Consider the following 57,671-nt stretch of genomic DNA (forward strand, 5'->3'; position numbering starts at 1 on the left):
AATTTGCCTAACATCAACCATGACAGACGAAGTAAACGAGTTCTAAAAAGGCAACGGTATTGATCTTGAAATAGCGGTCAAAGGGCTATCTTTTTTCATTGACAGCCCGGAGGCTCATATGTGTTATACGTTTTCTGGCTAATCATCTTTATTCGCATACCCCTCCAGATCGTAAACCACCTGAATAAATAGATCTGCCAGACCAACTCCGAACTCCTCTTGTGCCTCAAGCAGGCTGTCCGAATCTGTTAAAGCGCCATGCAGTTGCTCAAGACCATCGGTCATATCATTAAAGCTAGCCTTACATTTTGATATTAGATTCAGCAATTCACCTTTGTTTGGTTCATAACCTAGCTGATGCGCAAACTTGTTTCTCATCTTGTTAATACTTTGAAGGCAGCTTGCCACATCATCGGGCACCAAGCCCAAGGAATTTATCAAGGTGATTTTTCTGCTATGAGCCAATGATAGAAAATGCTCTTTGAGTTTGCTGTCGTAATTTAGAATTATCTCTTCAAGAAGGTGTTCGATCACTAAGTGTCCAATAACAAAGCCAGTCAGCAAATCTGAATCATCAATCCTGTGAAATAAAAACTCTTCATACTTATTGCTGTAGGCAGACATTGCTAATTGACTCCCGGTCGAAACGTATAACGTACGCATTTGCGGCTGATTTGGAGCCAAGCGGAAAACCAGTCCGACAAAATGCGCTTGTTATATGCTTCATTCTCGCTGGCCGAAAATCTCATTTTCGATTTCTTGGTAGACCTGAGTTTCCGGAGTAACCAAGGGCGCTATAGTATCCCTAAGAAAGGCGCACTTATTGTTGCCACATTGCGTTAATCCGAGGATTTTTTTTACTTCAGTGAAAATTTTTCCGCTTGCTGATTTTATATCGTCTTCAGGGTTACCTCTATCAATGCTCTCTTGAATAGCTAGTGCTTTTGCCTGAAGGCACTGCTCTATGCATTCCGCTTTACCAGTGACTGAACATAACTTCGAAATAATCTCATCGTCAAGTAGGTAACATTCAATGTGCCTTCTGACAGAAGTCTTTACTCCTTTTGCCAAGAGCTCAGCTACCTCTTCATCACTTTTGTCGTCTCTATCGACGAACTTGATGATTTCCGATGACTTCAATATATTGGAAATAATTTTGACAGATTGGTTTTCGATGTCTTCTATTTCTGAGCATGAACCGACAGACACGAACGTAGTGCCATGATGCTTTTCACCCAATATCTTTCCATAAATTAATGAATCAAAATCTCGATACTTTCTTCCTTGGCTAGTCCCTTCGCAAAACACAATTTTCTGAGGAGATATGAGTTTCGAGAAATCAGCAAACGCTAGATCAAAAAAACGATCCCAAATAGCTCTGCTAATTTGGGTGGGCTGAATTACCTCAGCCAGATCGAAGTCCCTATTGTCAAAATCTAGAAAAACAACAGTTTTTGGATTTTGCTCTTCAATATCTTCAGCCTCTTTAAGCATCCCTATTGAATGCGTAGAAACCCACAACTGCGAGTTATCAGGGGTTAAATCATAGAGCTCTCTGAGGACTTTAGACTGAAGCCTTGTATGCATGTGTGCTTCTGGCTCATCGATGCAGAAAACTGCATCAGAGTAGAAGCTAGACTTGATAATCATATCTAAAACTAAGTCGAATACAGACTTTTCACCAGCGGATAGATTTTTGTAGTGAAAGTCTTTTGCAGTACCTTTCTCAAAATAAAAACTGCCATTAGATAACGGATCACCAATGGAGCTTAAGTTTAGGTCCTCAAATATCTTGGACAGGGAGTTTTTTATTTTTCCTATCAGCTCATCTCTAAGTTGTTCAACAGTTTTATCATTGTTGGATGACTCATAAACACCTGCTAGTGTTTGAGCCACGAGCCGCTGGTAGTTTTCTGAGACAGTCTGGTCGTTCTGCATCAAGTTATCAAGTTTTATAGTCTCCGCAGGATTGTTCTGTTTATGTAGATTGGAAACAGTAAAATCAGGCTCATTTCTGTACGCAGTACGAAAATAGAACTTTCCCTTTATTTGCTCTTGATTGAGCTGTTGATCATTATGAAAAGATATCTCTACCTTGTTCTGTGACGTTTGCCGCCAAATTTCAGGGCTGGTTATCTCTCCGTCTTTTTTTTCAAGATAATCTTGGATACCCCGATTATTGAAGCCTTTGAATTTATACCAATGATTTAAAGCCTCAAAAAGGGATGTTTTTCCGCTCCCGTTCGGCCCAACCAGCACTATAAGCTTTGCAGTTTCAGGTATATTCGTTAACGTGAGGTTGGTGAAGCGTTTAAATCGATTTAATTTTACTTCCTTTATCTTCATAGAAATTCCTTTGGCTTGATACTCGCGGGCTCAGGCATGAAACAGTTTATTAGATTGAATTCATAGTAACACCCGTTTCCCATGAAGAAACATACTTCGTGTTTTCATGGGAAAGGTAAAATGTCTGCTTTACGTACACAGTTGCCGGTAAGATGTTTTCTTTAAAACAACTACTTCTTTTCACAAATTAGTATTTGAGACTTCACGAAAATCTCAGTCCCGAACGGCAGCTTTTGGGCTTAACTTTGAATTCGTTCTAGCTTCGCCGACCTATGACTTTTTAAATAAAGTCTCGTTAACATATCGATATTCCCCACATGGATATGACACAGGATATCTTCTGGTGTAATATTGCACCAGCTTATCTGTTGGAGAAGTTAAAATGCCACGTCAAAGTATTACACTTTCTGAAAAAAATGATGATTGGTTAAAAAGTCATGTTGGTGCCGCGGGAGAATACGCAAATAAAAGCGAGTTAGTAAATGACATTATCAGAAGAGCAAGGCGGGCTGAGTTTATTAATGAGAAGCTTGCGAAAGCAGAACAGAGCGGCCACGTTGATCAATCGCCAGAAGAAATTTTAGCTGAATTCAAAGCTGACCTAAAACGCTAAATGGCTGCATATAGACTATCGAGAAATGCAAAAGAAGATCTCCGACGTATATATGTTTATGGGGTAGAAGAGTTTGGCGAAGCGCAGGCCGACGAATACTTTTTGGGCTTCTTTGAGACGTTCCAAAAAATAGCGAGTAATCCGCTAGCATATCAATCTGCTGAGCATATTCGTTTGGGTTATCGGCGTTGCGTATATCGTTCAGACACTATCTATTTTCGCTTTATTGATAGTGATATTGAAATTACCGTAATATTGGGTGGGCAAGACACCGATAACTGGCTATGAATAAACACTCCGAATATGGGCTATGACGCTGAAGTTCGCATTCGCGATAGAAATTTGAACTCAGAACTCTTTCTCAAAACAGCGTCAGGCTTGTCGTAGCATCAAGGTTCGCAACACGTACACTAAAGACTGCCAGATGTGATCTTGACGCCTTTTTAATGAAAGAGAAATTTTTGTCCACGTTATTGTTCATGAGTATGCGCCTCTATTCTTAAGATCAAACCGAGTATGATAAGTGCTATTAGAGCGACCTATACAATATACGTAGCTTTAACTATGAATAAAGATGACCTTATTTCTTTTTTTGTATGAGCAAGGTTCATGCTCTACTAAGCCCGCTGAAAGTATTTGTTACAAAAAGGCATAAATAACTAATTTATTTAAGGCTACACATTTGTAAATGTGAGGAGCCCATAAATATGCTCTTCGGATAGTAAAATTATTAGCCGCTAGACAGGGAAGTGGTATGAGTAAGCAATCAAACGTAGACATTACTTCTCTTATGGAAAATACATTGCGCTTCGCCGTGTATTGGATGTTACAACCTACCTTAATTGCCATTTCACTGTATTTAGCCGACACGAAAGCGTCTATAGATGCTCATACCCTATTTATCGTCGTTGCATTCTGTCTGCTTACACTATTTGAGAACATTATTCCCGCCAGAAAGGATTGGCGAAAAAGTTTCAGAGAAAACGTCGCGCTGTTTGGCCTTCACACTGGCCTGTAGTCGTGCAGGTACTGCTTATCTTTTCTGCATTTGAATTTGTTAACTATTGGTATCATAGGGCGTCTCACCGATGGGGATGGCTTTGGCGACTTTCAGGCCATGGTGCGCATCACGCGTTTAAAAAACTGAGTAGTATGAATTCACTAGCAAATCACCCGATAGAAGCTTTTTTTCTTATCCTGCCAAGAGCGATTGTTGGATTTCTCTTAGTTGGAGAGGCGGTGGGTGCAGCTTTTGTTTCTCTCACGGCAGTAACAGCTTTACTTGCACACAGTAATTTACGACTGAATTCAGCCATAGTTGGCTGGTTTTTTACGACTAACCGCTTCCATATTCATCATCACTCCCACGTCATCAGTGAAAGTAATACTAACTATGGTTGCGTGTGTATAATTTGGGACCGGTTGTTTGGCACGTTTCACGATGCGGATACCAAAGACACCGGAATTGGCAATGTTCAGCCTAGTTATAAAAACATATTCACCCTGCCATTCAAGCAATAGAAAACTTTTTATAACTGCTGTAGGTCATTAAACCGCATTCAATAACAGACACACTAAACCATAAAATAAATATTTTTGTGTCGATCTAGGAAAACTTAGCTCTGCAAATGGTGGTGTGTCCGCCATTAATGATTACGCAACGCATCGATTAACTCGTCTTTACTCATGTTAGAGCGCCCGTCGATGCCCACTTCTTTGGCTTTTTGATAGAGCTCATCTTTAGTGCGATCTTCGTACCTGTTGGCTTTGCCGCCATCTTTAGACGGTGTTTGTTCACTATTTGCTTGGGCATTGGCGATACGCGCCGACTTTTCTTTGCTATAGCCTTCGTCGCGAAGGGCTTCATAGGTATCGTCGTTTTTTATTTGGTTGCCGTGGTGTTTAGCCATTTTAAATTCCTTTTTTAAAAGGTGAATGAATCTATGATGTTTGTAGTATTTCATACTTGGTATTTGCACAGACGGTTTAGGTTTATATCGCTAACTATGAATAACGCTGCAGCGCAATGTAACGGCTTAACACGCCGCGAGGCCGTGATCTCAGCTTACGCTTTACTGCTGGACGCAAAAACACCCTAAAAACGAATGAGGTACAACAGGAGGGGCGGCACCAATGCAGCGAGTTAATCTGCTGAGCAATTTAGCTATCTTGCTTTATACTAAAGCTTACTCAAAGTATTTGATGACGTTCGCTTTGGCGTCTTTTATGTGAATAGTTACGGCACACAACACGAATATATTTGCAAATACTTTGGGGTATGATAAATATAAACGCCCTTAAGAATAGCGGGCAATAGCAGCCGCAGAGGTAGTTTAAAACGATATGATTCAAGGATTATCACTACCCTTATTCGTGACCTCCACCATTTGCTTGTTACTAAGCTTTTTCTTTGTACTGCTTTACCACCGCTTAACCTCACGCCATGAAGAGTCGGTGAAATACTACTTAATTTTCTCGATTGCGGCATTGGTCAGCGGTATTTTCTTTGGTGCATTTGCGGTCATGCTCAATGCCGGTGATAACCTTACTTACCTTAGTATTTCAAACCGGGTTACGGTGGTTGCGGCTATGTTTACCACGGTGCTAAGTCTGCATTTCTATCTGGCGTTCTTTAAGTTTGAAGCCCCTGCATCTTTAAAATGGTGTTATGGCATTTGCGCCGCTTTCTCAATAGCCACGGTAATACCAAGTTCGCTATTTCTCGACAATGCCTTTTATGCGACATCCTCTTATTACACAGGCCTCGCGTTTGGGCCACTATTCGAGCTTTGGGGAGTGTGGATTTTAGTATTGGCGGTGTATTGCATTTTTATACTTTTTAGGGTGTTTTTACGACAGCGCAGAAGGCAACTACAGACACGAGAAAAGGAGCAAAAAGATAGCAATACCAGCACCGTTTTACTATTGCTTCTTGCCAATACAATTTGGATGATAACTGGTGTGTGCGACATGCTAACAGGTGTTCAAGTTGCTGATTTACCGCCGCTTACATGGATTGGTTCATTTTTAGTGACATCGACCATTGCGTGGGCGCTGGTGTTGCACATCGATGACCTTTATGAAGAACGACGATTGCTAAGCGATCGTTTAATGTACGATCATTTAACCCAGGCATTTTCTCGCAGTTACCTAGAAATACGCCTCACCGAAGCCGTAAACTTAATGCTAAGGAGAGAGCTTAAATGGCTATCAGTGTGCGTGTTCGATGTGGACAATTTTAAAACTATTAACGATCAATATGGTCATGCTAGTGGTGATGCGCTACTGACACGAATAACCAGTATTATTAAGGAAAACATTCGACAGTCTGATTGCATTGCGCGGTTGGGTGGTGATGAGTTCGTTATTTTATTTACCGAGACACAAAACGAAAATCACGCTCCTGCTATTGTCGAGCGCATTCGTGCACATGTGGCTAACACACAGTTTGGTGAAGGCGATAATGCCTTCAATGCCTCTTGTTCATTTGGTATTGTCAGCGTTACGCCCGATCAGTTAACGATGAACGACTTGCCCAATCAAATGCTATCAAGCGCAGATGAGGCGCTATACAGCGCCAAACACAAAGGCAAGAACGCCGTTGGTATGGCCACGCTAAGTGACCTATCTTAGTCAGTTGACTTAGCCCGCTAGAACTTCAGAGTGGATCCGCGATTGTCACGCTTTAAATTAGATAAAAGTGGTACACCACAAATCAACACGCCCTAATAACACGGGCTGGATTTCCGCCAATGATCACGTTATCACCAAAGGATTTGGTTACCACAGCACCCGATGCAACCACCACATTATCACCAAGCGTGACACCAGGGTTAATTACGGCCATTCCACCTACCCAACAGTTGTCGCCAAGCGTGATTGATTTTGCGAATTCAATGCCGGTGGCACGCTGCACTGGGTCTATTGGGTGTGTGGCGGTATAGATACCAACTTGTGGCGCTAGCATGCAGTTATCGCCAATGGTGACCTTGGCGGCGTCTAAAATAACGCAGTTGAAATTAGCATAAAAGTTCTCACCCACAACAATGTTTTCACCGTAGTCACATTTAAATGTAGACTCGATGTAAAGGCGCTTGCCCGTTTTAGCGAACAGAGTTTTAAGTAATTGTGTGCGCTTTTTATGTTCAGTCTGACACGTGCTATTGAGTATATCTAACTGCTTACGGCAGTCTTTACGACGTGCCGTAAGCAGTTTATCAGAAGGGAAATAAAGCTCGCCTGCGAGCATTTTTTCTTGTTCGGTCATGTGAATTTAGCGCCTATATATTATAAAAGGTACGGTAATCGACACAGTAAACGATTACTTCGCGTCGGCGTAGCTTACAATAACCTTTCCTTTGATGTCTTGATTTTCAATCTTAAGCTCAACTGGTCGCTCTAATATTACAGACCCGTGCAATGTCACATTAGACCCTATGGTAAGTGTGGGCATGTGGTCATCTTCGTCTATCCATTTGCTGTCGCTGCTTTTATAAACGATATTGCCAGAAATAACGCTGTCGCCTTCAACATTGATGTCGCCGCTAACAGTAGCGAGGTCTTTTTCGACTCTTACGTCGGTAATATGAATGTCGCCATTTACCGTTTCTATACTCCCACCTACTTCGCCATGAGAATCAAAGAATATGTCGCCGTTCACCGTTTCTACATCTTTCGTAACAGTGACATGAGATGCGGCGAAAATATCGCCGTTTATAACGTCAATTCTTCTCGCTGTTACGTGACTTTCCATGTCTAAATTGCCGTTTACTATGCTGATGTCCTCAGCACTGCCGTGATCATCAATATCCACGTTACCATTGATTGATGAAATATCACCGGCATGCTTACCGCTCTTTATATCAACGTTGCCAAGCATAGTACTCACGTCGTTTCCATCCATAGCGCTAGCGTTACCCACATGAATAACACAGCCGCTTAATAAGGTTGTACTGACTACAATCATGGCACCGGCGATAAAAGATTTTTTCATTGTTGTTCCTCTAATAATCTGTAATTTTATATTTAAAGCGAGAAAGCTGGTGGCGTAACGCATTACATGATGTTGTAAATATTACGACTTTATAATCTCACTATTACCTAAATGTTGATTAGCAGGTAAATAGCCAGTATGTAGACTACCTAGCTCTTGCTTCGTAATATGGTGTAATCATGTAATGTGCCAATTCGTAAAATATATATAAAACATAGGTTTACGATAATTTAAGCTGCAGAGGAATACATTGCTGTCGTGGGTTTGATTATTAAGTTACTGAAAAAGCTAAATAATGATTTTTTTCGCTATTTGTGATGATGATATGTGCAGCAAAAGATGTGTGCTAATTCACGGTTTAAGCACAAAGCTAAGCAGAGCGCTCGTGTGAGGTACGCATAAGGAAGCGGCTGAGCCGCACTGTGCAGCATTTAAAAAGCGACTTTGTATAACTGCTAAGCAACTAAATACGTTCAAAGCGTTCGTTTGCTGATAAAAGGTCTGTAGTTTGCATAGCTTGTAGGTAAAAAGTTGAAGCGATGAAAAGAAATGAAAAGAAAAGGATAGTTTGCGTTTAGGTCATTCTAATCAGTAGGTCCAAAAACGGATAACATTTTTTATTAAAAGGAAATTGCATGCAAGATAAGCAGTATCAGCTACACAGAGCTAAGCGTCAGGCATTGGCGTGTTTGCTGTTTGCGGCGGGTGTTTTTGTGATCACTATTCTCACTCAAAAATATCAGCCCGATATTGCTCATACTTGGTGGCTGGGGCTAATCAAAATGGCAAGTGAAGCAGCCTTAGTCGGCGGGCTAGCCGATTGGTTTGCCGTCACCGCGTTGTTCAAACCAATTCCTTCATCTTACCCAATTCCACACACCAACATTGTGGCGAACAATAAAACCGCTATTGCTAATAACCTCTCCGAATTCGTAAAAGAAAAGTTTTTTAATCCTCATGCAATTGAAAAGCTGATAAGCGACAGTAACCCTGCGCAAGGTGCTGGCAGGTGGTTAGAAACACCGCAGAATGCGCAAAAGCTAAGCCGTTTTTTATGTGATGCGCTAAGCGGAATGTTAAGAGTATTAGACGATAAACCGGTAAAAGCCTTTATTGCTAAAACGGTAGAGAAAGGGCTGAAAAATCTCGATTTAAACCAGTTAATCGCTACCTCATTAGGAGCAGTAACCAAAGAGCGCCAACACCAAGTCATGCTCGATAGACTCCTTGGTAAACTAGCTGGGCTACTAAGCCAGCCAGATACGCAAGAGTATATCGCTGACACACTAGTAGTTTGGCTTAAGACTGAGTACAGCAGGTTAGAGAAAATTTTACCTTCTAGTTGGATAAGCGAGCAGGGCGCATTAATAGCGGTAAAGGCTGTGTCATCTATTTTAGAAGATATTTATCAAGACGAAGAACATCCAATAAGGCATGCATTTGACGAGCAGGTCAATGAGTTCTTACACGACCTGCAGCACAGCCCTGATATGGAGCGAAAGGTAAACGGATTTAGGGAAAAGGTTATCAACGACCCTGCGTTAAAGAATTACCTTCACAACTCGTGGCAGCGGTTTAACCTGTGGCTGCTAAAGTCTCTTGAGGAAAGCGAGGGTAAAGCAGAGCAAAAGGTCGCGGGATTATTGCAGGACTTAGGGGCTTCTTTACGAGGCGACAGCCAATTATCACACTCATTCAATCAGCATATCGGCGAGGCTGCAAAATACATGGCGCCCGAGTTAGCCGAGTTTCTTACCCGACATATTAGAGACACGATAAATAGTTGGGACGAAGAAGACATGGCAGCGCAAGTAGAGTTGAATATAGGTAGAGACCTTCAAAAAGTGCGTATCAATGGCACTATCGTGGGTGGGGGAATTGGCGCAATACTGTTTGGCATAGAGATGCTTATTGGTTTGTGACTAATACGAACTAATCAAAGTAAGTGTGTTTTACACTATTGCAAAGCAGTTCTAGATCTCGTCTGAATGAGTTCCGAGTCAATCTGATAAGCCGCTATATACCAATTCAGGCCTATGATAAACCTTCGATTGAATAAGCTTAAGTGCTAAATGCTTAGACTAAATACTAGATTGTCTGCTTTCACTTTTTTCTTTAACCCACCCTCTACGTCTGAGCGCTCAAGAAGCGAAATCTCATAATGACCAGCGTACATGTCGATAACCCTTTTTTCATCTACGCAAAAAGGAGGGCCAGGCAGTTTACTTTGGTCATAGTCGAAAGTGATCACCAGTTGTGGAGCATTGTGAGTTATCTCAATAAGGTGGTTGGCGTACTTTCGACGCAGTTCATCGGGCAAAGCAACTAATGCTGCTCTATCATACACACCTTTTACTTCGCCAATGTCATCACGACGAAGTGCAAAAATATCACCAACAAAAATGGTAAGGTTAGGGGCTGAATATACTTTACCCTTAGACGAGGACTTAACAGTGGGAGTAATGTCGAGATCGTCGAACAGCTGTGTAATAGCCACCTCGCTAAGCTCTGCACCAACAACCTGACAGCCTTTTGACAGCAACCATGCAATATCTCTAGTTTTCCCGCACAAGGGCACAAAGATTCTCTTTTGTGAGGCTTCATTGCTATCTGAGCCTAATAAAACATCACTATATTTCACCAGCAAGGCATTACCAGTGGGTTCATGAAACCCAATTTCATTATTGTGCCATTTGCTGTGCCAAAAGCTATGTTCCATATTAATACCCTAAATCAAATACCTTAAATCTAGTGCTTTAAGTCTAATGCCTGAATCTAACAGCTTAAATATAATATCTTAGAAAATAGAAGCACATTTAAAGAAGCAGGTTAATAACCTGCTTCTGTTCTATTTTTCTGCAGTGCTGTAAAACGACGTCTTTGAATTACTCGTCGAGAGGAGTGTTGAAGTCTTCAGACAGTTCAAAGTCGCCTTCAACGTTTGTCACTTTATTGTCTACAAACGTGATGATCATCTGACGCTGGAAGTCGTCGCCTCTGTCTTTCATGCCACGCTTCATATCGTAAACGTAATACCACGTGTCGCTATCAAAAGAGTCTTGAACAACAGGGTTACCTAACACGTAGATAACTTGCTCTTTTGTCATATTAATACGCAGTTTTTCAACATCACGCTGATCGAGAAAATTGCCCTGCGGAACGTCAATTCTGAAAATCCAGTTAGAACAAGCTGTGGTAGTAAATGTAATGCAAAGAATAACTATAAGATGGTGCAACTTCATGCGTATATAAGTCCAGTATTGCCTTTGTTAGTGCCTAAAGGTTTCCTCATAAGGAAACCTCAGCTGTTTTAATGCAAGCGCGAAGGCATGCTACATTGACAACTATGACCAATCAACTGCATTTTAGTTCGATGAAGCGCTTTTTAGCAGCTCTTTTGCGTTAGCAAGAGCCGATTTGGTTACTTTGTCGCCAGCTAACAGTCGGGCGAGTTCGTCAATTCGGTCTTGTTTAGTCAGCGGTATCATCTGTGTTTCTGTACTTTCGCCATCAGTTAGCTTGGTAACAAAAAGCTGGTTATGTGCTTGCGCCGCCACTTGAGGTAAATGGGTGACACACATTACCTGAAACTGTTTTCCTAATTTTCTTAGCAGTGCACCTACAATTGAAGCGGTTGGTCCGCTAATACCGGTGTCCACTTCGTCAAAAATCATAGTGGGGGTAGCATGACTATCGCTAGCGATAACCTGAATAGCTAAACCTATTCGAGAAAGCTCACCGCCTGATACCACTTTCTCCAATACGTCGGCATCTTGCCCCGGGTTCGTTGATACTTTAAAGGCAATCGAGTCCAACCCATTAACTGCGGGCTTTTTCAGCTCGTCATAAAGAATGTCAATACACACTTTAGCGTGTGGCATATTCATTTGCTGAATTTGTGATTCAATGTCGTTTGCAAAACCCGTGGCTGCTTTCATTCGGCTTTCAGATAAACTGCTAGTCGCCACCAAATAATGTTGTCTTGCTGCTTCAACATCGTGTTCGAGAGTACCAAGTAAGCTTTCCTGCTCACCCAGTTCGGCAAATTCTTGCGACAACGACTGGTGATGTTGAGCAAGTTCTTCAGGCGTTACGGCGTGTTTTCGCGCCAGCTCCATCGCTTTTGAATAGCGAGCTTCAACCTGCTGTAAACGCAGTGGGTCTATTTCCAGTTGATCGCAGTAACCGCGCAGCTCGCTTGCTGCTTCTTCAACTTGAATTGATGCGTCGTTAAGAAGGGCGATGATAGGCGTTAGGCTCGCATCGTGTGCTTCTAATTCGCCAAGCTTCTCAATACTGCTTTGAATAACGGTCAGCGCATTTCCTTCATCATTTTCATAGAGGTTATACACACTGGTTTGTGCTTGTTCTAATAAACTCTGTCCGTTGCTTAAACGCTTGTGCTCAATTTCAAGTTCTTCAAACTCTCCGTTCTCAATAGCAAACTCGTCGAGTTCTTGCACTTGATAAGTAAGTAACTGCAGACGATCTTCTCGCTGTTGAGCTTTCGAACGCAGTTCGTTTAGTGTTTTTTGTTTATCCTTCCAAGAGGTGTAAGCGTCTTTAACGTCGGTTAGCAAATAACCATGATCTGCATAGCTATCAATCAGCTGGCGCTGATAATCTTCTTTTAATAGCTGTAGATGGGTGTTTTGACCATGAATGGAAAGTAGGGTCTGTCCGAGGCCTTTTAATTGCTGTAACGACACTGGCGTACCGTTAATGAACGCCTTTGAGCGACCTTCTTTCGATATAATTCGGCGAATAAAGCAGCTGGTTTCATCTTCATCAGAGGTCAGTTCATGTTCGTCGAGAAACGCTATTGCACTCGCATTATCAGCAAGTGAAAAGTGCGCCACTATTTCGGCTTTTGCTGAACCTTTTCTTACCGCATTGGCATCGGCCCTTTCACCGAGGCACAAGCTCAATGCATCAATGGCAATTGATTTACCTGCACCTGTCTCACCCGTAACTGCAGTGAGGCCATTTTCAAAATGAACAGAAAGTTGTTTTACAACGGCAAAATTTGATATCGAAAGATTCGCTAACATAACCACACTCTAAAAAAGTTGAACATGATGATATATACAGTACGTGTAAATATATACAGTATTTCTGAGATGTAAAGTATAGTCGAAAGTAATCTGTCGATTCGTGAGTTGGAAATTGTTATCTAAATCATTGCCTATGGGCTCTGCACGGGTTTTTACAGTATTTTTCGTGAGTAAGACATGGGGTAACAGAAAACAAAAAAGGGAAGGTCATGATAACCTTCCCTTAATCTTCCTGACAATATTTTCTGCCGATGGAACTATTGGGCTAGTTCGCCGCTGCCTGACTCTAGATGCGCTCTTACGAACCACTGGAATTGCTCTAGTACAGCTAGCTGACCCGTAATCATATCTTCCGACACTGGGTCTAAGTCGCCTAAGCCTTCAATCGCCTTGCGGTGATCGCTATTTACACCGTCATACACTGCATCTAATGCTTTTAAATGGTCGGTCACTAAGCCTTTGCCTAAGTCATAATCATTCCACGAGCGACCCTCTACAATGGCTTTTGGTGTGCCTTTCGGTACGCCGCCTAGTGTGGCAATTCTTTCTGCAATGGTATCAGTCATCTCGCGCACTGCATCAACCTGTGGGTCTAGCATTTCGTGCACACCAATGAAGTTTGGACCTACCACATTCCAGTGAATGTGCTTTAAAGTGAGCTGCAGATCAAGTAGAGCCACCAAACGTTGCTCTAACGTTTTGATAGTGCTTGCTGCAGTTTCGTTATCCATACCTGGTGCAGTAAATTTAATTTCGTTGTTACTCATAATAATAAACTCCTTATTATCGCTTCGGTAAATAGGTGTTGATAATACTTATCGAGTCTTTCGACCTTCAAAGGTTATGTTGAAACAACATAGATTATCGAACCAGTTGCTTAAGGTGTTGCAACCGGTATGCCGACTTGTACCAAAATTATAAGTAACTAATTTAATTGAATAAATTCGCAAAGGTTAATTTTTCTTTATTTTTCAATGTGATAGGTTTGTCTAAAAGGTGCGAAAAAGATGCTCGAAATATGAATAGCCGTGTAAAATATTCAGTGTTCTTTATATGGGAGGGCGAACATTAGGTAGAAAAGTCGGTTAACTTGCCACAAAGTTCGCGAGGCTCGAGAAATTCGAAAAATTTGCGAAGATAGGGTTAATTAAGCCATAGGTGCTCAATCTACATCTATAGCATTCACATGTATGGCGACCACATGTATGGCAGAAGGCGAGTGCCCTACATTAGTAGAGCTTACTGCCCCAGCCCAGCTTTTTACGTAATACGTTGAAGTAGCTATAGCCCTTAGGGTGTACTAAGTGAAGTTTATCGATACTTTTGTTTATGCGAATTTCATCGCCAGGTAAAACCGGCAATACAATATGGCTGTCGCAGCTTACTTGTAATGAGTCACTATTCACCTTTGACACTTTCATCGATACCTGGCTGTCGGCATCTACCACGATAGGTCTGCTGCTCAGAGTATGCGGAAACATGGGCACTAAGGTTAGCGCATCAAGTTTTGGCATAATGATGGGCCCGCCGGCGGAGAGCGAATAGGCGGTTGAGCCCGTTGGCGTTGCTACAATGAGTCCATCACTGCGCTGGCTAAACACAAACTGTTCGTCGATATAAATCTCGAACTCCATCATATGCGCTACTTTGCCGTGGTGAAGCACAACTTCGTTTACAGCAGAACTATTACTTTTTAACTTCTCGTGACGGTAAACGCCCACTTCCAGTAAAAAGCGTTCTTCAACGAAACACTCGCCGTTAAAGATGTAGTCAAGTTGCTGAATGATATCGTCGGGATGAATGTCGGTGAGAAAACCTAGATTACCTCTATTCACCCCCACAACATGGATATCAAAACGGGCAAGCACGCGGGCGGCGCCAAGCATGCTGCCATCTCCACCAACGACAACGGCTAGGTCAGCTTCTTTACCAATAGCGACGAGGTCGCAGCTTCTGACGTTGTCGGTTTCAAGCTCTTGAGCAATACTTTCCTCTACCAGTACCTCGCAACCTTTGGCGAGTAGATAATCGGCAAGTAAGTTTAAACTGTCGTGAGTGGCCTCGTGCTGAGGTTTTCCAATTAAAGCAACGGTTTGGTAGGGCATGGAACGCTAATGTCCTCTCATTTCCAATGATTTGGACATTAGCACAAGTGTTTTGTAAAAGGGAAGTTTTACCTTGCGGTCCAGCCACCATCTAGGGTTATTGCTTGGCCTGTGATGTTTTTGGCGCTGTTTGTCATTAAAAATGCGGCAGTATCGGCGAGTTCTTGAACTTCAATAAACTGCTTTTTCGGCATAGGTTCAAGCATGATTTTTTTCACTACATCGTCCTCGGTCATATTGTTTTCCTTTGCTTGAGCCGCTATTTGTTGCTCAACTAAGGGAGTTTTTACATACGCCGGACACAAGGTGTTAATAGTAATATCATAGTCACCAGTCTCTAATGCTACGGTTTTAGCAAGTCCTAGCAAGCCATGCTTCGCAGCCACATAGGCCGACTTAAATGGCGATGCCACAAGAGAGTGAATAGAGCCCACGTTAATAATACGCCCAAAATTTTGTGCTTTCATGGCTGGTAATAGCGCTTGGGTGGTTAGCGCGGGGCCAACCAGCATAATATTAATCAGCTGCTGCCATTTTTCAGCAGGAAAATCTTCAAGGTTTGAAACATGTTGGATGCCAGCGTTATTAATTAATACGTCGACGGTGAGCTTACCGAGTACTTCAGGCAAGGCAGCAATTTGCGCTGCGTCACACACATCTACCGCCACTGCGCTCGCGCTGCCATCATTAATACTGCCGAACTTACTGGCCAGCACCGCTGCCGCCTCTTGCGCAGCACTTTCGTTAATATCCGCCACAATAACGTGATGACCCTGTTTAACCAACGTCTCTGCGATGCCTAAACCAATACCACTGGCTCCCCCAGTAATAAATACCGTTCGCTTATTCATCAAAGCCTTCCTGATTCATAGATTCTATTTTGTGCTGTGTCTTAATTCGCTGTGCACTAGTTTGCTGTGCTATTGCCTGGTGTGGCGAAGGCTGTGTAACTTGAGACATTGCCTGAGGCTTTACTTGAGTTACAGCTTTAGTTGTTGTCGAGGGTAACGTATTAAGAGAGTGTAAAAGCGCATTCACCGCCTTTATCTGATCGCCATCTCTGTTGGCGTAGTCCTTTGAGGCATATCCCCACCAGTCCCAGCAACCTTGTGGGTTTAGCGGCATAAAGAGTGATTTTTTTGTTTGCGGATACAGCACAATCATATTGTTGTCATCGGCCCAGTCATTCAGCCCTGTTTGCAACGTATAGGCATCGTCCACAGCGTCAGCGTATTGGTTGCAGCCGTGAAAACTGATGTGTGCCCGACAGCTTTCTCCGCTTGCGCAGCTTTGCGGTACGTAAACAAAGCCTTCGCTGGCCAGTGTTTTGGCGTTGCTGCCCGCAATGTCCTGTTGGTTAATGGTATGCAGCGAACCTGACAGTTCATCGTCTGGTGCAGTTAACCCTTCAACGAGATGATTAAGCATGTCGCCAGCAGCGTCATAATCACAGTTACCAATAAACGGGCTTTCTGATGTCATACAGTCGGTTCCGTTCGTTTTCGTTGGAAACAGGTGGGCGATAGACATATCGTTAACGTATTTTATGTTTTGAGTGTCTGTCCACATTGTGTATTGCTCGAATAAGGCATCGCTAACGTCACTGGCAATTCGCACGTCACGCTTGCCATGAAATAACCACACCTTGGCATCTTTCATATTGTCTAAGTCAGCAAGCTTTCCCGCCTTTGCATATTGTGCCGCTTGCTCATTTAAAACCGTTAAATCTGGCTGGGTGTCGGTCTTATTGACGCACTGGGCAAGTGCCGTTGTAATATCGCCTTTGGCACAAAAGTACGGGCCAGCTGCCAATACCCCGACACCTTTAACCCAATCGCTATGAGCCAGTTGAAACTGTGTGGCCATATATCCACCCGAAGACAACCCCGATACGGTGACGTTAGATAAATCAAGAGATAGCTTGGGCATGTCTTCTTGTTTTGTTTGCGCGTGTAAGGCAATGGAAAAGCAAAGGCTACTTGCCAAGGCTGCTTTGATAATAGTGTTGATAGTCATCATAAAAATCCTTTACTCATTTTCCAAAAACTGGCGAATAGCGGTTGCCTGTTTTGATATATTTGCCACGCCCTCTAGGTGTCCAAGTGACCCTTGAAGTTCGGTATATTCGCTGCTATTTCCCTGCTGCTTAAGCGTTTGATGTGCATGTTGAGCTAAATAGGGCATCAGTAATAAATCAGAATCGGCAGGCAGAAACAGCGTCTTAGCCTTAATGGTATCCAGGCCCTTATCTAGGTTGTCTTTATGTCCTGCGACAAAAAGCTGGCACGCTCTTACTAGATACAGCAGGTGATTAGCGTCCATCTTTTTACCGCGGGCGGCCGCCCGCGCTTTTAACCACTTTGTTATGGAATGTTGTTCGTTAATACTGGACAGGGGAGCTTGCTCTATGTTTTTAAAGCCTAGCATATTACCTTGAGCGTTAAAAAATTCAGGGGTGAGGGCATTTTGCGTTATCAGCATCAGCGATGCCGTTAGTCCGTCCGTTGGCCCTTCGTTTGGTGAGTAATTACCCTTGTTCCATTTTCTATCGACTCTAATAGGCGTAGCCCAATGCTCAAGAGCCGTTGTCGTCCACGCGTCGCTCTCCCCCGCGCCTATTACCGATAGCATTCTAGGTACCCAACTTGGATAGGCACTTGCCCAATCAATGGCCTGCATGGCGCCCATTGAAGGCCCTACCACCGCATGAAGTTTTGAGATGCCCAAGCTTTCTAATAAGGCTTTTTGCACATTAACAAAGTCGCGAATAGTCACTACCGGAAAGTCTAATCCGTAGGGTTTTCCTGTGGATGGGTTTATGGTGGCGGGCCCGGTGGTGACCACCTTTTCATCATAAGCGTTCAAATTCACCAAGGTGTCTGCACTTATAACGAAAAAGCGTTTGGTATCAATGGCCTTGCCTGGGCCAATAATACTATCCCAGTACCCTGCATTTTCGTCGGTAGCGCTGTATTTACCCGCCGCATGGGAAGTGCCAGAAAAGTAATGGGTAATTAGAATCACATTGTCTTTTTGTGCATTAAGCTTTCCGTAGGCTTCCCAGCCTATCTTTACATCGTTAATGGTTTTGCCACCAAAGGTAGTAAACTTGTCCATGTGAAAGGTGTGCTTATTAACCAACAAGGTAGGTTGCTGTTGCTTATCGCTATTCACTTCGTCGTTAGCCTGCACAGCGGTGGTTGCCAGTGCAGACAGTAAAAGCAGCGCCTCTATAGACCTTATTATAAGGCTGATTGTTAGCCTAGTTGCTGGCTCTCTTGTTAGCTTAGCTGCCAGCACAACTAACACGCCGGTGCCTTGGCTGCCGCCAGTTCTTCTGCCAGACCTTCCGCCAAACAAGATTTCAGCTTTATCAGTTCGAAAAAGTGAAGTTTTCCTTGTAGTACACGTATTCGCTAGCACTAGAAAGTCGTGAAAACGCTGATTCATAGTAAAATCTCCCTTTTTTTACAATATGCTAAACAGGCCGATAGCCAGCGCTAGCCCCATTACCGGCACAACAACAGTCAGTGCTCCCACTGCCCAATAAGCTGCTTGGTGGGTTTCATGGCAGATTGCGCGAATTGTTGTGACGACATACCCGTTATGAGGTAATGAGTCGAGGGCGCCCGATGAAATAGAAACAATTCGGTGTAACTGCTCTGGCTCTACACCTTGGTCCATATAGTGCGGGCCCACTAAGGGAAGGGCAATGGCTTGGCCGCCCGATGCACTACCCGTTAACCCGGCTATTACGCTGACTGCAATGGCAGCACCAATCAGCTCATTGCCAGGTATTTGTGTCATTAGGGCCACCGTTTGTTGAAAGGCGTCGGTATTTTTTGCAATCGAGCCAAAGCCCACAACCGCTGCGGTATTGCCAATGGCAATCAGCGCCCCAGTGGTGCCAGCATTTATAGCAACAGGCAAACTTTGAAAGTATTTAAAGTTTATGGCTAGCAAACAAAGCACGCCGCCGCCCAAGGCTAGAATTAACGCTAACTGAGCCAATTCTTCGTGAAATAAAAACGAAATGGCAAGCACAACGAGCAGGGGCACAATGCCGGTAAATGGATGTGGCAGATTTCTTTCTCTTATTTCAGGGTCGCTTTCCCTTGCCTCAAACACTTCACCCTGATTAACGGCTTTTCGAATCATTTTAGCGAGCCACCAATATCCGAACACCGCCATCAAAATAGCGACAATTAAACTGACTTCCCATGCAGCAAAAGGCGATGTACCCAAGTATTTAATTGGGATCCAGTTTTGAATTTCTGGTGAACCCGCCGACGTCATCGTAAACGTTACCGAGCCAAAGGCCATGGCGGCAGGAATGAATCGTCTAGGTAAATTGGCATCTTTAAATAAGCTTACCGCCATGGGATAAACCGAAAATGCCACCACAAATACGCTCACGCCGCCGTAGGTAAGTATGGCGCAGGCCATGACTACCGCTAAGACAGCTTGCTTATAGCCAATTTTAGAAATTATCCATTGTGATACCGAATCTGCCGCGCCGGTGTCTTCCATAAATTTGCCAAATAACGCCCCCAGCAAAAACATGAAAAACCACGACGCAATAAACCCTGAGAAACCGCTCATGTAGGTTTCTACAAAGTTTACATCGCCGGTAAATACCGCAATATTATTGGTTAGTGCCACAATAAGCGCACATAAGGGGGCAGCGATAAACAGGTTCATTCCACGTATTGTTAACACAATAAGTAGCAATAGCCCGCCTACCAAGCCAATCATACTTAACATAGTTGTTTTCCTTTAAAAATCTGTGACCGCAGATATTCCAAAGCAGTTAAGTCGATTGTAGATCTACTAACCGACTTGCTTTCGCGCAAGCTTATTGTCAATAAATCTAACGTATTCAAATTACACGTAAAGTTTGACGCTACTTTTGCAAAAATCCCATAGTACGATGGTACTACATACCGTTAACAATTAATTAACTAAAGTATTTCGTGACCGTAGCAAATTATCCAGCAGTGAATAACACTTAGAACAATAAAGGACTCACTATGTCACTAACAACACACACAAAGCGTCATGGCTGCACCCCAGTTTCTCATTACAAAGCTTCTCATCACAAAGTCTCTCATCACAACGCTTCTTGTCACAAAGTTGCTCGCCACAGTTTGTGCGCCATTGCGGTAGCCGCAAGTTTATGTGCATCTCCTGTTTGGGCACAACAGAGCAATAGCCAAGCAGCCAATACAGAACAAGCTGAAAATGAAAAAGGTAAATTAGAGCGTATTGAAGTGACCGCGCGTCGCACCCTTGAGTCGCTGCAAGAAACGCCTGTTGCCATAACGTCGGTAGGCTCTGTTGAGCTTGGTGAAAAAGGCATTAGCGTACTTACTGAATTACAACAATTTTCGCCCAACACAACGTTGCAAACCAGCCGCGGGACTAATAATACATTAACCGCGTTTATTCGTGGTTTGGGGCAACAAGACCCTTTATGGGGCTATGAACCTGGTGTTGGTATTTATGTCGACGATGTGTATATTGCGCGACCACAGGGCGCAGTGCTCGATTTATTAAACGTTCAGCGCATTGAGGTATTACGTGGGCCCCAGGGGACACTTTACGGCAAAAACACCATTGGTGGTGCGGTTAAGTACGTAACTAAAGAAATGACTGGCGACACGCAAATGAACATTGAAGGCACGGTGGGCAGCTATAGCCAGCGCGACCTTAAGGTTACCGGTCAAATTCCACTGGTTGAAGATACGGTTTACTTAGGTGTGGGTTATGCCAACTTAAACCGAGATGGCTTTGGCGAGTATTTGCTAAGCGCATTACCTAACCAAGATAAAGAAAATTATAATAAAGACTTATGGGCTGCAAGAGTCTCTCTAGAGGTACATGCTAGCGAAGATTTATTCTTCCGTTTTGGCTGGGATAAAACAGAAGATACGTCTAATGCCCGCGGTGGTTATCGATTGATACCGAGCTTGTTAACCGATGCACCGGTACCCGATTCAAAATTTGACTCTTATACCAGCTTGCCAACATCTAACCGAGTTGAATTAGAGGGTTACAGCTGGCTGGCCCGCTACAACGTGAGCGACAAATTAGAGCTTAAATACATCGGCTCTCATCGCGAAAGTTATTCTCCTACGAACATCGACTTTGATAATACGCCTCTGCCTATTTTTGATGTACCGGCAGAGTATGACGACAGCAACACTACCCATGAATTACAGGCAAACTACTTTGGCGATAATTTTGGCGTGGTGTCGGGACTCTATTTTTACGATGGTGATAGCTGTGGTAATTTCGATGCCATCTTAGGCGTACTAGGGCAGTCTTTAGGCGCACCGGGTTTAACCCGTGAGGTGACCGGCTGCAACAACTCAGAAAGTTATGCCGCTTATGCACAGCTCAATTACGACATTACCGAGCAACTCTCTTTATCTCTTGGTGCGCGTTATACCGACGAAGAAAAGTCTGCGTTTGTCAATAACGGCCTTATTTTTGACAACGTCTATCCGTCTACAGATTGGATTGATGGTTATGTGCGCCCAGAAGGTCAGCTTGTTCCTCGCGTGTTGGGCACCGATACAGACGGAGAGGGTGTCCTAGATGCACCTGCTGTGCAAAGTTGGTCACGTTTTACACCTCGTGTAGGGCTAGAGTATCAATTCGACCCAAGCATGATGTTTTTCGCCAGCTATTCTCAAGGTTTCAAGTCGGGCACCTTTAACCCTCGTGCAACAATAAATGAACCTGGCGTAAATCCCGAAGTGGTAGACAGTTTTGAGCTGGGTATGAAGAGCGACTTAAGTGATACCTTGCGATTGAACGTCACGCTCTTTTCCTACGATCATAGCGACAGACAGTATATTGGTGTAGAAGGGGATTTATCCGACCCTACAGCGCTGGATCAACGCTTAAGAAACGCGGCAGAAACAGCTGCAACAGGTGCCGAGTTAGAGATGACTTGGATTGCCTCAGAAAACCTTCAGTTTGATGTGGCCTATGGATACATCGACTTTGAAATTAAAGAGAATAATGCGATCCCACCACTAATTGGTTCAGCAAGTACGCCAGAAAACACCTTTAATTTAAACGCTAACTATTTCTTAGAAACCAGTTTTGGTGATATTACATTTAACGCAAACTACTACTACAGAAGTGACTATTTACTGTTCGAAGCCAGCGATCTTATTGAACAAGATGCGTATGGCATGGTTAACCTGAGTGCTCGTTGGGAAAGCATAGAAGGCGATTGGTACGCAGGTCTTCACGTGAAAAACCTCACCGACGAAGAGTACCTCACTGGCGGATATGACTTTGTCACCCGCGACGAAGATGGCAACTTTGGACCTGGGCTAGGAGGCGATACAACCTTGATTGGCTATTATGGCGACCCAAGAACCGTTCATCTAACGCTTGGCTACCGTTTCTAATAAAACAAAGCTGTAAGCTTTAAGAGCCCGCTTTTTAAAGCGGGCTTTTCTATTAGCACTTTCTATAGATTTTTCTTAATTTAAGGTTTACGAAATCTTTTGTCCTAAGGAAATCTTCAGTTAGGCAAGAGAAGGTGAAAGTAGGTAAGAGAAAGAAGCCCAATGTCGTGTTAGTATTCTGTTTACACTAAAATAACAAGTTGACAGCCAAAAATACGAAAACCAGATGGTAGAAGTGAATGGCAGAAATCAACGGCAGAAATAAATAGTTGAAACGGACGACAGATAAAAATGCTAGATACAAATGGTAGCGACGAATGAATAGCCCAGTACCGGTAAAATTGCTTATTGCTGATGATCACCCGCTATTTCGTGCTGCAATGTGCCATGCGCTACAAAACAGCGACGGCGCAGTGCTACTTGAAGCGTCTACGTTTCCAGAGACAAAAGCGTTATTGGCTCAAGATACCAGCATCGACATCGTATTTTTAGATTTGGGAATGCCAGGCAGTGAGGGTTTGAATGGATTGTCTGAGATTAGAGCTGAGTATCCAGATGTGCTTGTAGTTATTGTAACAGCGCAAGATGCGCCAGGTATTGTGCAGCGAGCACTCGCGTTGGGCGCAAGTGGATTTATTCCTAAATCAGCGTCTGTGGATTGTATTATTGACGCGGTAGATACGGTATTAGACGGCGAAACCTGGTTACCAGAGCATATCAGTGCCACTACGGATGCTAGCAGTGCCTTGGATGACTTCAGCACGCGATTGAGCCTGCTCACGCCTCATCAATTGAAAGTGCTTAAAATGGTCGCTGATGGTTTGCTTAACAAGCAAATTGCTTACGAGTTAGCGATTTCAGAGTCAACGGTAAAGCAGCATGTTTCGGCAGTGCTAAAGAAGCTAGGGGTTATCAATAGAACCAAGGCTGGCATAGCATTTAAAAATGCTATGCGAACCGATGGATAATGTTGGCCAACATGTACCAATTGGCACCCGTTTATTTACTGCCAAGGGCCTTTTTTAAATAGGCGCTAAACGCTGGCGCAGCGGCGCGTTTATCTGTTTCAATTTGTTGTACTTCCGGCATTTCTTTTAACCTGGTCATGAGTGCTTTGCTGCCAGGAGCATGTTCATATAAGTCTACATCAAAAAGCTTTTTAGCCACCGGAGCTGCAAGGTCCATGGAATAAAGCAGCATAATGTCGGCCGCAGTTAACGTGTCACCTGCAATATAAGGAGAGAATTCAGCGGCGCGGGCAAGCGCTTGAGCACCGTTAAACAATGCGCGCTTCACTTCTTTTTTGGTGATTTCATCAACGGGTACGCCCCAAAACGCCTCTGTGTGACAGCGCCTTGCAGGTAATTCAATGTATAACTCGATGAGCTTAACTAACTCTTTCACCTTGGCCTTTGCGAAGGGCTCGGTTGGATAAAGTGGCGCTTGAGGCGAGATTTCATCAAGATACTCAAGGATGACATTGGTTTCTACCAGTATGCCTTGATCTGTTTGCAATGCGGGCACTTTACCCGTTGGACTGATTGCTAAATATTCTGGCGTTTGATTTGGATACGTCATGACGGCTTCATAATCTATCCCTTTTAGCGCCATCGCCAGTTTAATCATGTTGTAGTAATTACTAACATCAAATCCGTACAATTTAAGCATAGTGAACCTTTAACACAGTTATAAATACATTTATGTAATATAAGATTGCTTTATAAGAAAGAGTGCAACACATCTGTAGTGATAGTTGAGTATAACGATGGCAGCTAGTCCTAAAACATCTCTACCTCTAGTTCATCGAGTACCATTGCACCTCTTTCGTTTTCGGCAAAATAGAGTTCATATTTCAGATTATCGACATAGATTTCCCAATAATCGCCAAGTGCAAAAATGTTTTCTTCACCGAATAACGCTGTCACATCTTCCTCGTTCATACCAGCGCGCAGAGGTCCGAAGGTCCATTTGCCCTTAGGTGGCACATTTTTAAAAAACGAGTCTCTTACTATTATTTTTCTCAGTGTTTTGTTGGAATACACCATAGCCAGGCTTCTGTCATAGATATGCAGTGTCTTGTCTTGATAACCACGCGCTGCAAGTACGGGAGCAAAGGAAAATTGGTCTATAGTAATGGGCTCTAGCGTTTGAGATGCTTCGGTGAGGTCGCTGTGTATTTTTTCGTAGATACTCGGCTTCGAATTCGTTATTTCAGGAGCTATTTCAGAATCAGCTGTAGGATCATTGCCATCAAGGTACCCATAAGCAAAGTCTTTTGCGACGTAACGCTTGTCTCCATTAGCTATCTCAAGGGTTAATCCGATATCAATAAAAACGCCATTCTTTGCTGCTAGTCGAGAGGTATATTCTTCTTTTAGATTGCCATCGAGTTTGGCGTCAAAGGATTTTACATCGTCCCCTCTGCCAATGGAGCCGTTCACTTGCCATGCAAGAAATGGCCTGTCATCAAACTCGAAATAATTAATCAAACCAGCAGAGAGCCACGTGTTATGACTCTGTATGCTTTTTACTTTGTTGTTTCGCACCACAATCCATAGGTTTCGCCCATAGACATATAAGGTGTCAGTGTCATTGAGAATTAACTCGGCGGTAGGAGTGCCTAATGTTTCAAGCAGCATAGATAAATCATCTTCTACCTTTACCCCAAATACGCCGTTATCGTAGGAAATTACTTGGTTTTTAAGCTCAGGGTTTTGTACCTCCTTCTTTCCGCCTATTGCATAGTCGGCAAAATCAAAGGTCATGTCTCGTCCCTTGACGACGGTACTGTACTCGTAGGACATACTTACCTTGGTAGTACCAAGCAAACGATTTCTCTTTACGCCAATTTTTGCTAACGCCTTGGAGTTACAGCTGCTTATTAGCGCGGCACTCACAATAGTAGTGTCTAGAGCAGTTGTTTTTGAATTAGTAGTGTCGGAAGCAGTAGAGTCGGAATCAGCAGTGTCGAGCTTTGCAGCGGATGTTTTTTCAAAAGAGCGGGTTTTGCTGGAAGCCTCTTCATTCCCATCGCTATTATCAGAGAGCTGTTCGCTGGATACGAGTACAATTTGATTGGCACCAAGCTCTTTTGCATCAAGAAGTGCAGCTTGCTTTAATAAGGATAATGCATCGGTGTTGCCATCTGACTGGGTATGTTTGCCCGAGACGCTTGAGGAGTTCGAGCCTTTTTGTGAATCGTTATCACTATGTGATAGCCGTGAGGCGGCATCCTGTAATGTAATTTCTTTCAATACTTCATAATTACAGTCCGGGTAGCTGTTAATAATTGGGATAGCCTCTGACTGCGCTTCGCCAAAAGCATTAGATGAATATATTGATGCTACATAAAGTGCACTTATTGAAAGTTGTAATATCGTTTTCATACGCCTCATTCCTTATCGGCTCGTTTTTATTATTGTTATCGTTATTCTTACCGCCACTATCCTAGGTACTACGCGTTTCAAACGCTTTCAAATATTCTCAAATTTTAACCCTAGACCATTAATATACCGTAATACTATCGCGTGGATGCTTTACGGCTGAAAGTAAGCATTTATTTTATTCTCTAATTGCTTAAGGCGCTTTTTATAGTCACTTCGATAGTCGTCGTCAGACAATACCCGAGTTAAATCATTTTCCACATTGAGAATACGTTTTCGCAGCGCATAAAACAGTTCGCCTTCAGCGCCTCGCATAAAGACTTCGATATTTTTCAGGTCCTTAAGACAGCAATCATCAAGTGAGGTATTGAATTTTTTGCCCATGTACTCGATCATCGAGTTACTTTCTAACGATGCGCCGCTTACAGGTGCTAGCGGCATATCGTGTACGCTACTTTGAAAATTAAGGGTCTTTTCAAGTGCTGCACGCAATAACGATAAAGATGACGTGGCGGCTTGTTTTTCAAACTGTTTTAACCTCAATTCAAGTGCTAGTGCATCAGGGGTGGTGATACCGACAATCTTTGCATCAATGAAAACAGACTTTGCACTATCGAGCTTTTCTTTTGCATAAATGAGCGTATTAACGTCAGATAAAAATTCGCCTGTCAGTTTTTCATCTAGTAGTACTCTTGTTTCCTCAATACGTTCCGCATGGAGCGTCACTGCTGCGTTATATCGCCTTTCAGATTCACTTAATTCATTGGTGTCATTGCACCCAACTATCAAGGTTGTTAGCAATACAAAGAGTATCAAGTTCATTGAAGCGGAGAAAAACAGTCGCAACGGCAAATCCTTTTTAAAATGTGATGCTGTCTCTAGAGTAATCGGTACGTATATCAGTGTCGATAGTATTAGATTTAGCAGCAACAACAAATAAAGCGCCTGTGGATGGACTAGTTGACAGGCGAGGTAGTCGTTATCTTGAAGGCTTTCAATTTAGCTTAGACGCAGCTGCCTTGGCTGGAGTCTACTCTAGCTTGCGGGCGCAGGTGGCGAGTAGAGTGGATAAAGTCGATAAGTAGTAAGGCTTGGGAAGCCAATCGAGGGCAAATCAATTGAAGGTAAACTCATTAAGGGTAAACCAATTCAGTACTATTATAGTGTGAGAATTAAACCACACTGGCTATAAATACGTAAAACACAACACTCAATAATATGAAGTGTGTGCCGTGTTATCAAATATTATTAAGCGCTTATCAAGTGGGTTGAATAAACAGTCCCTTGCTTCTCAGCAAAACAAAAAACATATCAAAAATCACAAAAACGATGCCGTTTCTATCTGGCAAGATACCGGCCAAGTGTATTACTTAGAAAATACGCTGAAGCTGACTTACACCTCTAATAGCGGTGTAATGACATTAGAAAAGCTTTCTCTCAATGAATTACCCGACGTTATAAAGGCGTTAGACGCCATGCCCGCGGGCTCCCCACTTGCCAGAGCCACCGTCGCACAGCAAGATGACGCTTATGTAGTGAGTGTGTGTGGTGTTACATGGCAAAAAAGCCATGACAGCGTTCGTATTAAAGCGCTGCCAGAAGCGGCAATGCTGCGCAGCAAAACACATTGCTTTACCAAATCTCAGGCGGTATTCAAGCATGCGTTTTTACTCGAACATGACGACCTACTCACGCCGTCTATTGGAGGCAAGAAAGAGGGAGTGTATACCTACAATCGAATATCTATAGAAGATTTTACCCAGCAGTTGGCAAGAGCGAACGAGCGCATTGCTCCACCTATGCGTAAATCAATACCCGTACACAATGATAATTTTAAAACGGCGTTCACTGAGCATGAGCAAACAGTTATCGATGTGGTGCTTGGTCATAATGTTGAACAAAACCGCACTGAACAAAACATTAGTGATGAAAACTTCATTGGTGAAAGCGATACCGGTCGCAGCGATAAACAAATAAACAGATAAACGACGACGGTGTTAATGGAAAAAACAGCACCGACCATATTCACACTAAAAGTAGCTGCCCCCAAAGCTGCAGAATAGAAGACAGTGCTAAGGATAAGTAGCTGCGCAATTCTTAGCCTAATTGATTATGTAAATGTTATGGATTTAGCCTAATATCTACCCTCTTAAACTCGGCCTAGGATTCAGATGAGTTTGCACAAGTCAGCGGCAACAGTTAAAGGCGTACATCAGGAGCCACTAAAACCTGTTGCAATGGCTTTTTTCTTTTTATATCTAGTGCTTTCCTTTAGTCATTTACTGTTACTTACCGAAAAATTTAAATGGGTGCTTGTCACATCCGCATCCATAACCGCTGTCATTAGCTTCACTCTTATGCTGACAGCACAAAATATATCAAGTGCATGGCAGCGTTTATGGCTTGTTTCAATATTATTGCTTGGCACAACGAATAGCCTTTTACATTTATGGTTCTCTCAATCATCTGAGCAAACAACCAATCTTTTTTAGTTATTCTTGCCAGCGGAATTGTTCTCTCGAACAGGCTGCACTGGGTGTTATTGATACTGCTAAATTGGGCGGGGTGGTTAGTCATTAATTTAGTCGTCGAGATGTCAATGATGATGCATTTTTTAAATTACATGTGTTATTAGCTGAAGATAACTCAATAAATCAACAGGTTATGTTGGGGATTTTAAATAGCTTGGAAGTGAGTGTAGATGTCGCTAATGATGGAGCTGAAGCGATAGAGCGTTTGTCGAAGCCGAACGCGAAACATTACGACCTAGTTTTAATGGATTGCCAAATGCCAAATTTAGACGGTTATGAGGCAACTCGTCGTATTCGCGACGGGGATGCGGGTGATGATAATATAAAGCTTCCTATAATAGCGCTAACAGCCCACGCCATGGACAGCGAAAAACAAAAATGCATCGATGCTGGCATGAATGAATACCTCACTAAACCAGTAGACGTAGCATCACTAAAAGCCATACTGGCACTGTACTAAATACTTTAGCGGTAGGGGAGTCATTACCGACTTTAGCTAAACGTCTGCTTTAACAATCGCTTGAGGGCACTTGGTTTTACAGGTTTTGGTAAATAGGCAAGATCCATCTCTCCAGCCAACTCCCTTATTTCAGGGCTGCGGTTCGCGGTGATTAATATACGCAGCACGGGTGTGTCAGACTTAAGTGGCTTTGATGATTTAGATAATGGTGTCGATTCAGCTAGCATGACATCCATTGACTGCAAAATGTCTGTTCCGGTTTCGCCAAAATTTAGATGATAGTCGGCGATAACAACGTCAGGCTTTTGATAGTAAGCATCAATGGCGTCTTTTTTACCTGTTGCTACAATTACTTCGGCCCCCCAATCACTGAGTAACGCCTGCATGGCCACCGCCACTTGCTCGTCGTTTTCAATAAGTAAAATTCGTGTATTCACTAAAAAGAGCGAGTGTTTATCCTCTTTAGGCGTTCTAGATTGCGCATCGTTAGGTATCCCCGCCGTTGTAATATTTGGCTCTTCATCGTTAAATGATAATATTCCTTGCCTATCTACTTTGCGTTTATTATGGGATGTGTACGCGCATTTAGGCACATTTATAGCGAAGCAGCTGCCTTTATGTAAGGCCGATTTCAGCGATACAGAATGGCCTAGTAACTTACATATCCTATCAACAATGGTTAATCCTAACCCAATGCCTTGAGAGCTATTGGGGTTTTCTAGCTGGTTGAATTCACCAAAAATCTCCTCCTGCTGATGGGGTTCAATGCCTGGCCCTGTGTCGTATACGCAAACATTCAGTGCAGCTTTATTGTTACTTTTACATTTCCTTACACCCACTAAAACACTGCCGTCTTGTGTATATCGTATGGCGTTGGACAGTAAGTTTTGAATTACTCTTCTAAACAAGTGCTTATCGGTGTGTGTGTAACACTTTGTTTTCACGTATTTTAAAGAAATGCCTCGCTGTGAAGCAATGAGACTAAACTCTGCCACTAATGATGAAAGCACGTCGTCTATTGCAAACGTTGCTTTGTCTGGTTTGAGAACGCCAGTGTCTAATTTCGTCATATCTAGCAACATGGAAAGAAGTGTTTGTGCGTTGTTCAGTGAGTTCACTACCCCTTCAGACAAGTCAGATAATTCACTATTTTTTGTTTTTTTCTCTAGCATTGATGCAAAGAGTGTAGCGGCGTTAAAGGGCTGCATGAGATCGTGTCCCGCGGCCGCTAAAAACTTAGTTTTACTCTCATTTGCCGCGTCGGCCTGCTGCTTGGCAAGTTGTAGCTCCTTCGTGCGGCGCATTACCCTCTGCTCAAGTTTAGACTTTGACTCTTTAAGCTCATCTTGAATGGCGATGTATTCGGTAATATCGCTGTAAGTCGTTACATAGCCGCCTCCGGGAAGGGGGGCGCCGTTAAGTTCTATAACTCTACCATCGTGTTGTTTTCGTATATATTTATGGCGGCTTCCTTCTCGCATAAAGTGAATGCGTTTTTCAATTTCTTTGTCAATATGATTATGTAGTGCAGCCCCATCAGTATTGTCAGTCTCTCTATCAGAATTGACAGCTGTAGCTGAATCTTTTGTGGTTAAAGTTCTGGTTTTACTTGCGTCAGTTTTTAGCTCGTGCTTTCCAAAGAGCCCCCGTTTTGCATTGAAGCTCAGAATGTCATGAATCGACATACCAACTTTCAAAAAGCCTCGTGGGTAGCGAAATAGCTCAACATACCGCTCATTCCAAGCGAGCAACTGTAGTTTTTCATCAAGTACACTTATTCCCTGCTCGATGTTTTGCACTGATGATTGCAGCACCTCGTGATTAAACTGAAAAGACTGGGAAGCTTCTTCCACCCAGTCTACAAGTTCAGGAAGTGAATCTGTGTTTTTATCGGCAATAGCGCCTAATAGTATACGAGCGCTTGGTCCGCCAACTTGCGCTGCAAGAAGTTGCTCTACTCGTTGCAATAAGGTGTGATTGGCAAGCCCGTTAGCGCTAGCGTCAGAGACGTCGATGGAGAGTTGATTAATTAAGGTGTCATGGCTCTTTTTGTCTAACACCCTAGAGGTTAATGACATGATGTCACCAACGCGAATCTTTAAATAGGGCGTAGACAGTGATGTTTCTATGCTGTTACTCAACTCACCGGCATGATTATTAATCAAGCCTAGCTTGCTCACTAGTGAAACCAGAATATACACGGCGGCGTTGGTAATAAGTGAAATAATAAAACCAATGCCTAACTGAGCATCGGTGGGTGGTGGATTAAAATAATAGCTAGACATGACGCTAGGGTAGAGCAGAAGTGCAGACCAACAAAGAAACCCTGAAAATAAACCAGCTAGAGCGGCAGCCTTGGTACTTTTCTTCCAATAAAGGCCAAACATCAGCACGGGAAAGCACTGTCCCAACAACGCGATGGCGATCACGCCGCTTTTTACCAGCGGTGCAGCTTGGCTGACATTGAGGTGGTACCAAAGCGCCACCGATAGCACCACTAACACGGTAAGCCTGCGAATAACGAGTACTTTATTCGTCTCAAGCGTATGGTTTGGCTCGGTTCTTAATCTCGCTTTTATCCACAAGGGCGTAACGAGATTGTTGGCAATCATAATGCCTAGGGCTAGCGTGGCCACAATTACCATGCTGGTGGTTGCAGACAACCCTCCTAAAAACGCAATGATTGAGAACAGCGTGTTTTCGGCAAAAAGAGGAAGCGCCAACACATAGGTATCTGAGCTTACGCTTTCGGGAAGCAGCATTTTGCCAGCCAGGGCCAAAGGAATAAGAAAAACGGTCATGCCCAATAAATAGATGGGGAAAAACCAGCGAGCGGTTCGCAGTTCCCCTTCGCCGTTTAGCTCGACAAAATTCATATGAAATTGACGCGGCAGTACAAACATGGAGCAAACCCCAAGCATTACGTGAGTAACATAAACAAGGGGAGCGCTGTCGGAATAGATCACTTCTCGCGCTTGTTTATTTATAGACGCCTTTGAAATAAGGTCGAGCACACCGTCGAACATAAAATAGCAAACAAAAATACCAATACACCACAGCGCCACAAGCTTAAACACCGACTCAAATGCAATAGTCATTAATAGGCCGGGGTGCTTGTCGGTTAAGTTAAGGGTTCGCGTTCCAAAAATGATGGCGAAAATAGCCATTAGTAAAGCCACATACATACTAACGCTTTGGCTGGCCTCGGCGGTATTGGGCGTGATCAGAGTAATACTTTTTGTAATGGCATCGAGCTGCAAAGCGATGTACGGAATAACCCCCACAAAGCACAGTACGCTAACAAAAGCCGCCACAAGGTGAGAGTGCTTATACCTCAAGCCAATAAGATCGGCGAGGGAAGTGATATTGTGTTGCTGACATAACCGACTGATGTGCAAAATCACGGGAAATGCAAATATCATGGTTGCAATAATACCCATATAAGTAGGTACAATAGCCCATCCGTATTCAGCAGCTTGGGACGTGGTGCCAAAAAACGCCCACGACGTGCAGTGAACGCCTAAGCCTAGACTGTATAATATAGGGTGCTGACGATTGTCTTTAAGGTACCTTTCGCCCCAGAAGCCAATAGCAAACAAAATAAAAAGATAAACGGCAACAATACTGCCTACAGACCAAATGCTAAGCATTCACCCACCTCATAAAAATCACAGATTTACGTTAACACGATTTTCACAATAGTGAGCAGTATTCACGCTGATAATTAGGGCGTGTTGATTTTTGTTGTACGAATTTTGGGCTAAATGAAAGCATTTTAATCGCGAAACAGTCCTGTAGACCTAGTGGGCTAAGTCAAAGGGCTGTGCCAAAGAGTAAAATGCTTTCATAACGCCCCCTTCGGGCAGCGCCTGTGAGCTGTTTACACTGCGTTGAATGGTTTCGATTTAGCCTGCTAGACCTTCAACTATTCGCCTTGTCTAAACAGTTCACAGACCGCTGCAAAACTGTACAGCAAAGATCAACACGTCCTCGTTTCGAAAAAAAATTAAATTCAAACCACAAAAATTGTGTGGTTACCCTTGATCGCTTACAAACTAGCCCCATAAATAAGCGCAACACAGATAATCCCTTTGTTTAGTATTGCTAGCAGATGGGTGTTGCCCAATTTATACAATGTTTGGAGGTAGGCATGAGCGACAATCGCGACGTGCACGCAGATAAAGAAAATGCAGTTGATGAAACTGTACAGGCTACTGAAGAAGTAGAAGTTGAAGGTCAGGAAGTAGAAGGTTCTGGCGCCCTTCACGATGAAGCTTCACAGCGCATTTACGAGTTAGAAACTGCTTTATCTGAAGCTCAAGCAACGATTAAAGAGCAACAAGACGGCGTTCTTCGCGCTCGTGCTGATGCCGACAATGCTCGTCGTCGCGCTGAAGGTGAAGTTGAAAAGGCCCGCAAATTCGCACTAGAGCGTTTTGCTGGCGAACTTTTGCCTGTTGTTGACAACTTAGAGCGCGCTATCGAACTTTCGGATAGCGACAATGAAGCTGTGAAGCCGCTGCTCGAAGGTGTGGAAATGACTCACAAATCTTTTATGAGCACTATTGAGAAATTTGGATTAACCCTTATTGATCCGCAGGGCGAAACCTTTAACCCTGATTTGCATCAGGCAATGTCGATGCAAGAAAGTGCAGACCACGCGCCGAACACAGTAATGGCAGTGATGCAGAAAGGATATCAAATAAACGGCCGTTTGCTTCGCCCTGCCATGGTAATGGTATCGCGCGCACCAAGCGGTGGTGTTGATACGCAGGCGTAAGTTGTCAAGACGACGCACAGCGAAAAAAGACACAAAATAGTCAGTTTTTTTACTGACAAGTATTGAAAATAGCGGGAATAACCCCACTAATTTTACAGAATTAAGAAACTTTTCGGAGACACGAAAATGGGTAGAATCATAGGTATCGATTTAGGTACAACAAATTCATGTGTCGCAGTTCTAGACGGCGACAAACCACGCGTACTTGAAAACGCGGAAGGCGATCGTACAACGCCATCAATCATTGCATACACCAATGACGGCGAAACGCTTGTCGGTCAATCAGCGAAGCGTCAGGCAGTAACTAACCCTGAAAATACCGTATTCGCTATCAAGCGTTTGATTGGTCGCCGCTTTAAAGATAATGAAGTACAGCGCGACATCGACATCATGCCTTATAAAATTGTAGAGGCTGATAACGGTGACGCATGGGTAGAAGCGAAAGGCGAGAAAATGGCGCCTCCTCAGATCTCTGCTGAAGTACTTAAGAAAATGAAAAAGACCGCTGAAGACTATCTTGGCGAAGAAGTGACAGGCGCGGTTATCACTGTACCTGCATACTTTAACGATTCTCAGCGTCAAGCAACTAAAGATGCGGGTCGTATTGCTGGTCTTGAAGTTAAGCGTATTATCAACGAGCCAACTGCTGCTGCTCTTGCCTACGGCATGGACAAAAAGCAAGGCGATAACATCGTTGCAGTATACGACTTAGGTGGTGGTACGTTCGATATCTCTATCATCGAAATTGATGAAGTAGACGGCGAGCACACATTTGAAGTACTCGCTACAAACGGTGACACCCACCTTGGTGGTGAAGATTTCGATAACCGTGTTATCAACTATCTTGTTGACGAGTTCAAGAAAGATCAAGGCATCGACCTTCGCAAAGATCCGCTTGCTATGCAGCGTCTTAAAGAAGCCGGTGAGAAAGCGAAAATCGAACTTTCATCTTCACAACAAACAGAGGTTAACCTGCCTTACATCACTGCTGATGGTTCAGGTCCTAAGCATTTAGCGATTAAACTAACTCGCTCTAAGCTAGAATCTCTTGTTGAAGAGTTAGTTAAAAACTCGCTTGGCCCACTTAAGCAGGCTATCGAAGATTCTGGTCTATCAGTAGGCGAGATTAACGATATCATCTTGGTTGGTGGTCAAACTCGTATGCCTCTAGTTCAGAAGTATGTAACTGAATTCTTCGGCAAAGAGCCACGCAAAGACGTTAACCCTGATGAAGCTGTTGCAGTAGGTGCGGCAATTCAAGGTGGTGTGCTTTCTGGTGATGTTAAAGACGTATTGCTTCTAGACGTTACTCCACTGTCTCTTGGTATTGAAACCATGGGCGGCGTAATGACGGCGCTAATCGAGAAGAACACGACTATTCCAACGAAGAAGTCTCAAACCTTCTCTACAGCAGAAGACAATCAGTCTGCGGTAACAGTACACGTACTACAGGGTGAGCGTAAGCAATCAAGCGGCAATAAGTCTCTTGGTCAGTTCAACCTGGAAGGTATTCGTCCTGCGTCTCGCGGTGTACCGCAAATCGAAGTTACCTTCGACCTAGATGCCGACGGTATCCTACACGTATCAGCAAAAGATAAAGATACGGGTAAAGAGCAGAAGATCACGATTAAAGCGTCTTCAGGTCTAAGTGACGATGAAGTAGAAAAAATGGTAGCCGATGCTGAAGCGAACAAAGAAGCTGATAAGAAGTTCGAAGAACTTATTCAGGCTCGCAACCAAGCTGACGGCATGATCCACGCGACTCGTAAGCAAATGGAAGAAGTTGGCGATGCATTAAGTGCAGAAGACAAAGCGCCAATTGAAGAAGCATTAAGTGCGCTAGAAACAGCGAGCAAAGGCGAAGACAAAGCTGAAATCGAAGCGAAAACGCAGGAACTTATCCAAGCGTCTAGCAAGTTGATGGAAGCAGCGCAAGCGCAGCAAGGTGCAGCAGCTGGTGCACAAGAAGGCGCTGAGCCAGAAGCTTCTGCAAAAGGCGACGACGATGTTGTTGACGCTGAATTTGAAGAAGTAAAAGACGAAGATAAAAAGTAAGCTGTATTGATTAGCCCGGTGCGCCGGGCTGTTTAGCAGTTCAGGCGCATCAGGATTTTCTTGCTGCGCCTTTGTTGTGTAAATGACTTGTCGTTAGCGTATGAGCAGTGCAGGTGATTTTCACAACAGTTAGATGTAGATTTGACAGGCGATTTATATGCTTGTCGACAATAAGTAGGGTAAGTAAACGATATGTCGAAACGTGACTACTACGAAGTGCTTGGAGTAGATAAAAGTGCTGGCGAACGCGAAATTAAAAAAGCGTACAAAAAGCTAGCGATGAAATATCACCCAGACCGTACTGAGGGTGATAAAGCACTTGAAGTTAAGTTTAAGGAAATTCAAGAAGCTTACGAGATTCTGTCAGATTCACAGAAACGTGCTGCTTACGATCAGTATGGTCACGCAGGCGTCGATCCTAATCGCGGTGGCGGTGGCTACGGCGGTGGTGCAGATTTCGGCGACATCTTTGGTGATGTGTTCGGTGATATTTTTGGTGGCGGCGGTCGTGGTGGTCGTCAATCTCGCGCTCGTCAAGGTTCAGACCTTCGATACAATCTTGAGCTTTCGCTAGAAGAAGCCGTTCGCGGTAAGAGCGTTGATATTCGTGTTCCTGCTTTAGCAGAATGTGAAGTTTGTGATGGCTCTGGAGCTAAAAATGGTTCTTCGCCAAAAACATGCCCAACGTGTCACGGCAACGGTCAAGTGCAAATGCGTCAAGGGTTCTTCGCGGTTCAACAAACCTGTCCTACCTGTTCTGGTAAAGGCAAAATTATTGAAGATCCATGTAACAGCTGTCACGGGCATGGTCGCAAAGAAAAGACAAAAACGCTTAATGTTAAGATTCCAGCAGGCGTTGATACGGGTGACCGAATTCGCCTGTCAGGCGAAGGTGAAGCCGGCGAAAACGGTGCACCAGCGGGCGACTTGTATGTTCAAGTACATATTCGAGAGCACAAAATCTTTGAGCGTGACGGCAATAATCTGTATTGCGAAGTACCGCTTAGCTTTACCACCGCAGCACTAGGCGGCGAGTTGGAAGTGCCAACACTTGATGGCAAAGTAAAGCTTAAAATAAGCGCTGAAACACAAACTGGCCGCATGTTCAGGCTGCGTGGCAAAGGTGTTAAGTCGGTGCGAACAGGTGCGATTGGCGATTTAATGTGTAAGGTCGTGGTAGAAACACCAGTAAACCTTTCATCTAAGCAGAAAGAGCTATTGCGCGAACTTGAAGAGTCTATGGGTAAAGCGTCAAGCAAGCATAGCCCTAAAGCACAAGGCTTCTTTGATGGCGTTAAAAAGTTTTTCGACGATTTAACTAATTAAATTAGTCAGCTTTTTAGGTGTTAAATTACTGCGTAATGCCGGTGAGGTTACACACCTCATTATGTTTGATGGCTTAATGAAATAGCCAAAAAATAGCACGGAAGAACAACTTAAAAAGATAGCAATTAAATGCCAGTTAGCTGTGCTAACTGGCATTTTTTTTATCTGTAGCCACTGTCTATCTAGGTCAATTGGGCCTAATCAACTCTTCAATTCATACTTTTTGTCCTTATTTCCCTATATTCAATAAATCTGTTTCTATTGCGTCGATTATAATTAAGTTTTTGAAATTGATAGACAATTTCCACATTTAAAACTGGGTGGTAATTTCTGGATTCAACTAAAGTATAGGTTTGAATACGTATATATAGCCCAACATGTTTTTGTTTTTGTGAAGGTGGCGTTTAATACAACTCAAGCAACGACGAGTGAGTTGCAACCAACATTAATCAATCAGAAACAGGAACTTTAACCATGTTGAAAATAGTTAAAACCTCTATCATTATCGCAGCATCTACTCTTGCTTTCTCTAACGCAGCACAAGCAGACGGTATCAGTGATGCACTTGCTAATATCTGTACTATTGTACAGGCTGACGACAAAGGCGAGCTTCGTAAGAAAATGCGTAGCGTTCAGTCAGACTACCGTTTAAAACTTCGCGATTATTACGCAGGTATCTCATGTGACGGTCAAAGTCTTATTCGCACAGCAGTAACCAGCAATGCGGTTGAAGTGGGCACCTTACTCGTTAAGAAAATGCCTAGTAAAGACCTTCAGGCACCAGAAGCAGACGGCAAAACACTACAAGCGTGGATTGCTGAGCAAGGTTTACAAGACTCACCAATTTCTGCTGAGCTTAACGGAAGAATTTAATCTTCAACCATACTGAATTTATCACACCACGCTATTAAGCGGTGTGATTACCATTTCAACATGGTAGCGGCATTGCGCCGCACTAGAGGCCCCTTTAATGGGGCCTTGCCTTTTTTTACTTGCCATCATTTTTCTAACTCCTCACCGCTGTAATTTCTTGTGTTTCCTAACTCTCAAATTTGCGGGGGTACTTTGTGTGTCCCTAACATGCGCTTGGCATGTTCCTAGATTGTTTCGCCTGATTTTTATCAATTATCACTTGCGCTTTGAACGGCTCTTCGTCACGATGAAAAGTGCGTGCTGGAAACAGCGGGGCAACAGGCCTTATAAAAATCACCACTGATACCGCAGTGTATAGAAAGCAAATCTCATAGTGTTAAAAAAAGGGAACAGGCATGAAACATATAAATAAAGCAGTAATCGCAGCCACAGCTTGCATGGCATTTTCAAGTGTTGCGTTTTCTAGTAACGCATTAGCCGCAGAAGTAAAGCCAGCAATGTCGGCAAAGCATGCAAAAGCGGCAACGCAATATCGCCAATCAATTTTTCAACTTGTGAAAAGCAATATGGGGCCATTAGGCGGAATGGCCAAAGGGGCACTGCCATTTGATGAATCAGTGATTGAAACTAACGCGGTACGGTTAGAACAGCTTGCTAACATGATGGGCGATTATCTGTCGGTAGATACAAGAGAATACAACATGGACACTGGCGCTAAAGACACCATTTGGGAAAACTTCTCAGATGTTGAAACTAAAATAGCTGCATTTAAAAGTGCTGCCCAAGGCCTGCAGACAGCAGTAGATGCTGGCGATGAAAGTGCTTATAGGAATGCGATTGGGAAAATTGGCGCAAGCTGTAAGTCATGTCACGATGACTATAAAAAAGAGTAAAAAAACGCGCCGTAAAGGCGCGTTTTTTTGTTACTGAGCACGATTTTGCTATTCGTCTGATTTACTATCAGTATTACGCTGCAACGTTGAATACTCAACACGAGAGATTAATTCATCACCGTTTTCATCAATGTTGTCAAAGTCTTCCGTGACTCCGCTTCGCGAAGCCTCTGCTTTAGTTAACTTACCATCATTATTGACGTCCATCATATCGAATTCGCTTTTTGCGATAGCAACAGCATCTGTTTCGACGTCAATCTTAGGTTCAAACTCGTCGTCTTTAATCTCAGTTTGCGCGTTTTCCTGAAGTTCGTAGGTTAACCTTTCATCTTTAGTTGAAACTGAAGGCGTGTCGTGAATATCGCTCATGTTGTGTTTCATTGTTTCAACCGACGCAACTAAGTCGCGGTCAAAATGCTGGGGTTGGTTGATAACGTGACTGTTGAACTCTTCTAACGAAATTTTCTTGTCAGAGTTAACATCGATTTTTGAGAAATGTGCAAAAATCTTGTTGCCCTTTGCTTCTTGTTGAGGAATGTAGCTGTTATCGTTGTTATCAAGCTCGGCAAATGCAGTTTCAATTTTTTCAACACTTTCGACCGCCAATGCATTTGCTGAAATTACGGTACCAATTAATGATGCTAATGCTAATTTTTTCATATCAGATTCCTTGATGTTTAATCTCTGTACAACCTTCAACAGAGATGTTGATTCAAGTTTACCAATTCATTTCGCGTACCAGTTTTATATAATCTTTTTTATCAGCAGGTTAAAAGTTTTTTGAGAATGCTATTTCGTCAGTATGTGACTTAACTATAGGGCTAAGTGCAAGAATTACCCAGTTTACTCACGTCGTTAGTGTTTCGTTTTATTGAAGTTCGTCCTTTAGTGACGTTGCAATTTTTGCGGATTCTTCAAAGATATCTTTTTGGTTATCAAAATGATTGTGGTGAACAAACTCACACATTAACTTTGGAATATCGGCAAGGGGTAAGACGTGAGATGGATGGTCGTTCATCAGTGCCATAAGAGGTAAATGAGGTTCGTATGCATCACTAGGCGATTGAGCCACGGTGATGCCTCCTTGATGACTTGTTTCTATCATACCCTGTATTCCATCATCTAACTTGCCCGTTAACAATATAGCGATCGCACGGTCCTTGTATTCACGAGCGCCGGATTTGAAAAGAAAATTGATTGACGGTCGCCAGAGTTCATCATCTGGTAAATCGGAGTAAAAAACTTGGTTATCGTCAATCCCAATGTTTAAATTTTCAGGGGGAAGGTAAATGCAACCGGAACGAACCACTTCTCCATCCTCTGCAATTTTAACTGGCAAGTTCGACTTCGACTGCAGCACTGCTAGCATTCCAGGCGAATTAACCTCACTGTCTCGTAATCGATGAAGTAGGAAAAATACGGGGCAGGGAAAGTCATCGGGCAACGCAGACGCTAAGGCGATAAAAGCTTTCACGCCTCCGGCGGAAGCTCCAATAAAGAAAACCGGATTGATAGCAGGGTATCGCGGAAATACGAAAGCCACATTATTTTCCTAGGTACTTTTTCAATAACTTAAATAGAGAACTGATCTCCACAGGTTTGGGTAAAAATTCGATCATCCCAGCCCCGCGACACCGTTTAATAATATCGTTATGAACATGAGCAGACACAGCAACAACTTTCGACGCTTCATGTTTACCTGTGGATTGCATTAATTTGAACCGTTCATAAAATTCAAATCCATCCATACCGTCCATTTGAAGATCTAACAGAATAACGGAGTAGCTAGACCCTTTAAGCGCTTCTAGCGCGCGCTCACCATTTTCAGCTACGTCGTATGCGACGCCAAACTCGTCTAAATAGGATGAAATGATAAAAACATTCGTCTCATTATCTTCAACAACGAGGACTTTTTCTTCGTCGTGAATGTCTAGTTTGTACGTTTCATTGTGTTTCGATTGTAGAGGCTCTTTAATGTATTGGGGTGTCCGAAGTGGCAGCGTTATTTTAAACGATGAACCTTCACCTTCTTCACTTTCAACTTCAATGGTACCGCCGAATAAGCTAACTAACTCTCTGATTATCGCTAATCCGAGTCCAGAGCCACCAAACCTTCGCGCTATACTGGCATTTGCTTGAGTAAACTTATCAAAGATCAAGTTCACACTTTCTTTAGACATACCGATACCGGTGTCAACCACCTCTATCACTAAGTAATAGATGGTTTGCTTCCACTCTCCATGTGCCTTAACTTTTATTGTGCCTGAGTCAGTAAATTTAATGGAGTTTGACAGAAGGTTAGTCACTATCTGCTGAATACGCAAAGGATCTCCAATGAATTGCTCAGGCAATTCGTGACTTAATACCGTTGAAATAGTAATTCCGTCGCTCTTTTTATCAACAGAATAAAGCTCAATCAAATCTCGGATAATATCTTGAATTGAAAATTCAGTGTATTCAAGGGTCAGCTGCCCCGTTTCAAGCTTTGCGAAATCAAGTAAATCATTCAACAGGGCTTTTAACTTGCCTGTCGCATTATTCAGTATAGCAAGCAGGCGCTCTTGCTTACTCTCGTCAGATACATTCAAGCGAAATACTTCATTCACACCTACGATTGCGTTAAGCGGAGTCCGTATCTCATGACTCACATTTGCCAAAAACTCTGTTTTTGCCTGACTAGCTTGGTGTGCTAAAAGCCGCTTCTCTTCAAGTTCTTTTTGCTGAAGCATTATTGTGGTGATATCAATAAAGCTCAAAATAGCACCTTCAACTTGATTGTTCGTACTCACAAATGGCATAACGTGAACATCGTAGTGGCTATCGTCAGTTACCACTTGAATAACCTCTTCTTTTTCTTTATTTATGACTTCATAGGTGAGTTCAATGATGTCATTCGATTTGAAGGCCCTCTGTAATCGAGAACTAAAATTACTCAAATCTTCTTGTAAGGAGAAAAATGTTTTTGCGGCTATGTTTGCTTGAACAGCATTAAACTTAGTGTCGACGTAAATTAAAGGGAATTGTAGCGAATTTTTCAGGTTGACCAACTGATTTGACATGCGCTCAATGGCCGTCGTTTTTTCATTGAGTTGGTCATTCATCGTGACTAACTCTTCATTGGTTGACTGTAATTCTTCGTTGGTGGTTTCCAACTCTTCATTTGAAGACTGTAATTCTTCATTGGAAGACTGAAGCTCTTCGTTCATTGATTGAAGTTCTTCGTTAGAAGTCTCAAGCTCTTCAATAACAGTTTGTATGTGCTCCCTGGCCATTGAAAGCTCGTCTTCTAACTCTTTTACGCGATGCGAGTTTTCGTCTGCTAACGTTTGTACATCATGCTCCTCAATTTTCTTTAACCGGTTGAAGCAAACCAGTAAGAACGATTCGGATGTCTCCTCAACTGCGATAGGATAAACGGACATTTTAACTTGGTATGGCGTGCCTTCCATAGAGAGACGGCGAGGCTGTCCCTCAGAAAGTGCTTTCGTTTTTAGGGCTTTGTAAATAAGCGGGCGAATTTCATGCTTAAAGACTTCAATGATAATTTCGCTCAAATTGAGAGAAGGCTTTCCTTTTGAGAACTTTATGTAAGTCGAGCTTTTACCATAGCTATGTTCAATGTCTAAATTGTCATTGACCATAATACAGGCGTCGCCCAGTTGCTCTATAAGCGTTTCTGGTAATTTGGGAGCAGACGAATCATGCACCGCCGAGCGGCTCTCAGTAAGTGCACCTCCCACCGTTTTGTTACTTAAATAAAAGCGCTGAGGATTGAACGATGTCACGCTTCGCTTCTGAAAAATACGCTCCTGAGAGTGAATAGTTCTAAATATATCAGTAACTTGTGATGTGCTTTCTGATTTCCCTAAAAACATATAGCCGCGTTCTCGCAACGAATAATGAAATATGCGATACACTTTTTTCTGCAGCTCTTGCTCAAAGTAAATAAGTAAATTGCGGCAGGTGATTAGGTCTACGCGTAAAAAAGGCGGATCATCTGCAATATTGTGATTAGAAAATAATATGACTCGCTTGAGTTCATCAATGATTTCATAACCGTTATTTTTTCTTTTAAAGTATTTCTCTCTGTAAGCGGGCGGCACGTCTGCCATAGACGCTTCGCTATAAACTCCTCGTCGTGCGATGGCAAGTGCATTTGCATCTACATCGGTTGAGAAAATTTGATGATCGCCAGCTGCCAACTGGTCTAACCCTCCCACAGCCTCGGCCAGCATAATTGCCAAGCTATACGCCTCTTCGCCCGTCGCACAGCCGACCACCCATAATCGCAGCGGTTCGCCCTCAGATTTTTGAGCAACAATGTCGTCAAGAATAGGTGATAATTGTTTGAATGTGTTCGGATCTCGGAAGAAGTTAGTGACAGATATTAAAATGTCTTTGTAGAGAAGTTCGACTTCAGTCGGTTCGCGACGTAACAGGTCCACATAAGAATTAAAATTACTGAGCCGCCTTGCGAGCATTCGTCGTTCGATACGTCGCTGAAGTGTTGCTTTTTTATATTGCTTAAACGATACACCACATTGTTTTCGAACAATATTAATAAGCTCTGCAAACCTATCTTTTGCTTCCACCGCATCGAGCCTAGCTCGCAACGCTTTTGGTAATTGAGTGCTTAAATCGCTTAGGTGTTTACCTATTTCTCCCGGTTCCAATATAAAATCAACACAATCGGTATCAATGGATGCATTTGGCATTCCGTCGTAAGATGCCGACTCTGGTTGTTGTGCGTAAGTGCAACCACCGGACGCGCGAATCACTTTAACACCATGAGCACCATCGGACCCGGTTCCAGATAGTACTACGCCAATACTTCGCTCACCTTTTTGCTCTGCCAGCGATTTGAATAACGTGTTTACAGAAGGTTTGGCCAGGGCTTTTGGGCCAGGCGCAGAAAGATGAATGGTATTATTTACAATGAAGACATCATAGTTAGGAGGTGTAATATAAACCACATTGGGTTGGGCTTCGATGCCGTCTACGATGGTTTGTACATCAAGAGATGTCACACGCTGAATTAATTCTGTGAGTTTGCTATCGTGCTTTGGGGATAAATGTAATGCAATGATATAAACCATGTTCGCGTCACGGGGCAATAGTTTACACAGTGATTGAATTGCATCAAGGCCGCCCGCAGACGCCCCCACACCCACCCAGAATAAAGACTGTTCAGTCTCTGGCGTTTCCATCTATTTGTCTCAGTAAATTCAGCTATCTATGGGAGTATAGTAACGTGGGGAATTGATGAAAGCTATTGATGATTGTTTATTAAATTCTATTGGTTATAAGTACCTATGGCCGTTTCCGCCTCGTTTAGAGACTAGAAAGATCCAATAATAGGTGATCATAAAAGCGTGGGTGTTATTGCCTCGGATAGATAAGCTTTTGCAAGGCTGATAAAGAAACTACTTAACCTTTTTACTGCGTACACAAATAATTAACGAATGTAAGCCTGAAGTCTTATAAGCATTCTCACAGTAGTGAAGTATTGTAACCATGAACTCTACAACGGATTTGGTTATGAACTACAAAGAAGAATATACTGCCTCTACAACCTCTCCCGAACAATTTTGGCTAGAGAAAGCGCATCAAATTGAATGGTTTAAAAAGCCTCAGGCAGCATTATCAGACTCTGAAAATGGATATCACAGCTGGTTCAAAGGTGGACAATTAAACACCTGTTACCTTGCGTTAGATCACCATGTCAATGAAGGGAGGGGAGACAAAACCGCTCTTATCTACGATTCTCCGGTTACCAATACCACACGAACCTATAGCTACAGTGAATTGCTACAGGAGGTGGCTACGTTTGCAGGCGCACTTCATCAACTTGGTGTATCAAAAGGTGATAGAGTCATTATTTATATGCCCATGATCCCGCAGGCCGTCATTGCTATGTTAGCGTGCGCGCGATTGGGGGCTGTTCACTCTGTGGTCTTCGGTGGCTTTGCAGCAAATGAATTAGCGGTACGTATAGATGACGCTACTCCTTCATTTATCGTTACTGCATCTTGCGGGATTGAGGGGGCCAAGTTGCTCCCTTATAAGCCATTGGTAGACAGTGCCATTGAGCTTGCCTCGCATAAGCCTAACGGCTGCGTGGTTTTTCAACGGCCTCAACTGCATGCCGATCTCAATGCCTCTTTTGACTATGATTGGCATTGTCTAATGGAAACTAGCTCACCCGTTGGTGCAGTTAATGTAGATGCTACTGACCCTCTCTACATTCTTTATACATCTGGTACAACAGGCAAACCCAAAGGTGTAGTGCGAGATAACGGTGGTCATGCTGTAGCATTGCATTATTCTATGGGGGCGCTGTATGGAATAGATGAGAATGACATATTCTGGGCGGCTTCGGATGTGGGGTGGGTAGTAGGGCATTCTTACATTGTTTATGGCCCGTTAATTAAAGGCGCAACGTCGGTAATGTATGAGGGTAAGCCAGTGGGCACACCTGATGCTGGTGCATTTTGGAGTATGATAGAGCGACACAAAATCAATATTTTGTTTGGTGCGCCTACTGCTTTTAGAGCCATTCGTAAAGAAGATCCAGAAGGCGAGTTCATCAAGCAACATGATCTTTCCAGTTTGCGCACTATTTTTATGGCCGGTGAGCGCCTAGACCCTCCTACTTACTATTGGACTTTAGAAAAAACGAATAAGCCGGTGGTGGACCACTGGTGGCAAACTGAAACCGGGTGGCCTATTTGCTCAAATCCGATGGGAATAGAGCCAATGAACACCAAGCCAGGCTCCTCAAGTGTTCCCACACCTGGGTTTAACGTGAAAGTGTTGAACGGTGTTGATAGTGAGTCAGCACCCGGACAAAAAGGCTCTATTGCTATCCGACTGCCGCTGCCCCCAGGCTGTTTGTGTACCATATGGCAGGACCACTCTAGGCTAGTTAATGGCTATCTAAGAGAGTTTGAGGGCTACTACAGTACGGGAGATAACGGGTATATCGATGAGGACGGGTACGTTTTTATTATGGGGCGCACCGACGATGTAATCAATGTAGCAGGCCATAGACTCTCAACGGGAGAAATGGAAGAAGTTCTTGCTGCACATCCAGCAATTGCTGAATGTAGCGTGATAGGGGTGAACGATGCATTAAAAGGCCAACTTCCAGTGGGGCTAGTTTTGTTAAAGGACGGCGCCACTATCAATGAGTCGGATTTAGAAAAAGAGTTGGTTGCCTCGGTAAGGAGCAGCATTGGCCCTGTGGCCTGTTTTAAGCGAGCTATCGTTGTGAAGCGTTTGCCGAAGACTAGGTCGGGTAAGATCCTTCGTAAACTATTACGACAAATTGCCTCAGACGAGCCGGTGTCAGTTCCTTCAACCATTGATGACCCAAGCAGCGTAGCTGAAATTGCGACGCTGATGCGAGAAAAAGGGCTGGTAGAGAATGTGAGTGTATAGTTGAGTCGTTTTTAAGTAAAAAACACCGTAGCGCTTACTTTTAACTTTCTCGTCAAAAGAAGCGCTTTTTAAAAATACGCTAACTTATCGTAATACTAGCGCTAGTAATAATATTGTGTTGCGCTCGAAGAGGGGGGGAATACTTCAACTATGATATATACAGACGCCGCGGCAATCAGCGCAATTATGATAGCTCTACCTATGTGCGAGTGCCGTATTCCCTGAGTTTCGCCGTAATATTGCTCATCGTCTACTGGTAAGGGTTTTTTACCGCTTATCATTGGCGGCAAAAGTTGTTGTCTCTTATAAATACCGTAAAATATGCTTGCCCCAATATGCAGTATAATCACGTATAGAAGCGTATCGAATGCTACATGGTGCAATGTATTCATTATTGTTAGTACATTGTCTGTAGCCATTCTTCTGAGTGGGCCGTCGAGAAAGATATCGTCGGTCATAAAGAGTCCTGAGACCGCCTGTACAAGCACTAATACAATCATAACCACTACAAACCAGCCGCCCAATGGATTGTGTCCAACCGATGGTAAGCTGTCTCGGTCAAACAGTGTTTTTGCGTACTCAAACACATCCCTAGGCCCTTTCACAAATTGACTAAACTTAGCGTACTTCGGTCCTACCATCCCCCAGAGTAATCTGAAAATAATAAGCCCCAACGTGAAATAACCTATATAGAAATGCCACTGGACAGCATCGTCAAGCAAGTCGGCGGTAATGTATTGAGCTAATATGCTCAGCACCAAAAGCCAGTGGAAGAGTCGAGTAGGTAAGTCCCAGATAAGCCTTTTTTTCATAAGAGGTATTCTTTATTAGTGTGAGTCGATATGAGTGATTGGTGAGTACTATTTTTTCTATCGTATAGACTCTGTGAGCAAAATTCGAGGTTGAAATGATAAAAGTCATCAGCAAGCGCATAATGTTTGATTTGCTGATGGAGTTGGCACAGACATTTTCAACGTATTCTAATTATCTTAAACCGTGATATAACTTTAATTAATCTAACAATCACATTGCATTAGTGAATGCATTTGGCAAAATGTAACCAAGTTTTTTTTAGTTTAAAAGATTAAGTATGAAAGTTGGTTTATTTGGCGCTAATGGGCGCATGGGTAGAGTGCTAATTGAGGCGCTAGACTTAAGTGAAGATACAGACCTAAGCGTTGCGACGGTGAGAGACGATTCTCCTTGGGTAGGTATGAACGTGGGCGAACTCGCCGGTATTGGTAAAAAGCCAGTGAATTGCTCCGGGTTTTCATCGTTATCAAGGGGGGATGCCGACGTAATGATTGACTTTACACTTCCTTCCATTATCGAAACTAATCTAGCCTGGTGCGTTAAAAATCAAACACCCGTGGTCATTGGCACTACCGGGCTCAATAAAGCGCAGTTGGCAGCTCTTGACGACGCAGCAAAGCATATTCCTATCGTATTCGCTGCCAACTACAGTGTAGGCGTTAACTTAATGCTGTCGCTAGTAAAGCAAGCGGCTAGCGTATTAGGCGAAACCGCCGACATTGAAATAACCGAGGCCCATCACAGGTTTAAACAAGATGCGCCTTCAGGCACGGCCATGGCAATTGGCGAAGCCATTGCTGAGGAGTTGGGAAGGGACCTAAGTACCTGTGCAGTCTACGGACGCGAAGGAAAAGAGCCTGAACGAGACCAAGGCACAATTGGTTTTGCTACTGTTAGGGCTGGCGATATTGTAGGTGAGCACACTGCGCTTTTCGCTGATATTGGCGAGCGTTTAGAAATTACCCATAAAGCATCGAGTCGACTTACGTTTGCTAAAGGTGCTGTTCATGCTGCAAAGTGGTTGTGTGGTCAAAAACCTGGACTATACTCCATGACTGATGTTTTAAATTTAAAGCTTTAATCTGAAGCTTTTAATAGCTATGCGGGCGTTGCTTATTCTCTGCCTACGATAAAAAAGCAACATAATGAGTGCCGCGTTAACCCAGTTTGGGCTTGAACGCGGACTACTTGAACAGCAACGGCTAGGGCATGAGTTGAGCGTTGAATGAGCGGTGCGAGCGTTATTTAAACACTAAGCCGTACTTTCAGTGGTTCTGCGCAAAAAAACGATGTTAAGGGCTATTTTAATAAATTATTACAAATAAATTAGACATTTTCGGTGAGTAATGTATACTCGCCGGAATTTGCCAGAATTTCGAATTCTTAGCGAGTAAATCGGCTGTATAGCCCGTATTTATTAGCTGCAAAGATCGTGAAACGGGAAGTATTGTTTTCATTACCTCCCGTTTTTTGTGGGGTTTGTGCAAAAAACTGCACAAACACATAGTTATCCTTAATCTGGAGGTTGACTTGGCTCATTCTGCCCTTTTGGTGTTAGAGGACGGTTCTGTTTTTAAAGGTACTGCTATTGGTGCCTCTGGCTGCTCCGTCGGGGAAGTTGTTTTCAACACTTCCATGACAGGCTATCAAGAAATTCTTACCGACCCATCCTACGCTGAACAAATCATTACCCTTACCTATCCACACATTGGCAACACCGGCACTAATTCTGAAGACGTTGAAGCAGATAAAATCTGGTCAAAAGGTCTAATTATTCGCGATTTGCCGCTCGTTGCTAGTAACTATCGTCAACAACAAACTCTATCTGAATACCTCAAAGCGAAAGGCATTGTTGGTATAGCAGATATTGATACCCGTCGTTTAACTCGAATTCTTCGAGATAAAGGCGCGCAAAATGGTTGCATCATTTGTACTGATGAATTAGACGAGTCTAGTGCGTTAGAGCAAGCCAAAGCCTTCCCGGGTCTTAAAGGCATGGACTTGGCAAAGGTAGTGAGTATTACCGAACCAAAAACATGGACAGAAGGAAGCTGGGAGCTTGGTAAAGGCTACGTAACACCAAGTGAAAGCAAATATCATGTGGTAGCGTACGACTACGGTGTTAAACACAACATCCTTCGCATGCTTGCCGACCGTGGTTGCAAAATTACGTTAGTACCAGCGCAAACACCTGCTGATGAAGTGCTTGCCATGAAACCCGATGGCGTGTTTTTATCAAACGGGCCAGGCGATCCGGAGCCTTGTGATTACGCTATATCAGCAATCAAGACCATTGTTGATACGGGTATTCCAGTGTTTGGCATTTGCTTAGGGCACCAGTTATTGGCGCTTGCCAGCGGTGCGACTACCGCCAAAATGAAATTTGGCCACCATGGTGCCAATCACCCGGTTAAAGATCTAAAGCGTAACGTGGTCATGATCACCAGCCAAAACCACGGTTTTGCTGTTGATGAATCTAGCTTGCCAGATAACCTAGAAGTCACCCACGTTTCATTGTTCGATAAGTCGTTGCAGGGTATTCATCGCACCGACAAGCCAGCGTTTAGCTTTCAGGGGCATCCTGAAGCAAGCCCAGGCCCTCACGAAGCGGCGCCATTATTCGACCACTTCATTGAACTTATTGAACAACACAAGCAGTAGGAATTAGCCAACATGCCAAAACGTACCGACATAAAAAGTATTCTTATTATAGGTGCTGGCCCTATTGTTATCGGCCAGGCCTGTGAGTTTGATTATTCAGGCGCTCAAGCGTGTAAAGCGCTGCGTGAAGAAGGTTACCGCGTCATTCTGGTTAACTCTAATCCAGCAACAATAATGACCGACCCTGAAATGGCAGATGCCACTTACATCGAGCCAATTCATTGGGAAGTAGTACGCAAAATAATTGAAAAAGAGCGTCCAGATGCCATCCTTCCTACGATGGGTGGACAAACGGCACTTAACTGCGCACTCGAGTTAGACAAGCACGGTGTGCTTGAAGAGTTTGGCTGTGAGTTAATCGGTGCGACTGCTGACGCTATCGATAAAGCTGAAAACCGCGAACGATTCGACAAAGCAATGAAGAACATTGGGCTTGAGTGTCCACGTGCTGAAATTGCTCACACCATAGATGAAGCCCATGACGTGCTAAGCCGCATTGGCTTCCCGTGTATTATTCGTCCCTCGTTTACTATGGGCGGAACCGGTGGCGGTATCGCTTATAACATTGATGAGTTCAATGAAATTTGTACTCGCGGTCTTGACCTTTCACCTACAAGCGAACTGCTTATCGACGAGTCGTTACTCGGCTGGAAAGAGTACGAGATGGAAGTGGTTCGCGATAAAGCAGATAACTGCATTATTGTTTGTACCATTGAGAATTTCGACCCAATGGGTGTTCACACTGGCGACTCGATTACTGTTGCGCCAGCACAAACTTTGACCGACAAAGAATTCCAAATTATGCGAAATGCTGCCATGGCGGTACTTCGTGAAATTGGTGTTGAAACCGGTGGTTCAAACGTTCAGTTTGGTGTTGATCCAAAAACCGGGCGCTTGGTAATCATCGAAATGAACCCACGCGTATCCCGCTCTTCTGCGTTGGCGTCGAAAGCAACAGGTTTTCCTATTGCTAAAGTAGCTGCCAAGCTTGCGGTAGGTTATACCCTTGATGAATTAGCGAATGACATCACGGGCGGTTTAACGCCGGCGTCTTTCGAGCCGTCTATCGATTATGTTGTGACCAAGATCCCACGCTTTAACTTTGAGAAGTTTGCCGGTGCAAATGACCGCCTTACCACGCAGATGAAGTCTGTTGGGGAAGTAATGGCTATAGGTCGTAACCAGCAAGAGTCATTGCAAAAAGCGTTACGCGGCTTGGAAGTGGGTGCCAACGGTCTTAATTCCATGGTTGATTTAGACGATTCAGAATCACGCAACAAAGTGATATACGAATTACGTCAACCAGGCGCTGAGCGAATTTGGTATATCGGCGATGCATTCCGCATGGGCATGAGTGTCGATGAAGTATTCGACTTAACCAATATCGACCGCTGGTACTTGGTGCAGTTAGAAGACCTAATTAAACACGAAGCTGAGATTGCAGAAATTGGATTACCAGGCATCGACGCAGACTTAATGCGCACACTCAAGCGCAAAGGTTTCTCTGACTCTCGTCTTGCAGAGCTGACCAAAGTAGCCGAAAGCGACGTGCGTGAAACGCGCAGAGAGTTCGGCATAGCTCCAGTGTATAAGCGTGTTGATACCTGTGCTGCTGAATTTTCTACTAGCACTGCTTACATGTATTCAACCTATGACGAAGAGTGTGAGGCCAACCCAACAGACCGTGACAAAATTATGGTTATTGGCGGCGGACCGAACCGCATTGGTCAAGGTATTGAGTTTGACTACTGCTGTGTTCACGCTGCTTTATCAATGCGTGAAGATGGTTACGAAACCATTATGGTTAACTGTAACCCAGAAACGGTTTCTACCGATTATGACACTTCTGACCGCTTGTATTTCGAGCCAGTCACCCTTGAAGATGTGCTTGAAATTGTGGCAAAAGAGAAGCCTAAAGGCGTAATCGTTCAGTATGGTGGCCAAACGCCACTGAAACTTGCACGAGCTCTTGAAGCTGCAGGCGTACCAATTATGGGTACCTCACCTGATGCGATTGACCGCGCGGAAGACCGCGAGCGTTTCCAGCAGATGGTTAACAAGCTGAATCTTAAGCAGCCTGCTAACTCTACGGTTACCAATGTAGAGCAAGCACTAGCGATGGCAGAAGAAATTGGCTTCCCGCTAGTCGTTAGACCGTCTTATGTACTTGGTGGTCGTGCAATGGAAATTGTGTACGACATCAAAGATCTTAAGCGCTACCTAAATGAAGCGGTTAAAGTATCGAACGACGCCCCAGTACTGCTAGACCGATTCCTTGATGATGCTATTGAAGTGGATATCGATGCGATTTGCGACGGCAAAGAGGTGGTTATCGGCGGTATCATGGAACACATCGAACAGGCGGGTGTTCACTCTGGTGACTCTGCATGTTCATTGCCTCCGCACTCACTATCAGCAGAAATTCAAGACACCATGCGTGAACAGGTTCGTGCAATGGCTCTTGAGCTTGGCGTAATCGGCTTAATGAATACTCAGTTTGCGATTAAAGACGGTGAAGTTTACCTTATCGAAGTTAACCCACGTGCTGCACGTACGGTTCCTTTCGTATCTAAAGCAACGGGCGTTCCATTAGCAAAAGTAGCAGCGCGCGCTATGGCTGGCGTTAGCTTAGCTGAACAGGGTGTTACAAAAGAAATTATTCCACCGTTTTACTCAGTGAAAGAAGTGGTATTGCCATTCGCTAAATTCCAAGGCGTAGACCCACTGTTAGGTCCAGAAATGCGCTCAACAGGCGAGGTTATGGGCGTTGGCGATACGTTTGAAGAGGCGTATGCGAAAGCGAACTTAGGTGCTGGTGCGCCACTGCCGAAAAGCGGTAAGGCACTTATCTCTGTTCGTGATACAGACAAAAGCAAAATCATTGAGCTTGCAAGAGCGCTGGTTGACGCAGGATTTACTGTTGAAGCTACCCGCGGTACGGCGACAACGCTGTACGATGCAGGCATTATGAGTTCAGTAGTGAATAAGTTGTCTGAAGGTCGCCCTAACATTGTTGATGCGATTAAAAACGGTGAGTATGCCTATTTAATCAATACAACAGAAGGTCGTCAGGCAATCACAGATTCAGTGTACATTCGCCGTGAAGCGTTAGTTAACAAGGTAACCTATACCACGACAATGAACGCTGCCTTTGCGACTATCAGAGCAAAATCTGCAGACGATAGAAACAAAGTAGCCTCTGTTCAAGAACTACACGCTCGAATTAATCACTAATGACATGAGCTAGGATACGAGGTATCCTAGCTTTATTACATTTGTGTGAATATATAAAAGTGCGCCCTTAGGGCGCATTTTCAGTTTAAATATTACGTTAGTCGAGACTGTATTTATGAGTCAGTACCCAATGACCGCGCATGGCGCCCAAATGCTGCGCGATGAGCTAAACGAACTTAAAACCAAGACACGTCCTCGTATTATCGCGGACATCGCAGATGCGCGTGAACACGGCGATTTGAAAGAAAACGCTGAGTATCATGCTGCAAGAGAGCAACAAAGTTTCTGCGAAGGCCGTATTCAAGATATTGAAGGTAAGCTGTCGAACGCGCAAATTATCGACGTGACTAAAATGGAAAATACGGGCAAAGTTATCTTTGGTACTACAGTTACTATCCTTAATGTAGACAGCGAAGAAGAAACGACATATCGCATTGTTGGCGACGATGAAGCTGATATTAAAAATAACCTTATCTCAGTCAATTCCCCCATTGCTCGCGGACTAATTGGTAAAGAATTGGATGATACAGTAAACATTCAAACGCCTGCTGGTAGCGTTGAAGTTGAAATCATTGAAGTAGAATATATTTAACTTAATTCAGCTTACATTGACTTAACTACATAAAAATGCCGTGTCATTACACGGCGTTTTCTTAAATTATCCACATTACATTCTGTCTTTATAGGCTTTAACTTCCCCGTATCGTCTCTTTCAATAAACTATATTTCATCTTTGAGGGCCAATTTTTTGGCTAGTTTTTGATCAGCCTCTATACTCTTTTAACAAGAGTTAACACGTCGCACTATTTATCCCATTGTCATGCAATAAAAACAGCAAAATAAAATCTTAAAATGTCGCACCATTATCTTTGAGGGAGTAGGTTCTTTGCCATTTTTACGCAAACTTTCAATACTACAATTAACGCTTATAAGTGCTGGCTCCCTGTGTATATTGCTTATCTACTTGGCGTACAAAGACATCAATCGGTCTTATTCAACCTCTCAAAGTGCAGAGTACGATATGCGCGTTATTACCCTGATAGCTGCCGTAGAGCGCGTAGCTCATCACCACGCAGTTGAGCGAGGTTTAAGCGCTGGCTTTTTAGGGAACCCTTCGGAGGTATCCAGAAAAAAAGTAGAAGCGCAGCGGATAAAAGCAGATGAAGCAATTACAAAGCTTAACGAAGAGTTACAAGCTTCGTGGCAAGCAAATGTAAAAATAAAACAGATATTCTCACCAATGCTAGCGCAGCTAAGCCAAAAGGCTGCAATCAGAGGGCAGGTAGATGATGTGAATGGACAGCGGGCTTTTGCCTATTACAGTGCGCTAAACGCTAAGGCGCTCAACGTTGCTAATAGTCTAATCATGCTCGTCCACAATGTTGATTCAAAAATGTATTTATCCCAAGCGCTGTTGTTTGCTCAGCTGAAAGAGAAGATGGGGCAGCGCAGAGGTAAGGTCAATGGCGCTATAGCAAGTCAAAGCATGACACCGTCACTGGCATCAGAGCTGAAAGGCTATGAGCGTGAAATAGAATATATCAGTAGCAAGTTGCTTCTTAGTTTACAAAACGACCTGCGTATTCCGTTTAAAAGCATAATGGAAAGTAACCAGGCCCAATCTCTTAGCCTCACTACACAAAAAGTAATAACTGCAAATAGCATCGATAGTACTTTGCCGTCGAATGAAGAATGGTTTTCATTGGCTACCGCACAAATCCTTGAGGTAGCTGCGTTACTAAGCAGAAGCCTTGAACATGTTACTGGTTTTGCGGATGCCCAAAATGTAATCGCAAGTAGGTCGTTTTATCTCACGCTTGCTATCATTGCTTTCGCTATCGTGTTTTTTGTCAGCATTTACAGAACGCTGTTATCTATATTAGGTAAGCAACTTACTCAGCTGGTTACTAGTCTCGATAACGTTGCACGTCATGGCGATTTAACTGTCGACCTTTCAATGCGTACCAACAACGAACTGGGTAAAATATCGCATTCAGTCAACGTAACCTTAATGGCACTACGTGACCTCATTAGGGGGCTAGCGCCATCAATTCAAACAAGTAAGCGTTTATCCGGTGATTTAAATGCATCATGTGATGCTATGTTGTCTGATGCAGGAAATACACAACAACTTACGGCCAATATAGCGTCAGCAATTGAAGAGGTGTCAGTAACAAGCCGTGATATTGCTCAGGCTTCTCTTGATACGCTTGAGGCGAGTAAAGAATTGGAGTTACTCGCCAATGAGGCCTTAGACGTGAACGACGATGTGCTTAGCGCTATGGACAAGCTCAACGAGGACATGAACAGAGTTCAAGCCAATGCTACCGCGATGGAGCAGCAGGTTACAGAGATTGCTTCTATCTTGGAAACTATTAATGGGCTGTCTGATCAAACAAATTTGTTGGCGCTCAATGCTGCCATCGAAGCTGCTAGAGCAGGAGATCAGGGCCGTGGCTTTGCTGTCGTGGCCGATGAAGTGAGGAATCTTGCTCAACGAAGTCGTTCATCATCAGATAAAATTTCAAGTTTGCTAGGCAACTTACAGAATGCCAGTGTAGTGGTTGTCAACGACGTAAGTAAAAATAGTGAGTTAGTTTTAAACTCGGTAAAAATATCACAAGACGGCAAAGCTATTGCACAGAAAGTGAAACAGGCGTCTAGCAACGTTGAGGCGATGGCCCACACTATGTCTGCCGCGGCCGAGCAACAGTCGGTAACAACCAATGAAGTAGCTAAAGATGTTGTGTATGTTGAAGAGGCCGCCTCTCAGGAAGTGTCGATTGCAAAAGCGTTAGCGCAATTAGCCAACGATATGAACGAGAACAACTTGTCGCTACAGCGTGCTATGTCGAAATTTACAGTTGACTAGCTTAAGCAAGCGTTAGAAAACTCCGTTTTTTTCATATCATCGTGATTATTGTCCTTTGTGTGCTTATGGCGCTATTCTTAAAGTAAGATTTCACAGACACATATAACAATGAGTATTGATACACTGCATTCAAAAACGGTTTACAAAAATAAATGGCTTACTGTTCGAGAAGATAAAATAAGACGAGCTAGTGGTAAAGAAGGCATTTACGGCGTGGTAGAAAAGCCTGACTTTGCGATAATTATTCCTCTAGACGATGACCACGTTTATTTGGTGGAGCAGTATCGATACACCATTGGCAAACGACAAATAGAGTTTCCTCAAGGTGCATGGGAAGACAACCCCGGTGCGTCACCATTAACACTTGCTGCCGGGGAGTTAAGAGAAGAAACGGGGCTTCGAGCTGGTAAAATGGAGTACATCGGCTTTCAATACCTCGCCTATGGTTTCTGTAATCAGGGGTATCACATTTTTTTAGCCTCTGAGTTGAGCCAAGGAGAGCAAGAGCTCGATATTGAGGAAGAAGACCTTAAAGTACTCAAAATGCCCATCAAAGAATTCAAAAACAAAATCATAGCCGGAGAAATTCAAGATGCCTCTAGCTGTAATGCATTCGGCTTGGCCACTTTAAAAGGTTTTATTTAATTCACAACATGCGGATCACGCCTGTGGGAAACATGGCTGCGGATTGTTTCTCGTAATCGCTCTCGCATTTGCAGAAGTGAGGTAAAAAGTAAATAAACTCCTCCTGTTACTCTTGGAAACAAATTCAGTATTGCTTTTTATTAACTATTTTTAATAATATGGCTAAAAGCGAATTGTTTAGTGAATCAATCATGAACGGCGAAGGCATATTTACCATTACACAATGGAATGAAGAGGTAATAAAAGAGAAGTGCGCAAAGGTGAAAACTGTGCACGCCAGCGTTGTTCAAGCCTACGAAGGTGATATGAAGGGAGAAGGTCACGTTGAGTTCATCATGAGTTACAAAAGCGGTCTTAGTGCATGTTTTGTTGGCTTTGAAGAGTTTATCGGTGTGATTGACGGGCGACGAGGCACCGTTACGTTTAAACACGATGGTTCGTTTGAAGACGGCGTTGCACGCAGCGCGTTTACCGTTGTAGCGGGAACTGCGACTGGGGAGCTTTCCTACGTGAATCTTTCTGGGCACTTCACCTCGGCTGAGCCTGGTAAAGCGAACTATTCATTTACTGAGTGAGGCATTTACTGTTTTTATATTACGCATAAAAAACGGCGCCCACACAGCGCCGTTTAAAACAGGGAAACACACAATATTAAAAGACTAGTTCTCTATAAGCTTCGAACCAATTTCAATCGTTCGTGGTTTCTTCGCATCAGGAATGACTCGCTCCATATCGATATGTAGAAGGCCATTTTCCATATCAGCAGCCAACACTTTTACATGGTCACCTAATTGGAATTTTCGTTCAAAGTTGCGTTCAGAAATACCCTTGTGAAGATATTTTCGCTCGCTCTTCTCATTACTGTCGGCTTTTTTGTTGCCGATAATGGTGAGCGTGTTTTCCTCAACTTGAATAGACACATCGTCTTTACTAAAGCCAGCAATGGCCATAGTAACGCGGTACTTATCGTCGCTTAGCAACTCAATGTTGTAAGGCGGGTAAGTATTTTGTTTTTCAGAGCGCGCTGCGGCGTCTACAAGTGATGCAAGGTGGTCTGAACCAATGAATGAACGGTATAGTGGAGATAGATCGATATTACGCATAGTCATATCCTTAAAATAAAGCAATATGTTAAAAAATGATGCCCCGACATGCGGCGGCAGTATT

General features: G+C 43.5%; 48 protein-coding genes. 25 read left to right on the plus strand and 23 right to left on the minus strand.

The window, feature by feature from the left end; translation table 11 throughout:
• Window positions 1-138: 138 nt before the first annotated feature.
• Together O9X84_RS15390 and O9X84_RS15395 are read right to left on the minus strand one after the other, a co-directional pair.
• Window positions 139-624 carry a hypothetical protein gene (locus O9X84_RS15390; RefSeq protein WP_269520577.1) on the minus strand — a complete coding sequence of 162 codons (486 nt, stop codon included), beginning with the start codon at window positions 622-624 and terminating at the stop codon, window positions 139-141.
• Window positions 625-723: 99 nt separating this feature from the next.
• Window positions 724-2,346 carry an AAA family ATPase gene (locus tag O9X84_RS15395; RefSeq protein ID WP_269520578.1) on the minus strand — a complete coding sequence of 541 codons (1,623 nt, stop codon included), beginning with the start codon at window positions 2,344-2,346 and terminating at the stop codon, window positions 724-726.
• A 382-nt stretch (window positions 2,347-2,728) separates the two neighbouring features.
• Between O9X84_RS15395 and O9X84_RS15400 the strand changes: the two genes are divergently transcribed.
• The 4 genes from O9X84_RS15400 (at window position 2,729) to O9X84_RS15415 (ending at window position 4,480) form a co-directional block, all read left to right on the plus strand.
• Window positions 2,729-2,959, plus strand: a complete 231-nt coding sequence (locus O9X84_RS15400) for a ribbon-helix-helix domain-containing protein (RefSeq protein WP_032096979.1) — start codon at window positions 2,729-2,731, stop codon at window positions 2,957-2,959.
• Window positions 2,960-3,247, plus strand: a complete 288-nt coding sequence (locus tag O9X84_RS15405) for a type II toxin-antitoxin system RelE/ParE family toxin (protein ID WP_269520579.1) — start codon at window positions 2,960-2,962, stop codon at window positions 3,245-3,247.
• A gap of 466 nt (window positions 3,248-3,713) precedes the next feature.
• Window positions 3,714-3,977, plus strand: a complete 264-nt coding sequence (locus tag O9X84_RS15410; protein WP_269520580.1) for a hypothetical protein — start codon at window positions 3,714-3,716, stop codon at window positions 3,975-3,977.
• A gap of 2 nt (window positions 3,978-3,979) precedes the next feature.
• Window positions 3,980-4,480, plus strand: coding sequence for a sterol desaturase family protein (locus tag O9X84_RS15415; RefSeq protein WP_269520581.1), 501 nt, complete (start codon window positions 3,980-3,982; stop codon window positions 4,478-4,480).
• A gap of 125 nt (window positions 4,481-4,605) precedes the next feature.
• Here the strand turns inward: O9X84_RS15415 and O9X84_RS15420 are convergent, their stop codons facing one another.
• A complete protein-coding gene (locus tag O9X84_RS15420) occupies window positions 4,606-4,869 on the minus strand; it encodes a DUF7218 family protein (protein WP_269520582.1) in 264 nt (87 codons plus the stop codon).
• A gap of 433 nt (window positions 4,870-5,302) precedes the next feature.
• Between O9X84_RS15420 and O9X84_RS15425 the strand changes: the two genes are divergently transcribed.
• Complete coding sequence (locus O9X84_RS15425) at window positions 5,303-6,592, plus strand: GGDEF domain-containing protein (protein ID WP_269520583.1); 1,290 nt, start codon at window positions 5,303-5,305, stop codon at window positions 6,590-6,592.
• 82 nt (window positions 6,593-6,674) lie between these two features.
• Here O9X84_RS15425 and O9X84_RS15430 read toward each other — a convergent pair whose 3' ends face one another.
• The gene (locus O9X84_RS15430; RefSeq protein WP_269520584.1) at window positions 6,675-7,226 is read right to left on the minus strand and encodes a sugar O-acetyltransferase; all 552 of its coding nucleotides are present in this window, start codon (window positions 7,224-7,226) and stop codon (window positions 6,675-6,677) included.
• A 54-nt stretch (window positions 7,227-7,280) separates the two neighbouring features.
• Window positions 7,281-7,952, minus strand: coding sequence for a hypothetical protein (locus tag O9X84_RS15435; RefSeq protein WP_269520585.1), 672 nt, complete (start codon window positions 7,950-7,952; stop codon window positions 7,281-7,283).
• 635 nt (window positions 7,953-8,587) lie between these two features.
• Here O9X84_RS15435 and O9X84_RS15440 point away from each other — a divergent pair.
• Window positions 8,588-9,874: a DUF445 domain-containing protein gene (locus O9X84_RS15440; RefSeq protein ID WP_269520586.1), complete on the plus strand. Its 1,287-nt coding sequence runs from the start codon at window positions 8,588-8,590 to the stop codon at window positions 9,872-9,874.
• Between the two features lie 146 nt (window positions 9,875-10,020).
• On the opposite strand, the gene tmpT is transcribed toward O9X84_RS15440, so the two are convergent.
• From tmpT to O9X84_RS15485, 9 genes are all read right to left on the minus strand, one after another.
• Entirely contained in the window at window positions 10,021-10,671 is a 651-nt protein-coding gene (gene tmpT / locus O9X84_RS15445; RefSeq protein ID WP_269520587.1) for a thiopurine S-methyltransferase, read from the minus strand.
• Between the two features lie 166 nt (window positions 10,672-10,837).
• Complete coding sequence (locus O9X84_RS15450) at window positions 10,838-11,194, minus strand: outer membrane protein assembly factor BamE (RefSeq protein ID WP_269520588.1); 357 nt, start codon at window positions 11,192-11,194, stop codon at window positions 10,838-10,840.
• A gap of 123 nt (window positions 11,195-11,317) precedes the next feature.
• Window positions 11,318-13,003 carry a DNA repair protein RecN gene (gene recN / locus O9X84_RS15455; protein ID WP_269520589.1) on the minus strand — a complete coding sequence of 562 codons (1,686 nt, stop codon included), beginning with the start codon at window positions 13,001-13,003 and terminating at the stop codon, window positions 11,318-11,320.
• A 260-nt stretch (window positions 13,004-13,263) separates the two neighbouring features.
• Window positions 13,264-13,773, minus strand: coding sequence for a DNA starvation/stationary phase protection protein Dps (dps, locus tag O9X84_RS15460; protein ID WP_269520590.1), 510 nt, complete (start codon window positions 13,771-13,773; stop codon window positions 13,264-13,266).
• 462 nt (window positions 13,774-14,235) lie between these two features.
• The gene (gene nadK / locus O9X84_RS15465; RefSeq protein ID WP_269520591.1) at window positions 14,236-15,111 is read right to left on the minus strand and encodes an NAD(+) kinase; all 876 of its coding nucleotides are present in this window, start codon (window positions 15,109-15,111) and stop codon (window positions 14,236-14,238) included.
• 68 nt (window positions 15,112-15,179) lie between these two features.
• Window positions 15,180-15,962: a 3-hydroxybutyrate dehydrogenase gene (locus tag O9X84_RS15470; protein WP_269520592.1), complete on the minus strand. Its 783-nt coding sequence runs from the start codon at window positions 15,960-15,962 to the stop codon at window positions 15,180-15,182.
• Window positions 15,955-17,127, minus strand: a complete 1,173-nt coding sequence (locus O9X84_RS15475; protein ID WP_269520593.1) for an extracellular catalytic domain type 2 short-chain-length polyhydroxyalkanoate depolymerase — start codon at window positions 17,125-17,127, stop codon at window positions 15,955-15,957. Before O9X84_RS15475 ends, O9X84_RS15470 begins: the two co-directional genes overlap by 8 nt.
• A gap of 12 nt (window positions 17,128-17,139) precedes the next feature.
• Window positions 17,140-18,561 (minus strand): E22 family MetX-like putative esterase, encoded by a 1,422-nt coding sequence (locus tag O9X84_RS15480; RefSeq protein WP_269520594.1) that lies wholly within the window; start codon window positions 18,559-18,561, stop codon window positions 17,140-17,142.
• An 18-nt stretch (window positions 18,562-18,579) separates the two neighbouring features.
• Window positions 18,580-19,875 carry a GntP family permease gene (locus tag O9X84_RS15485; RefSeq protein ID WP_269520595.1) on the minus strand — a complete coding sequence of 432 codons (1,296 nt, stop codon included), beginning with the start codon at window positions 19,873-19,875 and terminating at the stop codon, window positions 18,580-18,582.
• 266 nt (window positions 19,876-20,141) lie between these two features.
• On the opposite strand from O9X84_RS15485, the gene O9X84_RS15490 reads away from it, so the two are divergent.
• On the plus strand, window positions 20,142-22,538 hold the full coding sequence (locus tag O9X84_RS15490) for a TonB-dependent receptor (RefSeq protein ID WP_269520596.1): 2,397 nt from the start codon (window positions 20,142-20,144) through the stop codon (window positions 22,536-22,538).
• Between the two features lie 317 nt (window positions 22,539-22,855).
• Window positions 22,856-23,506: a response regulator transcription factor gene (locus O9X84_RS15495; protein ID WP_269520597.1), complete on the plus strand. Its 651-nt coding sequence runs from the start codon at window positions 22,856-22,858 to the stop codon at window positions 23,504-23,506.
• A gap of 31 nt (window positions 23,507-23,537) precedes the next feature.
• Here the strand turns inward: O9X84_RS15495 and O9X84_RS15500 are convergent, their stop codons facing one another.
• The 3 genes from O9X84_RS15500 to O9X84_RS15510 form a co-directional block, all read right to left on the minus strand.
• Window positions 23,538-24,206, minus strand: coding sequence for a glutathione S-transferase family protein (locus tag O9X84_RS15500; protein WP_269520598.1), 669 nt, complete (start codon window positions 24,204-24,206; stop codon window positions 23,538-23,540).
• 110 nt (window positions 24,207-24,316) lie between these two features.
• Window positions 24,317-25,924 (minus strand): hypothetical protein, encoded by a 1,608-nt coding sequence (locus O9X84_RS15505; protein ID WP_269520599.1) that lies wholly within the window; start codon window positions 25,922-25,924, stop codon window positions 24,317-24,319.
• 150 nt (window positions 25,925-26,074) lie between these two features.
• On the minus strand, window positions 26,075-26,767 hold the full coding sequence (locus O9X84_RS15510) for a hypothetical protein (RefSeq protein WP_269520600.1): 693 nt from the start codon (window positions 26,765-26,767) through the stop codon (window positions 26,075-26,077).
• Between the two features lie 56 nt (window positions 26,768-26,823).
• Between O9X84_RS15510 and O9X84_RS15515 the strand changes: the two genes are divergently transcribed.
• The 4 genes from O9X84_RS15515 to O9X84_RS15530 all read left to right on the plus strand — a co-directional run bounded on the left by O9X84_RS15515 (window position 26,824) and on the right by O9X84_RS15530 (window position 28,912).
• Window positions 26,824-27,006 carry a hypothetical protein gene (locus O9X84_RS15515; RefSeq protein WP_269520601.1) on the plus strand — a complete coding sequence of 61 codons (183 nt, stop codon included), beginning with the start codon at window positions 26,824-26,826 and terminating at the stop codon, window positions 27,004-27,006.
• Window positions 27,007-27,153: 147 nt separating this feature from the next.
• Complete coding sequence (locus O9X84_RS15520; RefSeq protein ID WP_269520602.1) at window positions 27,154-27,906, plus strand: hypothetical protein; 753 nt, start codon at window positions 27,154-27,156, stop codon at window positions 27,904-27,906.
• Window positions 27,907-28,092: 186 nt separating this feature from the next.
• Window positions 28,093-28,413, plus strand: a complete 321-nt coding sequence (locus O9X84_RS15525; RefSeq protein ID WP_269520603.1) for a hypothetical protein — start codon at window positions 28,093-28,095, stop codon at window positions 28,411-28,413.
• 133 nt (window positions 28,414-28,546) lie between these two features.
• Complete coding sequence (locus O9X84_RS15530) at window positions 28,547-28,912, plus strand: response regulator (protein WP_442864548.1); 366 nt, start codon at window positions 28,547-28,549, stop codon at window positions 28,910-28,912.
• Between the two features lie 32 nt (window positions 28,913-28,944).
• Here O9X84_RS15530 and O9X84_RS15535 read toward each other — a convergent pair whose 3' ends face one another.
• A complete protein-coding gene (locus tag O9X84_RS15535) occupies window positions 28,945-32,562 on the minus strand; it encodes a PAS domain-containing hybrid sensor histidine kinase/response regulator (RefSeq protein ID WP_269520605.1) in 3,618 nt (1,205 codons plus the stop codon).
• Between the two features lie 500 nt (window positions 32,563-33,062).
• On the opposite strand from O9X84_RS15535, the gene grpE reads away from it, so the two are divergent.
• From grpE to O9X84_RS15560, 5 genes are all read left to right on the plus strand, one after another.
• Entirely contained in the window at window positions 33,063-33,692 is a 630-nt protein-coding gene (gene grpE / locus O9X84_RS15540; protein ID WP_269520606.1) for a nucleotide exchange factor GrpE, read from the plus strand.
• Window positions 33,693-33,818: 126 nt separating this feature from the next.
• On the plus strand, window positions 33,819-35,747 hold the full coding sequence (gene dnaK, locus O9X84_RS15545) for a molecular chaperone DnaK (protein ID WP_269520607.1): 1,929 nt from the start codon (window positions 33,819-33,821) through the stop codon (window positions 35,745-35,747).
• Window positions 35,748-35,939: 192 nt separating this feature from the next.
• Window positions 35,940-37,073, plus strand: coding sequence for a molecular chaperone DnaJ (dnaJ, locus tag O9X84_RS15550; protein ID WP_269520608.1), 1,134 nt, complete (start codon window positions 35,940-35,942; stop codon window positions 37,071-37,073).
• Between the two features lie 474 nt (window positions 37,074-37,547).
• Window positions 37,548-37,946: a DUF3718 domain-containing protein gene (locus O9X84_RS15555; RefSeq protein WP_269520609.1), complete on the plus strand. Its 399-nt coding sequence runs from the start codon at window positions 37,548-37,550 to the stop codon at window positions 37,944-37,946.
• 395 nt (window positions 37,947-38,341) lie between these two features.
• Complete coding sequence (locus tag O9X84_RS15560; protein ID WP_269520610.1) at window positions 38,342-38,839, plus strand: c-type cytochrome; 498 nt, start codon at window positions 38,342-38,344, stop codon at window positions 38,837-38,839.
• A 48-nt stretch (window positions 38,840-38,887) separates the two neighbouring features.
• On the opposite strand, the gene O9X84_RS15565 is transcribed toward O9X84_RS15560, so the two are convergent.
• The 3 genes from O9X84_RS15565 to O9X84_RS15575 form a co-directional block, all read right to left on the minus strand.
• The gene (locus O9X84_RS15565) at window positions 38,888-39,499 is read right to left on the minus strand and encodes a calcium-binding protein (protein ID WP_269520611.1); all 612 of its coding nucleotides are present in this window, start codon (window positions 39,497-39,499) and stop codon (window positions 38,888-38,890) included.
• A 208-nt stretch (window positions 39,500-39,707) separates the two neighbouring features.
• The gene (locus O9X84_RS15570; protein ID WP_269520612.1) at window positions 39,708-40,382 is read right to left on the minus strand and encodes a chemotaxis protein CheB; all 675 of its coding nucleotides are present in this window, start codon (window positions 40,380-40,382) and stop codon (window positions 39,708-39,710) included.
• Between the two features lies 1 nt (window position 40,383).
• Complete coding sequence (locus O9X84_RS15575; protein WP_269520613.1) at window positions 40,384-44,046, minus strand: CheR family methyltransferase; 3,663 nt, start codon at window positions 44,044-44,046, stop codon at window positions 40,384-40,386.
• A 331-nt stretch (window positions 44,047-44,377) separates the two neighbouring features.
• Between O9X84_RS15575 and O9X84_RS15580 the strand changes: the two genes are divergently transcribed.
• On the plus strand, window positions 44,378-46,279 hold the full coding sequence (locus tag O9X84_RS15580; protein WP_269520614.1) for a propionyl-CoA synthetase: 1,902 nt from the start codon (window positions 44,378-44,380) through the stop codon (window positions 46,277-46,279).
• 101 nt (window positions 46,280-46,380) lie between these two features.
• On the opposite strand, the gene O9X84_RS15585 is transcribed toward O9X84_RS15580, so the two are convergent.
• Window positions 46,381-47,091 carry a cytochrome b/b6 domain-containing protein gene (locus O9X84_RS15585; protein ID WP_269520615.1) on the minus strand — a complete coding sequence of 237 codons (711 nt, stop codon included), beginning with the start codon at window positions 47,089-47,091 and terminating at the stop codon, window positions 46,381-46,383.
• 278 nt (window positions 47,092-47,369) lie between these two features.
• On the opposite strand from O9X84_RS15585, the gene dapB reads away from it, so the two are divergent.
• The 7 genes from dapB to O9X84_RS15620 all read left to right on the plus strand — a co-directional run bounded on the left by dapB (window position 47,370) and on the right by O9X84_RS15620 (window position 57,079).
• Window positions 47,370-48,173, plus strand: a complete 804-nt coding sequence (dapB, locus tag O9X84_RS15590) for a 4-hydroxy-tetrahydrodipicolinate reductase (RefSeq protein ID WP_269520616.1) — start codon at window positions 47,370-47,372, stop codon at window positions 48,171-48,173.
• A 449-nt stretch (window positions 48,174-48,622) separates the two neighbouring features.
• Window positions 48,623-49,753, plus strand: a complete 1,131-nt coding sequence (carA, locus tag O9X84_RS15595; RefSeq protein ID WP_269520617.1) for a glutamine-hydrolyzing carbamoyl-phosphate synthase small subunit — start codon at window positions 48,623-48,625, stop codon at window positions 49,751-49,753.
• Window positions 49,754-49,765: 12 nt separating this feature from the next.
• Window positions 49,766-52,987, plus strand: a complete 3,222-nt coding sequence (gene carB / locus O9X84_RS15600) for a carbamoyl-phosphate synthase large subunit (protein WP_269520618.1) — start codon at window positions 49,766-49,768, stop codon at window positions 52,985-52,987.
• Window positions 52,988-53,102: 115 nt separating this feature from the next.
• The gene (gene greA / locus O9X84_RS15605) at window positions 53,103-53,579 is read left to right on the plus strand and encodes a transcription elongation factor GreA (protein WP_163105594.1); all 477 of its coding nucleotides are present in this window, start codon (window positions 53,103-53,105) and stop codon (window positions 53,577-53,579) included.
• Between the two features lie 294 nt (window positions 53,580-53,873).
• Window positions 53,874-55,859 carry a methyl-accepting chemotaxis protein gene (locus O9X84_RS15610; RefSeq protein WP_269520619.1) on the plus strand — a complete coding sequence of 662 codons (1,986 nt, stop codon included), beginning with the start codon at window positions 53,874-53,876 and terminating at the stop codon, window positions 55,857-55,859.
• A gap of 108 nt (window positions 55,860-55,967) precedes the next feature.
• Complete coding sequence (locus O9X84_RS15615; protein ID WP_269520620.1) at window positions 55,968-56,504, plus strand: NUDIX domain-containing protein; 537 nt, start codon at window positions 55,968-55,970, stop codon at window positions 56,502-56,504.
• Window positions 56,505-56,662: 158 nt separating this feature from the next.
• Window positions 56,663-57,079 carry a DUF3224 domain-containing protein gene (locus tag O9X84_RS15620; RefSeq protein ID WP_269520621.1) on the plus strand — a complete coding sequence of 139 codons (417 nt, stop codon included), beginning with the start codon at window positions 56,663-56,665 and terminating at the stop codon, window positions 57,077-57,079.
• Window positions 57,080-57,163: 84 nt separating this feature from the next.
• Here O9X84_RS15620 and O9X84_RS15625 read toward each other — a convergent pair whose 3' ends face one another.
• Window positions 57,164-57,607 carry an Hsp20 family protein gene (locus O9X84_RS15625; protein WP_269520622.1) on the minus strand — a complete coding sequence of 148 codons (444 nt, stop codon included), beginning with the start codon at window positions 57,605-57,607 and terminating at the stop codon, window positions 57,164-57,166.
• Window positions 57,608-57,671: the final 64 nt, after the last annotated feature.

This window comes from Alteromonas sp. BMJM2, assembly GCF_027257845.1.
Taxonomy (GTDB): Bacteria; Pseudomonadota; Gammaproteobacteria; order Enterobacterales; family Alteromonadaceae; genus Alteromonas.

Bases quoted from the DNA above. Each gene is read 5' to 3' on its own strand.
- O9X84_RS15390 (WP_269520577.1), bottom strand. From the start codon at position 624: ATGTCTGCCTACAGCAATAAGTATGAAGAGTTTTTATTTCACAGGATT.
- O9X84_RS15395 (WP_269520578.1), bottom strand. From the start codon at position 2,346: ATGAAGATAAAGGAAGTAAAATTAAATCGATTTAAACGCTTCACCAAC.
- O9X84_RS15400 (WP_032096979.1), top strand. From the start codon at position 2,729: ATGCCACGTCAAAGTATTACACTTTCTGAAAAAAATGATGATTGGTTA.
- O9X84_RS15405 (WP_269520579.1), top strand. From the start codon at position 2,960: ATGGCTGCATATAGACTATCGAGAAATGCAAAAGAAGATCTCCGACGT.
- O9X84_RS15410 (WP_269520580.1), top strand. From the start codon at position 3,714: ATGAGTAAGCAATCAAACGTAGACATTACTTCTCTTATGGAAAATACA.
- O9X84_RS15420 (WP_269520582.1), bottom strand. From the start codon at position 4,869: ATGGCTAAACACCACGGCAACCAAATAAAAAACGACGATACCTATGAA.
- O9X84_RS15425 (WP_269520583.1), top strand. From the start codon at position 5,303: ATGATTCAAGGATTATCACTACCCTTATTCGTGACCTCCACCATTTGC.
- O9X84_RS15430 (WP_269520584.1), bottom strand. From the start codon at position 7,226: ATGACCGAACAAGAAAAAATGCTCGCAGGCGAGCTTTATTTCCCTTCT.
- O9X84_RS15435 (WP_269520585.1), bottom strand. From the start codon at position 7,952: ATGAAAAAATCTTTTATCGCCGGTGCCATGATTGTAGTCAGTACAACC.
- O9X84_RS15440 (WP_269520586.1), top strand. From the start codon at position 8,588: ATGCAAGATAAGCAGTATCAGCTACACAGAGCTAAGCGTCAGGCATTG.
- tmpT (WP_269520587.1), bottom strand. From the start codon at position 10,671: ATGGAACATAGCTTTTGGCACAGCAAATGGCACAATAATGAAATTGGG.
- O9X84_RS15450 (WP_269520588.1), bottom strand. From the start codon at position 11,194: ATGAAGTTGCACCATCTTATAGTTATTCTTTGCATTACATTTACTACC.
- recN (WP_269520589.1), bottom strand. From the start codon at position 13,003: ATGTTAGCGAATCTTTCGATATCAAATTTTGCCGTTGTAAAACAACTT.
- dps (WP_269520590.1), bottom strand. From the start codon at position 13,773: ATGAGTAACAACGAAATTAAATTTACTGCACCAGGTATGGATAACGAA.
- nadK (WP_269520591.1), bottom strand. From the start codon at position 15,111: ATGCCCTACCAAACCGTTGCTTTAATTGGAAAACCTCAGCACGAGGCC.
- O9X84_RS15470 (WP_269520592.1), bottom strand. From the start codon at position 15,962: ATGAATAAGCGAACGGTATTTATTACTGGGGGAGCCAGTGGTATTGGT.
- O9X84_RS15475 (WP_269520593.1), bottom strand. From the start codon at position 17,127: ATGACTATCAACACTATTATCAAAGCAGCCTTGGCAAGTAGCCTTTGC.
- O9X84_RS15480 (WP_269520594.1), bottom strand. From the start codon at position 18,561: ATGAATCAGCGTTTTCACGACTTTCTAGTGCTAGCGAATACGTGTACT.
- O9X84_RS15485 (WP_269520595.1), bottom strand. From the start codon at position 19,875: ATGTTAAGTATGATTGGCTTGGTAGGCGGGCTATTGCTACTTATTGTG.
- O9X84_RS15490 (WP_269520596.1), top strand. From the start codon at position 20,142: ATGTCACTAACAACACACACAAAGCGTCATGGCTGCACCCCAGTTTCT.
- O9X84_RS15495 (WP_269520597.1), top strand. From the start codon at position 22,856: ATGAATAGCCCAGTACCGGTAAAATTGCTTATTGCTGATGATCACCCG.
- O9X84_RS15500 (WP_269520598.1), bottom strand. From the start codon at position 24,206: ATGCTTAAATTGTACGGATTTGATGTTAGTAATTACTACAACATGATT.
- O9X84_RS15505 (WP_269520599.1), bottom strand. From the start codon at position 25,924: ATGAAAACGATATTACAACTTTCAATAAGTGCACTTTATGTAGCATCA.
- O9X84_RS15525 (WP_269520603.1), top strand. From the start codon at position 28,093: ATGAGTTTGCACAAGTCAGCGGCAACAGTTAAAGGCGTACATCAGGAG.
- O9X84_RS15535 (WP_269520605.1), bottom strand. From the start codon at position 32,562: ATGCTTAGCATTTGGTCTGTAGGCAGTATTGTTGCCGTTTATCTTTTT.
- grpE (WP_269520606.1), top strand. From the start codon at position 33,063: ATGAGCGACAATCGCGACGTGCACGCAGATAAAGAAAATGCAGTTGAT.
- dnaK (WP_269520607.1), top strand. From the start codon at position 33,819: ATGGGTAGAATCATAGGTATCGATTTAGGTACAACAAATTCATGTGTC.
- dnaJ (WP_269520608.1), top strand. From the start codon at position 35,940: ATGTCGAAACGTGACTACTACGAAGTGCTTGGAGTAGATAAAAGTGCT.
- O9X84_RS15555 (WP_269520609.1), top strand. From the start codon at position 37,548: ATGTTGAAAATAGTTAAAACCTCTATCATTATCGCAGCATCTACTCTT.
- O9X84_RS15560 (WP_269520610.1), top strand. From the start codon at position 38,342: ATGAAACATATAAATAAAGCAGTAATCGCAGCCACAGCTTGCATGGCA.
- O9X84_RS15565 (WP_269520611.1), bottom strand. From the start codon at position 39,499: ATGAAAAAATTAGCATTAGCATCATTAATTGGTACCGTAATTTCAGCA.
- O9X84_RS15575 (WP_269520613.1), bottom strand. From the start codon at position 44,046: ATGGAAACGCCAGAGACTGAACAGTCTTTATTCTGGGTGGGTGTGGGG.
- O9X84_RS15580 (WP_269520614.1), top strand. From the start codon at position 44,378: ATGAACTACAAAGAAGAATATACTGCCTCTACAACCTCTCCCGAACAA.
- O9X84_RS15585 (WP_269520615.1), bottom strand. From the start codon at position 47,091: ATGAAAAAAAGGCTTATCTGGGACTTACCTACTCGACTCTTCCACTGG.
- dapB (WP_269520616.1), top strand. From the start codon at position 47,370: ATGAAAGTTGGTTTATTTGGCGCTAATGGGCGCATGGGTAGAGTGCTA.
- carB (WP_269520618.1), top strand. From the start codon at position 49,766: ATGCCAAAACGTACCGACATAAAAAGTATTCTTATTATAGGTGCTGGC.
- greA (WP_163105594.1), top strand. From the start codon at position 53,103: ATGAGTCAGTACCCAATGACCGCGCATGGCGCCCAAATGCTGCGCGAT.
- O9X84_RS15615 (WP_269520620.1), top strand. From the start codon at position 55,968: ATGAGTATTGATACACTGCATTCAAAAACGGTTTACAAAAATAAATGG.
- O9X84_RS15620 (WP_269520621.1), top strand. From the start codon at position 56,663: ATGGCTAAAAGCGAATTGTTTAGTGAATCAATCATGAACGGCGAAGGC.
- O9X84_RS15625 (WP_269520622.1), bottom strand. From the start codon at position 57,607: ATGCGTAATATCGATCTATCTCCACTATACCGTTCATTCATTGGTTCA.